Raw genomic sequence first — 57261 nt, 5'->3', positions numbered from 1 at the left:
GCAGCCAGTCGACCACGCTGGAAGCTGTGTGCCTGCTCACCCAAGCCCCGGCAGAGCAAGTCGTGTACAGCACACGACGTACCCAGCACTGCTCGGAAACCCTGGGAAGGCGCGCCTTGCTGGACGTCTCCGAATTGCTTTCCGCGCCTGAGGCCCACTGCTGTGCATTGGCCGACGCAGATGACACCCGGCGCGAACGCCCCACACGCCACTGCTCCATCGCAACGCCTGAAAGCTGAGCACACAGAGCACGGCAGGTGCACACCTAAAGAGGTAAGCACCTGCCGACGTTCTGGTCTGCTACGCCGATGCGCCGTTCAGTCCTGCACGCACGCCTTCCTCGACCCGCTTGCCGAGATCGGAGTCCACGTTCTTCCAGTACTCGAAGACCCGGCTCAGCACCGGCTCCTGCACCCCACCGAGCACGTGGCCGACGATGTTGTTCACCAGGCGATCTCGCTGGTCATCGTCGAGCACCTCACGTACCAAGGTGCCCGCCTGGGTGAAGTCGCCATCCTCGGCGTGCTCGAGGTAGCCCGCGCGCACGACCGTGGGATCGAACTCCCAGATGCCGCCATCCGGCGCCTGTTCCGGGTCGGCGTGCGGGCCGCCGAAGGAATTCGGCGCGTACACCGGCACACTCGCGTCGTTGTACTCGTAGCGCATGGAGCCCTCCTTGGAGTAGGAGTTCACCTCGGCGGCCTTGGCACGGTTGGGCGGCAGCTGCGCATAGTTGGTGCCGATCCGGTAGCGGTGCGCATCTGCATAGGCGAACACCCGGCCCAACAGCATCTTGTCCGGCGAGAAACCAATGCCGGGAACGATATTCGACGGCTCGAAGGCGGCCTGCTCGATGTCGACGAAGTAGTTGCCCGGGTTGCGGTTCAGGGTCCACTTGCCGACCTCGATCAGCGGGTAGTCCTGGTGCGACCACACCTTGGTCAGGTCGAACGGGTTGAACCGGTAGCCCGCGGCCTCGGCAACCGGCATGACCTGCACGTGCACCGTCCAACTCGGGAACTCGCCGCGCTCGATCGCGTCCCAGAGGTCCTTGCGGTGATAGTCGGCGTTCTCGCCGGCGATCCGGTCGGCGTCGGCTTGGGTCAGGTAGTCGATGCCCTGGTCGGTCTTGAAGTGGTACTTCACCCAGAAGCGCTCGCCCGCAGCGTTGATCCACTGGTAGGTGTGCGAACCGTAGCCGTTCATGTGGCGGTAGGTCTTCGGGATGCCACGGTCACCCATCAGCCAGGTCACCTGGTGCGCGGTCTCCGGGCGCAGGGTCCAGAAGTCCCACTGCATGGTGTGATCGCGAAGTCCGTTGCCGGGCAGGCGTTTCTGGGACCGGATGAAGTCGGGGAACTTGATCGGGTCGGTGATGAAGAAGACCGGAGTGTTGTTGCCGACGAGGTCGTAGTTGCCGTCCTCGGTGTAGAACTTCACCGCGAAACCGCGTGGGTCGCGCCAGGTGTCGGGGCTGCCCTGCTCACCGGCCACCGTGGAGAAACGCACCAGCGACTCGGTCCGCGCACCCGGCTGGAACAGCTTGGCCTTGGTGTAGCGGCTGACATCGTTGGTCACAACCAGCTCACCGTAGGCGCCCGCACCCTTGGCGTGCACGATCCGCTCCGGCACCCGCTCACGGTTGAACTGGGCGAGCTTCTCGATGAGGTAATGGTCGTGCAACAGGATGGGGCCCTGGGCGCCCGCGGTCAGCGACTCGTCGTCGCTCTGCACCGGGGTACCGGTGTTGGTGGTTGTCGGCTCGGTCATGTCGAAGCCTCCTCGGTTGATGGAACAAACGTCCCGGGGATGGGCTGTCCCGGGCTGTCGGGGTGACTACCGTTCTCGGGAACGACAGGTACTGCACAGACCCCAGAAGACGACCTCTGCCTCATCGATCGTGAAACCGTGGTCGTCCACGGGTTCCAGGCAGGGGGCGCTGCCCACAACACAGTCCACGTCCACGACCGTGTCGCAGCTTCGGCACACCAGGTGATGGTGGTTGTCTCCGGTACGGGTCTCGTAGCGCGCGGCCGAACCTGCCGGCTCGATACGCCGCAGGATTCCGGCGTGCACGCAGGCCCGAAGCACGTCGTAGACGGCCTGTGTGGATACCGAACCCAATGCTTCCCGGACCGTGGCAGCAAGCCGATCGGCGTCCGAATGCGGTCGGGCTGCGACCGCATCCAGCACCGCGACCCGCGGGGCAGTAACCCGCAGGCCTGCCGCGCGCAACTGTTCGCGCGGATCGGTGGTGTCGGTGTGCATGCCCACGATGGTTGCTTCTTTTCTGGAATTAGTCAAGAGAATGATTTTCTCAAGTAACCGCATCTCGTAGGCCGAGAGCGTGCCGTCGCCCGTGGCGTGGATCACATTCGACGGTGCGGAATAGATCGCAGCGCAGCACGGTTGACCACCCCTGTCGGCGTCCGGACAGCCCCGGGCCTCACCCCTTTTGTCGCTTCGAGCGACCACTCGCCGAGAGGCGCTTGTGGGACGTCGGCACCGAGTCGTGACGCTGGCGTGGCGTCCGGCGGCTCAGCGCCGCCAGGTCTGACGATCTGGCGGCGTTTCGCATATTCGGTGATGCTCCGATTCCGAGCGCTCGATTCGTGGTCCGCGACACGGTGGTCGAGGGATGCGGCGGTGGCATCCCTCGCCATCACCACGATCGATGCCACCGGTGTGCAAAAAGTCCGAGCTCGCGACGCGCGTCATCGGCACGGTCGCCGCCGGGGCGCCTGGGTTGTGGGCGTTGACCAAGCCGGAACGTAGTCAGCGGCAACGGATATACCCGATCAGATCGGGGCGCCGAGTGCTGGAGGCGGCGGAACTGCTGTGCACCCTCGGGTAACCCGGCAATTCGGCCTCCTCGTAGCGCCAAATTTTTGCCCGGCCGACGCTCAGCCTGTTGCCCAGTGCATCGGGTGTCGGCACGATAGCCTTTGGCCATGGGGCGTTTCTACGGATTCCTGGCAGGAATCGCGGCGGTATCGCTGGTGGCGGGGAGTGTGTTCGCCGGGAGTGCGCAGGCGACCTCGGCCGAGCAGAGGACCTGCGGGGTGTCGTCCGGGCGGGAACCGGAGCGGGCGGCGCCGGAACAGGTGGGGCTGGATTCGCAACGGCTGGCCGAAGCCGTGGCCTTCGCCGGCGAGCGGAATCGGTTGAATGTGCAGGTCTTCCGGCACAACTGCCTGATCGGCGAGGGGCCGACGAACGATCGAACCGGAAACGTCGCGTGGAATATCTGGAGCGCGACCAAAAGCGTGGTCTCGGTGCTCGCCGGAATAGCTTGGGACCAAGGCAAGCTCGACATCGATGCGCCGATCGATCGATATCTGCCGCCGGGACTCGGTGACGAAGTCCATCGGTCGATCACGGTGGAGAACCTGCTCACCGAGAGCTCGGGCATGCGCGTCGGAGTGCTCACCGAGGGCATTACGGGAGTGATTCCCATCGACCCGAACAGCGCGGTGCAGGCGCTCGGTGTACCACTGAACGACCCGCCCGGCACGGCGTTCAGCTACAGCCAGCGCAATGTCGACCTGCTCGCGTATGTCATCGAATTGGCGGTCGGCGAACCACTGCAACAATTCGCGCAGCGGGAGCTGTTCGATCCGCTCGGCATTGCTCGCGGCGATTACTACTGGGCGCGCGATCGCGCCGGACACACCTACGGATACGCGCACCTGATGATCCCGCCGAACGATTTCGCGAAGCTGGGCCTGCTGGTGAGCAACAACGGGCGCTGGGGCACCGAGCAACTCGTGTCGCAGGAGTATCTGCGGCAGGCGCGGCAGCCCTCGGCGACGAACAGTTGCTACGGGTACCTCTTCTGGACCGGGCCCGGGTGCGCGGAGACCGCCACCTTCCTACCCCCCGATGTGTATGCGATGTCCGGGCTCGGCCTGCAGGACGTCTTCATCATCCCCAGCCTGGACCTGACCGTGGTCTGGACCGGGGCCTACGGGAACGTCAGCCGCCAGGGCCTGTCCGGAATCGTGCAGAACATCGCGGAACTGCCGTACGAATTCTTCCGCAGGCTGTTCGCCGCGTTCGACGAAAGGCCGCTCCCCGACCCAGGTCCCTACATCGAGCCGCCGGTGCGACTGGATCCGAGCCGATTCGTCGATAACAACATCCTGCTCGCGGTCTTCGGAATCGGGCCGGCGGCATATCCGGGCTGCAATGTCTTCGCCTGCCTGAACTACCCGCTGGCCCCACCGTTCGCGGACACCGCGCCCGGCTGCGTCATTCTGGTATGCCTCGGCCCCGATCCACGCACGCCCGGGATTCGCTGAATCGGCTGCTAGACCGATGGCTCGGCCAGATTCGTGACCCAGCCGTGCAGTTCGTCGGTGCGCAGTGCCGCCGCGTGGCGTTTGCGCAATGCCTGAGAGATCGGTCCCGGGCGGCCATCGGCGATCAGTCGGCCATCGACCTCGGTGACCGGAGCCGCACCCGCGGACGTGCCGGAGACGAAAACCTCGTCGGCGATGTACAGCTCGGTCAGATCTACCGTCCGTTCGACGAACGGAATGCCGTCCTCGGCGGCGAGGGTGAGGATGGTGCGTCGGTTGATGCCGTCGAGGATGTCGCAGGACACGTCGGGGGTGATGAGGGTGCCATTGCGGACCAGGAAAATGTTGGCCGCACTGAGTTCGCAGACATGGCCATTGCCGTCGAGGAAGATGCAGTCGTCGTAGCCGCTGTCGATGGCATCCTGCTTGGCGAGCACCGAATTCACATAAGCGCCGTTGACTTTCGCGCGCGAAGGAATCGCATTATCCGGAATGCGCCGCCACGGACTGGATTTCAGCCGCATGCCGTCCTGCGGGACGATCGGCACCGCGTCATAGACGAACATGCTCACCTGAATCGCGCAGCCACGAACCCTGGTGCCCGGAATCGACTCGACGACATGCACTGTCGCCCGCACGAATACATCGGTGACGGGCGCGTTCCGTTCGATCAGCTCGACAACGGCGGCCCGAAACCTGACGAAATCCCACTCGGCGGCGAAACGATCGATGCCGATGATCTTGCAGGACTCTTCGAGCCGCCGGAAGTGATCGTCCAACCGGAAAGCGGTGCGCGCCGATCCATCCACATGCACCGGGAACACGGTGTAGACACTCAGGCCGTAGAGAACTGCCGAGGATGCGACATTCACCGATGCCGCGTCGGCGGCAACGATCCGGTCGCCGAAGTACACCTGAGCATGCGGGTTTGCCATTACCGGAGGCTAGCAACCGAAACGGCGTGCGGGCGAGCCCATTTTCGGCCCGCCCGCCACCCGATCAGCGCTCGGTGTGCCGGGCGAGTCGAGCCGTATCCATATAATCGCGGAACAGCACGACCTTTCCGTCACGCACCCGGACGACGTTGACAGAGGTACGGACCCGAGCCCGCTGCGCGCCGGGCACCGTCATGTCGACCTCTGCCTCCACCAGGATCACCTCGGGATCGATGGTCTCGTGCACCTCGGGATAAATGTCGTGCACCTCGATGCCCGAGAGGTTCGACCAGCGTTGTGTGAGATGGGCCCGGATCTCCTCGCGACCGACCAATCGAGTCGGCATGCCGGGCACGACGAAGGGTATCTCGAACACCACATCGGCTGCGAGCAGTTGTACGAACGCGTCGGCATCGCGCGCAGGCAGGCTCGCAAACAAGCGCTCGACCAGCTCGCGCGGGCTTTCCACCGAAGACTCCACCATGAAACACCTCTCCAAATAAGCGGAACGTATACCCCGTTTATGATTCGGAACGGTCGCCCCGTTTGTCAATGGGGGCAGTAAACTCATCGTTCGTGACCGATCCGCCGAAACAGGAACCGCGTACGCTGCGCGCCGACGCGCGCCGCAACCGCGACCGCGTGCTGGCTGCCGCCCAGGAGGCGTTCGCGGCCGAAGGTCTTTCGGTGCCCCTGGACGAGATCGCGCGCCGGGCCGGCGTCGGCGCGGGCACCGTCTACCGGCACTTCCCAACCAAGGAAGCCCTGTTCGAAGCCGCGATCGTGGACCGCATCGAGCGCATGACATCGCACGCACGCGAACTGTCCACCGCCGACGACCCCGGCCGGGCCTTCTTCGACTTCCTCGACGTGATGGTGACCGACGGTGGTCTGAAACGCGACCTCGCCGACGCCGTCGGCGGACAGCTCTCCCCCGAGCACCTCGCACCCGTAGCCGAAATGAACCGCGCGATCGCCGAATTACTCCGGCGCGCCCAACAATCCGGCGCAGTCCGCACCGATATCGATATCGACGACCTGATGCGAATCATCAAGGGCACCTTCATCGCTGCGCAGAGCACCGGCGCGAACGATGATCAGCGCCGGCGCAGCTTCATGGTCATGTTCGACGGCCTGCGGCGGCGCTGAACCGCGCCGAATGCGGCACGAACGTCGAACGGCGCGGTGGTCCACCCGTTGTGGACCACCGCGCCGTTCGATGGTTCGATGCGCCCTGCCGGACTCAGCGGTCGGCGAGCAGGACCTCGGCGATCTGAATAGTGTTGAGGGCAGCGCCCTTTCGCAGGTTGTCGCCCGAGATGAACAGGGCGAGACCGCGACCTTCCGGCACACCGGGATCCTGGCGGATGCGACCGACGAGGGACTCGTCGATGCCGGCAGCCTGCAGTGGGGTCGGCACATCGACAAGCTTGACGCCCGGCGCCTTGGACAGCAGTTCCTTGGCGCGCTCCACCGAAATCGGTTCCGCGAATTCGGCATTGATCGACAGCGAGTGGCCGGTGAAGACCGGGACACGCACGCAAGTGCCGCTGACGAGCAGTTCGGGCAGGCCGAGGATCTTGCGGCTCTCGTTGCGCAGCTTCTGATCCTCGTCGGTCTCGCCGGAACCGTCGTCGACGAGCGCGCCCGCGAGCGGGATCACGTCGAAAGCGATCGGCGCAACGTACTTGTTCGGCGCGGGGAACTGCACCGAACTGCCGTCGTGCACCAGCTTTTCGGCGTCGCCGACCACGGCGCGCACCTGGGAAGCCAGCTCCTCGACCCCGGCGAGCCCGCTGCCGGACACCGCCTGGTAGCTGGAAACGATCAGGCGCTGCAGCCCTGCCACATCGTGTAGCGGCTTGAGCACCGGCATCGCCGCCATGGTCGTGCAGTTCGGGTTGGCGATGATGCCCTTGACCAGATTGCGCGTCTGCTCCGGGTTCACCTCGCTGACGACCAGCGGGACCTCGGGATCCTTGCGCCAGGCCGACGAATTGTCGATGACCGTGACCCCGGCCGCCGCGAAACGCGGCGCCTGCACGCGCGACATAGTCGCCCCCGCGGAGAACAGTGCGATATCGAGACCGGAGGGATCAGCAGTCTCGGTGTCCTCGACGACGATCTCGCCGCCGCGCCACGGCAGCGTCTTACCCGCCGAGCGCGACGAGGCGAAGAACCGGATCTCGTCGGCCGGGAAGTTGCGCTCCTCCAGCAGTTTTCGCATGACAGCGCCGACCTGACCGGTCGCGCCGACGACGCCTACCCGAACTCCCATGGCTTATCGCCCCGTTCCCGCATGGACCACGGCGACCTCGTCGCCGCCGAGATCGAAGGCCCGGTGCAGCACCTTGACCGCCTCGTCCAGTTCGCTATCCCGGACCAACACCGAGATCCGGATTTCCGAGGTGGAGATCAGGTCGATGTTCACGCCCGCGTTCGCCAGCGCCTCACAGAAGGTAGCCGTCACGCCGGGGTGGCTCTTCATGCCCGCGCCGACCAGCGACACCTTGCCGATGTGGTCGTCGTACAGCACCTGAGAGAAACCGATTTCGTCCTGACGCTTGGTCAGCATCTCCACCGCACGCGCACCGTCGGTCTTCGGCAGGGTGAAGGTGATGTCGGTCTTGCCCGTATCGATCTTGGAAATGTTCTGCAACACCATGTCGATGTTGATCTCGGCATCGGCGATGGCCCGGAAGACCTTGGCCGCGTAGCCCGGCTCGTCCGGCAGTCCTACCACTGTCACCTTGGCCTCGCTGCGGTCGTGCGCGACGCCCGTGAGGATTGCTTTCTCCAAGGGGATGTCCTCCATCGATCCGTAAACGTAGGTGCCCGGCTTGTCGGTGTAGGACGAGCGCACATGCACGGGGACGTTGTAGCGGCGCGCGTATTCCACGCAGCGCAGCATCAGCACTTTGGCGCCGCAGGCCGCGAGCTCCAGCATCTCCTCGTAGGAGACCTGCTCGAGCTGCTGGGCGTCCGGCACGATCCGCGGGTCGGCGGTGAAGACGCCATCCACATCGGTGTAGATCTCGCAGACATCAGCCTCCAGCGCCGCGGCAAGTGCGACCGCGGTGGTGTCGGAGCCGCCGCGGCCGAGTGTGGTGACGTCCTTGCTGTCCTGGCTGACGCCCTGGAAGCCTGCGACGAGCACGACCAGCCCTTCGTCGAGCGCGCTGCGCAGCCGACTCGGGGTGACGTCGATGATTTTGGCGTTGCCGTGCGCGCCGGTGGTGATCACGCCGGCCTGCGAGCCGGTGAACGAGCGCGCCTCGGCGCCGAGCGAATGGATGGCCATGGCGACGAGCGCGTTGGAGATCCGCTCACCGGAGGTGAGCAGCATGTCCATTTCGCGGGCCGGCGGCGCGGGCGCCACCTGCTGCGCCAGGTCCAGCAGTTCGTCGGTGGTGTCACCCATCGCCGAGCAGACGACCACCACATCGTGGCCCTGCTTCTTCGTCTCCACGATCCGTTCAGCGACGCGCCGGATGCGCTCGGCGGTTGCTACCGAGGATCCTCCGTACTTCTGAACTACGAGAGCCACGACAGGGTCCTCCAAGATCGACAATCAGCTGCTAACAGCCACCAAGACTACCGACTCGGGTCCAGTGGATTTGTCGGTACCTCCTCAGCTCACGAGGATCGAAGGGGCCATTCGCGAATCGAACTCGGCCGAAAGGGTTTCCAGCAACCAGCGATACTCGGTGTTCTGGAAGGCCGCGATCAGCCACTCGCCGTCGTGCCGAACGAGCACGGTCGTCTGGGCTTTGGTGTTGCGGCGGTTGCGTCGCTTGCGGCCCTTCACCACTACGCCTTTGCCGTGCACGACCACCACATCCGGCGTGTGTGGGTGCCGAGGAATGTGACGTAGTCCGCATCCGGAGTGAAGACGGTGGCGAATGCTTCGGCGTCGCGGCTGCGCGCCGAGTGCACCGGTACGGCGAGTCCGGTTGAGCGACACAGCGGCTACCCGCACGATGGAAACCATGAAGAGCACGGTGTTCGAGGTGGCAACGGGGCACAGCGAAGTCGTCTACGACATCACGCCGCAGTGCGCGCAGTTCGCGCGGGAGGCGGGCGGCGACGGTCTGCTGCACGTCTTCGTGCCGCACGCCACCGCGGGAATCGCGGTGCTCGAACTCGGCGCGGGCAGCGATAACGACCTGCTCGCCGCATTGCGCGACCTGCTACCCGCCGACGACCGCTGGCGGCACGCGCACGGATCCCGCGGCCACGGCCGCTCCCACGTCATGCCTGCGCTGATCCCGCCCTACGCCACCATTCCGGTCATCGGCGGCGCGCTGACGCTGGGCACCTGGCAGTCGGTCGCCCTCGTCGATCTCAATGTCGACAATCCGGACCGCCAGGTGCGCCTGTCCTTCCTCACCAGCGCCTGAGTTCAGGAGCGCAATTCGCGACCCGCGCTTCCCGATCGTGCCGCCGTCGGCCGATCAGGCCCGGCGCAGCCACGTGACCTGTGTTCCATTGGTGCTGACGGTGCGACGCTGCGTCGGCGTGAACAGCGTCGGACGGAACTCGCCCGCGAAGGCGGGTGTGCCGGTACCCGCCACCACCGGATAGCCCTTGATGACGAGCTCATCGATCTCGTCGAGCAGGGCAGCCGCGAATTTGCCGCCGCCCGCGAGCCAGATGTCCATACCGTCCTCTTGCTTCAGCGCGCGGACCAGGCCGATCGGGTCGCTCTCGACCAGTTCCACCGCCGGGTCGTCGATCCGACCCAGCGTGCTCGACACCACGTACTGCCGCATGTGGGCGTACGGGCTGGTCACACCGATGGCAAGGCCGGGCTCGTAGGTGCCGCGACCCATCACCAGGGTGTCGAACTTGCGATTGGGTTCATCCACGGCCAACCCCAGATGCGGGCGCGCATGGGTGGGCAGCGTCTCGGGATACTCGGTGCGAATCCAGCTCAGCATGTCTTCCGGCACTGGGAGGAAGTCGATCTCACCATTCGGGCCCGCGATGTAACCGTCGAGGGACATCCCGACGAAGTAGACCAGTTTTCGCATATCGGTACCGCTTTCTGTGGAGTAGTCGGGATTGTCGTCAGGCCCTGGTGAACCAGGTGACCTGCGCACCGTTGCCGAATTCCTTGCGCTGCGTCGGCGCGAACAGTGTCGGGCGGAACTCGCCGGCGAAGACCGGTATGCCGCCACCCGCGACGACCGGGTAACTCTTGATGATCAATTCGTCGAGCTCGTCGAGCAGCTGCGCGGCGAGCTTGCCGCCGCCGCAGAGCCAGATATCGCCGCCTTCTTCCTTCTTCAATCGCTGCACGAGGCCGACCGGGTCGCTCTCGACCAGCTCTACCTTCGGGTCATCGATTCGGCCGAGCGTGCTGGAAACGACGTATTGCTTCATGTGTGCGTAAGGGCTGGTCGCACCGGCGGCCAGGCCCGGTTCATAGGAGCCGCGACCCATCAGCACCGCGTCACAACGCTTGCCGGGTTCGTCGAGCGCCATGTCGAAGTGCGAGCGCGCAAAGGTGGGGACGAACTCCGGGTACCGCTGGTTGATCCAGGCCGCCATCTCGGCGTCGAACGGGTAGAAGTCGTACTCGCCCGCCGGACCTGCGATGTATCCGTCGAGAGAAACCGCGACGTAGTAAACAAGCTTTCGCATATCCAAACCGCCCCATCCGTTGTACTCTGCCTGAAGTGATTGCGTGAATGTAGTACTACGAATGGAGTGGTGTCAAGTGCGGACCAACCCGGAACGACGGCAAGCGTTGATCGATGCGGCCATCGAGGTGCTCGCGCAGGAAGGCGCACGTGGGCTGACCTTCCGCGCGGTGGACAAGGAAGCGGGAGTGCCCACAGGGACGGCATCGAACTACTTCGCCAACCGCGACGACCTGCTGACCCAGGTCGGTAGCCGGTTCTACGAGCGGCTACAGCCGAGCGAGGCGACCATGGCCAAGCTGACCGAGGGGCCGAAGACCCGCGCGAACATCACCGAGCTGATGCGGGAGGTCGTTTCACGCATCGAGGCGTTCCGCACCGGCTACCTGGCCCTGCTCGAGCTTCGACTGGAGGCCACCAGACGGCCGGAACTGCGCACCGTACTCACCGAACGGGTGCGCGCGGACATCGACTTCAACGTGCGCAACCACCTCGACTCAGGGTTGCCCGGCGACGAGAAATCGGTGCTGCTGCTCTATTTGGCACTGAACTGGCTGATCGTGGACCGGCTCACGCTGCCGGAAGTATTCACCGAGGAACAGAGCCAAGAATTGATCGAAGCCGCGGTCGAAAGGATCATCGGGGGCGGGGACTGACACCGGCGCTTGTGACGCGCATCACTTGCATTCGATAATGGAGCAATGATGGCGAATGTCGGAGACCAACTGCTGGTACACGGGCACGTTGTGGGCCAAGGTGACCGCCACGGCGAGATCATCGAAGTCCGCGGACCCGAAGGCGGACCGCCCTACCTGGTGCGCTTCACCGACGGGCACGAGTCGCTCGTCTACCCGGGACCGGACGCGGTGATCGAGTCGAAGTAGCAGGCCCGAACACCCGCGGCCTGGCCGGACAGCGATCGGCCATGCCCCGCCACCGCACGCACCGATCCCCCGATGACAAGTCGGCTGGACCGACGAATTCGTCTTTCGGCGCCACCGCGAATCCGGAATTCGTTAGCCCCGTTGGTGATCGGTCGGCATCGGCGTGATGCGCGATACCGCGGCGACCCGAGGTGGTCTCAGCCACTGACCACACAGTTGACGACGGTATGTGTCGCTGGGCACAATCGCCGATGTAAATGGGCGGGGGCGGAGGTATGGATGCGCACAAAAACCGATATCCGATTCGTCGTCGATGCCGACCCTGATCAGGTGATGGATGCTCTGGCCGCGGTCGAATCGCTTCCCGAATGGTCGAACTCCTACCTCGATGCACGCGTCGCTTCCCGGGATGACCAGGGCCGGCCGCGACGGGTGTTCGTCAAGGCGGAATTGATCGGCGGCTCGGATCTACAGGTTCTGGAATACGACTGGACCGACAGCCGGTCCGCGTGGGAGGTCACCGACAGCACACGTGGCGTGAAGGGCGGGGGCTGGTTCGAAATCTCCGATGGCAAGGACGGCACCGACGTCTGGTATCACGTCGAGCTGTATCTGCCGATTCCGGTTCCCGGGCTCCTTGTCAGTCGGACGCTGCGGCGTTCGAATGAGGAGGTGGTGGCGAACTTCATCGATTTCGCCGAGCGATTTTCGGAGACCGAAACGATCGAGGCCGGATAGCAAGTAGCCTGCGCGCACAGGATCCGGCGCGCACCTGTCGCACAGAGGTGCGAACATGTGCATCATGATCGGTTCCACAAGGATTCGGCTGCGGCAGGTTTCCGAAGGTGATTCGGTAACTCAGCTCGAGTTGTTCTTCGACCTCGTTCTCGTCTTCGCCTTCACCATGGTGACCGGCCTGGCCGCCGAGGAGACCAGCGCCAAGAACCTGCTGCGCGCGACGCTGGTGCTCGCGGTGATGTGGTGGGTCTGGATCGCGTACTCCTGGCTCGGCAATGTCCTGCGCGCCGACGAGGGCATCACCCGGATAGCCATGTTCGTCGCCATGGGCGGGGTGTTCCTGGCGGCGCTCACCATTCCCGAGGCGTTCCGCGATCTGGAGGGCGGCTGGTACGGCCCACTGGTTTTCGCGATCGCGTACCTGGTCGTGCGGCTGGTGCACCTGGTCATGTTCCGGCTGGCCAGCGCGGAAGATCCACAATTGCGCAGGCAGGCGATGAAATGGGGGACAGGTTCGATCGCGATCGGCACCAGCCTGTTGGTGATTGCCGCGACGACCTCGGGCACAGTGCAGATCGGGCTGTGGATTGCCGCGATCGTGGGCGACATGCTGTGGACATTCCTGGCAGGTGAGGACTGGCGGGTGAATTCGGCCAGTCACTTTTCCGAGCGGTACGGGCTGATCATCATCGTGGCGCTCGGCGAATCGATCGTCTCCATCGGTATCGGCGTGGCCGGGCTGCCCATCTCGTGGCCGATCGCGGTCGGCGCCCTACTCGGCCTCGGTATCTCGGGGCTGCTGTGGTGGGCATACTTCGATGTCGCCGCACTGTCGGTGGAACACGCGCTCGCCGAGGCCGAGGGCGAACGCCAGATCAAGATCGCCCGGAATTGCTACACGTTCTGGCATTTCCCGATGATCGTGGGAATCATCGCGTTGTCGCTCGGTTTGAAGAAAGTCCTCTACTACGTGGGCGACGCATCGCACCACACCCTGAAGGACGCGTTGTACGGAGTCCCGCTGTTCTGCCTCTACGGCGGCGTGGTGCTGTATCTGCTCGCACTGGTCGGGTTCAAGCACTATGCGACGGGCAAGGTCACGGTCGTGCGCGTGGTGGCCGCGGTGGCGCTGCTCGCGCTGATCCCACTGGCGGCTGCATTGCCCGCGCTCGCGTCACTGTCGATCCAGTGCGCGGTGCTCGTTGTGCTGATCCTCTGGGAGACAACCAGGTACGCGCAGCCGCGCGACGAGATCAGGCACGCGGTACACGACTGAGGTGGTGGCGCACCGACGCCTCGGGGTGTGACGGTCCGTAGGCGGACGGCTCGACGCGCACCCCGTTGTGTACGGCCGTCCTGATCTGGTCGATGTTCTCGCGCAGCATGTCCGAGACCAGCTCGTCGGTCCGCGGATCCTCCAGCACCTGGAACACGATGCGGAATGTGGTGTCGGCGATCAGCCGAATGATGTCGTCGTGGAACGGGATGTAGCGGACCCGACCGGCCTGCGGGTCCTTCTTGATGAGCTCCAGGATCATCTCGTCCATTTCGACGCGGTTCTCCTGCAACGCCGCCGCGATATTGCGGGTGTAGTGACCCGAACGCAGCACATGCCCGACCTCGTCGAGGACGGCGATGGTCATCGGCCGTTTGATGACGTCGACGATTGTCTTCACGAACCGGTTCACCACCGCGGCGGTTACTCGATCGCCGAGCGCCCGGTCCGCGACGCGACCGACGCGGACCGCGATCACCACGATCCGCAGCAACCGGAACCCGCGGAGGAACGGGCTGGTCACCGGGATCATGCCCAGCACCTCGTACCAATAGATGAACGGGTAGGTCCACGGCCAACCCGCCCGGCGCCAGCGCCACAGGAACTCCGCGGCGAAAATCGCGCACACCGAGTAGTCGATGATCACGATCACCCGGTAGGTGTGTGCTGGAACCGGGAAAAAGGTCACCCAGGAGACCAGCGCCACGGAGACGACGGCAAGCGCCAGCATCACCAGGTCGCTCCACAGGGCGGGCGGCTTGCGAAAGAAGCGGTCCGGCTCCGGCGCTTCGTCGATACCCGAGACGGTGGTCGGAGCTGCCACGTGAGGAATCCCTTCGACGCCGAACGATCCCGGCCGAGAGTAATCGGCCGCCGCCGAGCGCACTCCCCACACGTGCAACGGCTTGATCACCTTCTCGGTGCAGACCCGCCGATGGCAGCGGCTATTTCCCGGCGCGCACGATCGCTTCGATGTTCCGCTCGGCCAGCGCGGCGATGGTGAGCGACGGGTTGACCGTTGCGGTGCTGCCGGGAATGGCGGCGCCATCCATCACGTACAGGCCGGGGTGGCCGTGCACCCGGCCGTTGCGGTCGGTGGCCAGGCCGAGCACCGCGCCGCCCAGCGGGTGGGCGGTGAAATTCGCATTCGCGTCGTACCCGAGGGCGCCGAATTGGACCAGCGCATTGGATCGTTCGGCGATGCGCTGGTCGACCGCGCGGGCGGCGGCCGCCGTCTCGTCCCGGTTCCGGGTCGGCCAGGACAGCCCGACGCGGTTGCTCGCCCGGTCGTAACCGAATCGAGCCCGCGTCGGATCGAGCACCATGCCGAGCGAGGCCAGCGCGCCGGTCTCGAACGGAATGCCGGGGATGTACCAACTTTCGAGGGTCAGCGGCACCGCCGATTCGTCGAGGATCCGGCTGACGCTCGGTACCGCCTGACCGAGCCCTGCCAGTTCGCTTGCGCCACGGGCGAGCACAACGTCGCCGTTGCTGCCCCAGCCGTCGCCGATGTGTTCGTTGAGATTCGGCAGTGTCCCGGTGGCCTGAGCCCGAACCAGCAGTTCCGAGGTGCCGATGGAGCCGGCGCCGAGGAACAGCCGATCACAGGTGAGGGTGCGGGTGCCGAGCACTTCGCCGGTCGGCGCGAGTTTGGCGACGATGACCGAATACCGGCCGCCCGACTCCTGCGCGATGGCCTCGACCCGATGGCCCGGAAACACCGCGGACTTGCCGGTGCCCTGCGCGTACCGCAGGTAGTTCTGATTGAGGTCGAACTTCGCGCCGTTGGAGTTGCCGAGGTTGCTGCGGGCCGCGATCGCCGACGGGCGGGTGCCGCCTGCGAGTTCGCCGCGCAGGATGTCCCAGTTGAAAATCGAGTCGTTGGGTATCGGCTGGTAGCCGGCCCTGCGCACCTGGTCGTCCCAGGCGCGGGAGTGGGTGAAGGGCGCCGAGCCGTACAGGTCCGCGGGAACCGGGTTGAGCCGCAACATCTCTCGTACCCGCGGGTAGTAGACGCGGTCCATCTCGCCGTAGTCGACGGTGCCACCGAAGACATGGTCGAAGAACCGGCGTTCGGGTGCGACCATCGCGCCGGTGAAGATCACCGAACCGCCACCGACGGCCGCCGCCCGCCACACATCGATGCCCGGGTACTCGGTGCAGTCGAGCACGCCGCCGAATCTGGCGAACTGCATCGGCACCTTGGTGACACCGGTGAAGGTGGTGCGATGCCAGAAGCCGCGACCGTCCGGCAGGTCGTCGCTGGTGAAGATCTCCCGCCACGGATCGTTCGGCCAGCGCGAGCCGCGCTCCAGCACCGTGTTCGCGATCCCGGCTTCGGCAAGGCGCAACGCGGTGACCGCAGCTCCGAAACCGGATCCGATCACGATCGCGGGCGAGTGTGCGGGCGGATCAGGAAGTGGCGCAAAGATTTCCGGCACCCAGGTGCGGAACAACCCATGCCAGACCGGATCCGCCACGGCAGTCCCGACGTTCAGCGCCGTGCCCCCGGCACCCAGCAACGCAGCAGCACCAGCCGCCTTGAAAAAGGCACGTCTCTGCACCCAGGCCACCTCCCTCATCACGCATGGCCGAGCGCAGATTACACGGCAAATGGCCGTCGCGTCACCCACCGAACGGCGCCCGATCGGCCGTGCAGGAGGCGGTGGGAGCCGGGAGTCGCAGGTCGATCAGATAGCGCTCCTGTAGCCGGCGGGGGCAGTCGCCGGCCGGCTCGTGCCCGTAGCCGTCGACGACGACCAGCCGCGCATTGCCGAGCTCCTGTTGTGCGCGCTTCGCGAACGTCAGCGGGGTCACCGGGTCGAAACGATTGTTGAACAGCAGCGCAGGAACCTCCGAGCGCAACGTCCACGGGCCGGTATACCGCTGCGGATAGCCGTCCCGCGGTGCGGACCACGAGGCGCACGGCTGCCGCAGGTACAGCCAGAACGCGGCGTAAGTCGGTGCGTTGCCGGAGAATTCGCGCGCCAGCTCGGGCCACTGGTCCGGTCGTTCGGGAAAGGTGCTGTCCGCACAGGTGATCGCGGTGAAGGAGTCGAGGAAATTCAACGAGAGAGGTTCTGCGGCAAGAATTTTCCGCACGATGCCGGGATTGCCGTCGGCACCGCGTTCCAGTTCGGCAAGCAGCTCGGCAAGCGCGGACCAGCCCTGCTGCGAGTCGTAGAGCAACATCGCCTGCGCCTGGACGACCTCGCCATAGCTCACCTGCACCGCGGTCTCGCCGCGCCCGACCTCGACGGGGCCCTGCCGCAACCGGTCCAGCAGGGCGCGATCGCGGGCCCGCGCATCCTCGCCGGCGAACGCGCACTTCGGCTGGCCGGCCTGGGTGCACAACCGGACGAACTCGCCGAACACTTCCTCGGTGCCGATCGCGGTGTCGGCGACCGCGGCGCCCGCGTTGTTCGTGTACGCGTCCGGATCGATCATCGCGGCGAGTTGCAGTGCGCGGACGCGGTCCCCGAACAGCGCGCCGTAGACCTCGCCGAGATAGCTCGCATAGGAGGCGCCCGAATAAGTGAGCTTCGCGTCGCCGACCGCGCGGCGCAGCAGGTCGAGGTCGCGCGCGGCGTCGACGGTGGTGAGATGCGGCAGCAGCGCGGCGCTGTGGGCCGCGCAACCCGCCGCCAGCTCGCGACTGCCACGCTCGGCGGCGCGCTCCTGCTCGGCATTGCCGGGCGGCTGCGGGGAATTCGCCCAGAATCGTTGCTGCGCTTCGGGATCGGCGAAGCAGCGCACCTGTGAGCTGCGTCCCACCCCGCGCTGATCGAAGATGATCACATCGAATCGACGACTCACCTCGCCGGGAAAGAGTTCGCCAAGGGCCGCCCAGTCGAATCCCGATCCCCCCGGTCCACCGGCCGCGGTGAACAGCGTGCCGATGCGACCTACCGGGTCGCCCGCGGGCTGGCGCAGGACCGCGAGCGGGATGGTCGCCCCGTTCGGTTGCGCATAGTCGAGCGGAACGGCCGCGACAGCACACTGGTACCTGCTCGATGCGGGCTCCGCACACGGCGCCCAGTCCAGGCGCGGCGTCGGCACGGCATCGGCTTGCGCGACCAGTTCGGCCGCTCTCGACTGTTGCTGCTTCGACTCCCGCTCGGCCGACGCACCGCAGCCGCCCAACGCGGGCATCAGCGCGATCAACACACCGAATACGGCGATCCTCGACTTACCCACAGCGCTCATCCGCTGCCCACACCATGCCCACGTCGTCCTCCTTTGTGACGAGATCGGCTGTGCCGCAGCGGTGAACGAGGCAGGTCAGGCGGCTACTACTCGCCTCGGCCTTGTCACAAGTTCGCCGCCGCAGTTCGGGCACACGCCGTCCATAGCCCGACTGCACGGTTCGCAGAACGTGCACTCGTAGGAACAGATTCGGGCCGGACCGTCCGCGGTCAGGCCGACATTGCAGCGCTCGCACACCGTGCGCATCTCGAGTGCCATGCTGCTACCTCCATCGTCACGTCCCACGGTAGATCTTTGTGTCCGGACCTATGCCATCAACAGCCGGACGACCGCGATGATCCCGACGACGACGATCACCCCGCGCAGCACGTTCGGCGGCAAGCGCCTGCCCATCTTGGCGCCGAGCTGTCCGCCGATGACCGAGCCGACCGCAATCAGCGCGACCACTCGCCAATCGACATCGGCGACCATCGTGAACACGACCGCGGAGACGGCGTTCACCAGCAGTCCGAGCACATTCTTGACCCCGTTCAGGCGCTGGATGTCCTCGTGCACGAACACTCCGAGCAATCCGATCAACAGCACACCCTGGGCCGCGCCGAAGTAGCCGCCGTAAATGCCCGCGGCGAAAACCGCGACGAACAAGATCAAGCCGCCGTGCTCGGGTTCCGGGCCGGTATCGGTCTCCCTGCGCTGCTTCACCCAGCGCGCCAACCTCGGCTGCACCACGACCAGCACCAGCGCGGCGATGATCAGCACCGGCACGATCGCCTTGAATGCCGATGCGGGGAGCGTCAGCAGCAGCACCGCGCCGGTGGTGCCGCCCAACAGCGACGCGGTGCCCAGCCGCAGCAGCCTGGCCCGCTGGCCTTCGAGCTCGCGCCGATACCCGATCGCGCCGCTGATCCCCCCGGGGACCAGGCCGATCGTGTTCGACACGTTTGCCGTCACCGGCGGCAATCCGAATGCCAGCAGCACCGGGAAGGTGATCAGAGTGCCCGATCCCACGATGGTGTTGATGCCGCCCGCCGCGATGCCCGCGCCGAAAACGGCCAGTTGTTCCAGCCAAGTCATAAGAACAGTTCCTTCGACGTCCCGTCGGACCGAGTCCGTACAAGCGTGTATGCCCGGTCGGAACGCTATCGGCAACATCGGATGACCGGATGACAGGACCGGGCTTTCGAGCCCGCATCGCGACACGGTAAACTCGCCGTCATCATGCAGCGGGCACTTCTTCTCGGCCGCCGCGACGGGGTCTGATCGGACCGGCCTCCCGTCGCGGGGTTCTGCCGCGCCGGTCGACCCGTATATATGGGATCCACCACACCCACTCGGAGAAACCGTATGTCCCCCGCTGACGTCTTCATATCCGGCTCGCGCACCATCGCCTCGCCGTCGAAGCCCGCCCCGGCCGACCAGCCCGGCTGGAACACCCAGAAGAACTCCTCGATGCCGACCTTCCGGTACCGGCCCTTCGCCGAGGAGGTCGAGCCGATCGCGGTGCCCGACCGCACCTGGCCGGACAAGATCATCGATCGCGCGCCCGGCTGGTGTGCCGTCGACCTGCGCGACGGCAACCAGGCGCTCATCGACCCGATGAGCCCCGCCCGCAAGCGCCGCATGTTCGACCTGCTGGTGCGGATGGGCTACAAGGAGATCGAGGTCGGCTTCCCTTCGGCGAGCCAAACGGACTTCGACTTCGTTCGCGAGATCATCGAAGACGGCGCGATCCCCGACGACGTCACCATCCAGGTGCTGACCCAGTGCCGTGCCGAGCTGATCGAGCGCACCTTCGAGGCGTGCGCGGGCGCGGCGAACGTGATCGTGCACTTCTACAACTCGACCTCGGTCCTGCAGCGGCGTGTGGTGTTCCGTGCAGACCAGGCCGCGGTGAAGAAGATCGCCACCGACGCCGCGAAGCTGTGCCTGGAGATCGAGCAGCAGTACCCGGACACCAACTGGCGCTACGAGTACAGCCCCGAGTCCTACACCGGCACCGAGCTGTCCTACGCCAAGGAGGTCTGCGACGCGGTCACCGAGATCATCGCGCCGACCCCGGCCAAGCCGATGATCATCAACTTGCCCGCGACCGTCGAGATGACGACCCCGAACGTCTACGCCGACTCGATCGAGTGGATGAGCCGCAACCTGGCCCGCCGCGACTCGATCGTGCTGTCGCTGCACCCGCACAATGACCGCGGCACCGCGGTCGCCGCCGCCGAGCTGGGCTACCAGGCCGGCGCGGACCGCATCGAGGGCTGCCTGTTCGGCAACGGCGAGCGCACCGGCAACGTCTGCCTGGTCACCTTGGGGATGAACCTGTTCTCGCGCGGCGTGGACCCGCAGATCAACTTCTCCAACATCGACGAGATCCGTCGCACCGTCGAGTACTGCAACCAGCTGCCGGTGCACGAGCGCCACCCGTACGGTGGCGACCTGGTGTACACCGCGTTCTCCGGCAGTCACCAGGACGCCATCAACAAGGGCCTGGACGCGATGAAGGCCACGGCCGACGCGGCCGACTCCGACGTGGACGACATCGTGTGGGAGGTCCCGTATCTGCCGATCGACCCGAAGGACGTCGGCCGCACCTACGAGGCCGTCATCCGGGTCAACTCGCAGTCGGGCAAGGGCGGTGTCGCCTACATCATGAAGACCGATCACGGCCTGGTGCTGCCGCGACGGCTGCAGATCGAGTTCTCCCAGGCGGTGCAGAAGATCACCGACGGCGAGGGCGGCGAGGTCACCCCGAAGGAGATGTGGGACGTCTTCTCCGAGGAGTACCTGAGCCCGATCCTGCCGCTGGAGCGGATGCGGCAGAAGGTGACCGCGTCGGAAACCGATGGCGGCGTCGATGCCATTTCCGCGATCGTCAAGCTCGACGGCATCGAGCAGGAGATCAACGGCAACGGCAACGGGCCGCTCGCCGCGTTCGTGGACGCGCTGGCAACCATCGGCTACGACGTGCGCGTGCTGGATTATTCGGAGCACGCGATGTCCGCCGGCGACGACGCGCAGGCCGCCGCCTACGTGGAGTGCGCGATCGGCGACAAGGTGGTCTGGGGTGTCGGTATCGCCACGTCGATCACCACCGCGTCGCTGCGCGCGGTGGTCTCCGCGGTGAACCGGGCCCACTGATCTCGGTCGACGAGTACGGTAGGAGCCGGACGTCCTGGTGCGCGACATAGTCGCCGACCGGGGCGTCCGTCTCTCGATCCTGTTGGCAGAGACCGACAATCGGGCCACAATCAGCGGCGTGCCTGCCTGGCGCGTCCGCTGTCAGCACTGCGGGGCGGGTCACCGAACCCCGTGCTAGCGTTGGTTCGCACTCAAGCGCCGAGCTCTCTGCTCGAATTCCCGAGCAGATGGGGGAACTGTGACTACAAACGACCACAACCCGACTTCTCCGCCCTGGCTGCAGAGTCATTCGGTAGATACGGCCGAGGTCACCACCGAGGCCGACGGACACCACGCAGCGCCTGACGAGGGGGTCGAACCGTCGGCCGCCGAGATCACGCCCGAGCTGTCCGGCGACGCCGAAGCGCAAGAATCCACAACGGATTCGGCGGACCTGCCCGCTGCCGAGCTACCGGACGCGCCTGCGCCGCCGGAACCGGAGCCGCAGTTCGCCGGGTTCCCGCCTGGTGCGGGTCCGATGGACCAGACCACCTCGTACGCACAGGCCGCGCCGCAGCAGTCCTACGGTCCGCCCGACGGATTCGCGCCGCCCGGTGCGCAGGAATCGTTTGCGCCGCAGCAGTCCTACGGTCCGCCCGGTGCGCAGGAACCGTTCGCGCCGCAGCAGTCCTACGGTCCGCCCGACGGATTCGCACCGCCCGGTGCGCAGGAACCGTTCGCGCCGTACAACACCGGGCAGTTCCCGCAGCCGATTCCGCACGCAGAGTCCTACCAGCCCGGGCCGTATCAGCCGGGCCCCTATCAGCCCGGTGGGCCGGCCGGTCCGACCGAGAGCGGCAGCCATCCGGTGCAACCCGCGCCCGAGCAGCAGAACTACAGCGAGTACCGGCAGGAGATCGGGCCCGACGGGCTCGTCCGGCGGGTGCCGCAGGATCAGCCGCAAGCCGATCAGAGCAGCGGGCCGATCTACAGCTGGGCGCCGCCACCCCCGCCGATGCAGCCACCCCCGCCGATGCAGCCGCCCGCGCCGCCGCAGCAGCAGATGTACCAGCAGCCCGGCCCGCCCATGGGTCAGCCGCCTCTCGGGCAGCCCGGACCAGGACCGATGGGCCAAGTGCCGCCTCCCGGCTGGCAGGGCGAACACAATCCCCATCAGCCGCAGCAGCCCTTTCAGCCGCAGCACATGCCGCAGCCGGGACAGCCCGGGCATTCGGTCAACGACCTGAACCTGCTCAAGCGCGCACGTAAGGCGCCGCGCAGCGGCTGGCGCCGGGCCGTGCACAAGGCCACCGGCGGTGTGGTCAATCCGGGCGAATCCGCGGCCGACGTGGTCTACCGCGATCTCGTGGACCGGGTGAATCAGCCGGTGCGCGGTGACTACCGGATTGCGATCCTCTCGCTCAAGGGCGGCGTTGGTAAGACCACGACCACGGTCGGGCTCGGATCGACGTTCTCGACGCTGCGCGGTGATCGCGTGATCGCGATCGATGCCAACCCCGACCTCGGCACGCTCGGCCACCGGGTGCCACGCCAGACCCGATCCACCGTGCGCAACCTGCTCGAAGACCAGCACATCACCAGGTACTCGGATGTCCGCGCGCACACCTCGCAGGCGCCGAGCCGGCTGGAAGTGCTTGCCAGCGAACAGGACCCGGCGGTCTCGGAGGCCTTCAGCGAGGCCGACTACCGCCAGGCCATCGGCATTCTGCAGTCGTTCTACAACATCATCCTCACCGACTGCGGCACCGGCCTGATGCACTCGGCGATGGCAGGCGTGCTGGACATGGCCAGTTCGCTGGTGCTTGTCACCTCGCCCGCCATCGACGGCGCGCGTAGCGCATCGGCCACGCTGGACTGGCTGGACCACCACGGGTACGGCAAGCTCGTCGAGCGCACCGTCGTGGTGGTCAACGCATCGCGCCGCGGCGCCTCGACGGTCGACCTCGACCAGCTGCGCAAGCTGTTCCTCGACCGCACCCGCGCGGTGCAGGTGGTGCCCTTCGACGACCATCTCGCCGAGGGCGCGGAAATCGACCTGGAATTGGTGAGCAAGCCGACCCGGCGCGCACTGCTGGAGCTTGCCGCCATGGTGGCCGATGATTTCGGTTACATCGGTTCACAGCAGTACCGAGGCGGCCCGCCCGGACGGCACTAATTGTTCGAAACCTCAGCGGCCCGGCGCTTTTGCGCCGGGCCGCGCTGTGTGTCGCGGCACTATTCGGCAGTCACCCGACGGGCCGCGGATTCGAAGGCCGCCAGCACGGCGGCGATGGCGGGACGCTGCTCGGCGTCCGGGCGGGTGGCCAGTTCGTAGAGGCGGGCGGCGCGGACGCCGGTCAGGCGCAGCACCGCGAGATCGGGGTGGGCTACCGCGAAGCGAGGCATGAGCGCCACCGCGTAGTCCGCGGCGACGAGGGTCTCGATTACCCGGAAGTCGTTGAGGCGCTGCGCAATACGTGGCTCGACACCGGTCATGGTCGCGATCGAGCGGAGCACGTCGTCGACGGGGAAGCCGCCGCGCACGCTCAGCCAGGTCTCATCGGCGAGCTCGGCGGGGGTCACCTCGGTGCGGCCGGCGAGCGGATGTGTCGGCGCGACAACGACATCGGTGGGTTCCCGCATGAGCACCCTGGTGGTGACCCGTGGACCGGCGATCGAGGAGGCGCGCTCGTCCCGATGAGTGAGGACGATGTCGTAGTCCGCGAGCAGGCGCGGCACCTCCGATGGCGGCAGGTCTACGTCACCGGCCACGACCTCGACGCCGCTGTCGGCCATCGCGGGCAGCACGTACGGCAACAGCAGTGCAGCACCCGACGGGAACAGCGCCACCCGGACCCGCCCGCGCGGCGAGCCCCGATAATGCGCCATCTCGGCAACGGCCCGGTCCATGGCCGCCAGCACCTCGTCGGCGCGCAGCACGAGGGCCTGTCCCGCGTCGGTGAGCCGAACCCGGCGGCCGTCGGGCTCGAGCAGTGCGACACCGGCCTCCTTGGCCAGCACCTTCAGCTGCTGCGACACCGCGGACGGTGTCATCGACAGCGCCGCCGCGACGGCCGCGATGGTGCCGCGGTCGGCGAATTCGCGCAACACCCGCAGGCGTTCGACGGTCATGGGCGGCCCTGCCGATGCGCCGTCCGAAGTAATCATTCAGGAATGCTACATAAATAGTGCATATTAATTCGATTGTTCTTATGAGTTGAGCTGTTCACGATAGAAAGCGTGACCAACCGTGACCGCCTGCTCGGCCTTACCGTCGTCCTGCTCTGGGGGCTGAACTTCATCGCCATCCGGGTCGGGCTCGACCACTTCCCGCCCTTCTTCTTCGCCGCACTGCGCTTCGCGGTGATCGCGGTGCCGGTCGTGTTCTGCATTCCGCGCCCGAAGGTGCCGCTGCGTTGGTTGCTGTTGTACGGCACCGGGTTCGGCATCCTGCAATTCGCCTTTCTGTTCACCGCGATGCGAGCCGGAATGCCGACGGGGCTTGCCTCACTGGTGCTGCAATCCTCGGCGCCGTTCACCGTCGTCCTCGGGGCGCTGTTCCTGCGGGAGCGGCTGCGGCCGGTCCAACTGCTCGGCATCGCCGTCGCGGTGGCGGGCATCGCGGTGATCGGCTTGGATCGCGCGCAGCACGCCCCGCTGCTGCCGATGCTGCTCACGCTGGCGGGCGGGCTCGGCTGGGCCTTCGGCAATATCGGCTCCCGGCTGGCGATGACCTCCGGCGCGGTCAACCCGCTGCATCTCACCCTGTGGATGACCGTGGTGTCCCCGATCCCGATGTTCGCCCTGTCCGCACTGATCGAGGGACCGACCACGGGTCTGGATGCCATGACCGATATCGGCTCCCCCACCGGTTGGCCCGCGCTGCTCGGTCTCGCCTACATCGTCGTGCTCGGGACGGTCGCGGGCTCGGGACTGTGGACATACCTGATGAGCCGTTACCCGGCGAGCACGGTCGCGCCCATGTCGCTGCTCGTCCCGGTCGTCGGCATCGTCGCCGCCTGGGCCGCGCTCGGCGAGACCCCCTCGGTGTTGTCGGTGCTCGGCGGGCTGATCGTGATCGCCGGAGCCTTCGCGGCAACGACCGCGAGCAGCCGGATCGGTACGAACAAACCAGCGCCGGAGCCGACTACTGCACGCCCCGCCGAGGAAGCACCGGTGCCGACACTTGCCGGCCGACCGCGACTCGCAGAGGCCTGAAGCACGGTCGTACCGCTGGGCCGGGTGATGTCGAACCGATCGATTCACGTCGGACCGATCCCCACCCGGTAGCCGGCCGATGTCGACGCACGCCCGTGCAGATCGCCCGGTCCCGCCACGAGGGGCCGGGCGATCAGCGCTCGCGGAGGCAGCACTGGTTCGTTCGTTCACCCCCGGCCGAGAGCCCCGAGGTTTACCATCAGGCGGCGGTTGACCAGGGTGGGGTAGCTGGACCCCGGATAGGCCGCTTTACAGTGTGCAGTGCGTGTTAGTAGTCCCGAAAAGGCTGGGCAGCAGAGTTGCGCATGGCAGAACAGCGATGGACCGTGTCGCGAAGAGCGATGCTTCGTGGCACCGTCGCGGCGGGGGTGGCGACAGCGGGGGCATTGACGGCGGGTGGGCTACGGCCCGCGCCCGCCTCCGGAAGTCCGGGCGGCAGGCGGGTCGCGGTGCTCGGTGGCGGGGTCGCCGGGTTGACCGCGGCGCACGAACTGGCCGAGCGTGGTTTTCAGGTCACCGTCTATGAGCGTCGAGCGCTCGGCGGCAAGGCACGCAGCATTCCGGTGCCGGGCACCGGGTCGGCGGGTCGGCCGGATCTCCCCGGCGAACACGGGTTCCGTTTCTTTCCCGGCTTCTATCAACATATTCCGGACACCATGCGGCGGATCCCCTTCCCCGGCAATCCGAACGGTGTCTGGAACAACCTGATCGGTGTGCCGGAGGCGCGGTTCGCCCGGCGCGACGGCGACGATTTCCGGCTTCCGCTCGGACCACGGGCCCGCACCGCGTTCCGCCCGGAGATGTTCCGGGAGACGGTCGGTGCGACCATCAGCACAGCGCTGAAAATGCCTGCGGCCGAAGGTCTGTACTTCGCCGATCGCCTGCTCGTCTTCAACTCCAGCTGCGACGCGCGCCGGTTCGGGCAGTGGGAGCACATGTCCTGGCGCGACTACGTCGGCGGCCATCAGCGCTCCCACGAGTTCCGCGCGCTGCTCTCCCGCACCCTGACCAGCATCATGGTCGCGGCCAAGGAGGACATCGCCAGCGTCCGCACCATCGGCAATATGGGCGAACAGTTCCTCGGCAATCCCTTCGAGATCGGCAATGACGGCGCGCTGGACCGCGTGCTGAACGGACCCACGAATGCGACGTGGATCGACCCGTGGGTGCGCCGGCTGCGTGAGCTCGGCGTGCAATTCGCGCTCGGCGCCGAGGTGCGCGGGCTGGATGTGCGCGATAGCCGGATCACCGGGGCCCGCGTCGTCGACGAGAACGGTGTGCAGCGCACTGTCGACGCCGACTACTTCGTGGTGGCTTTGTCCGCCGAGCGGGCCCGTGCGCTGTGGTCCCCGGACGTGCTCGCGGTCCGGCCCGACCTGTCCGCGATGGACGGATTGTTCGTCGACTGGATGAACGGCATCCAGTTCTACTTGCGCACACCCGCCGATATTTCACGCGGGCACACCGCCTTCATCGATGCGCCGTGGTCTCTCACCTCGATCACCCAGAATCAGCTGTGGACCAGGAAGCTCACCGAATTCGGTGACGGCACCGTGCAGGACTGCCTCTCGGTCGACATCTCGGACTGGAATACCCCGGGCATGCTGTACGGCAAGCCGGCCAAGGAGTGCACTCGCGAGGAGATTGCGCGCGAGGTCTGGGCGCAGATGACCGCGCACCTCAACGACCGCGGTGCGGTGCTGCACGACGCCGATCTGCATTCGTGGTTCCTCGATCCCGGCATCACCTGGCAGGCCGACCAGCAGCGCAACGCCAACGCCGATCCGCTGCTCATCAACACCGCAGGATCATGGGAGTATCGGCCGCAGCCGCACGGTGCGCTGGAAAACCTTTTCCTGGCAGGCGATTACGTGCGAACCAACGTCGACCTCGCGACCATGGAGGGCGCCAACGAATCCGCGCGGGCCGCGGTGAACGCGCTACTCGATGTGGCAGGCTCGAATGCCGAGCGGTGCCGGATGTACACGCTGTATCGCGCCGCCGAATTGGAGCCGTTCCGTCGCATCGATGCGGATCGCTATGCCGCGGGACAACCGAACCTGTTCGACGTCCAGATCTGAGGCGCGCACAAGTGTGATCGATCTCGCCGCACCGGAACAGAATTCGATCGCGGCGCCGCCGCTACCGGGTGTTCAATCGAAGTATGCGCGAGAGCATCGGCACCGACGAGATCACCGGCACCACCGAACTCAGGCAACTGCTCGGCGCAGTCATGCCGCGCGCCGCGAACAAGGAACGCACCACGCTGCACCCGCGGGACCGCGAATGGATCGCGAACTCGCCGTTCCTGATCATGAGCACCAGCGACGCCGACGGCAATTGCGACGCCTCCCCCAAGGGTGATCCGGCCGGCTTCGTGCAGGTGCTCGACGATCGGACCCTGGCAATACCCGAACGCCCCGGCAATCGCCGTGCCGACGGCTACCTCAATATCCTCGCCAACCCCCACATCGGCCTGCTGTTCCTGATCCCGGGCCGCCGCGAGACCCTGCGCATCAACGGTCGCGCCCGCCTGGTGCGTGATGCGCCCTACTTCGACGACATGGTGGTCAAGGGCCATCGCCCTATCCTCGCGGTCGAGGTCGAGGTCGAGCAGATCTTCCTGCACTGTGCCAAGGCGTTCATTCGCAGCCACCTGTGGGAGCCGCAGCAGTGGCCCGTCGATACCCTGCCGAGCCCCGCCTGCCTGGTCAAAGAGGTCCACAGCGATATCACCGAGTCGATCGAGGAACTCGAGCACTACTACTCGCCGCAGAACTACAACGCCAAGCTCTACCGCGACTGACCAGCGCGGGTCCCGAGCCCACCACATAGACTCGCGGCGTGGCAGATATTTCGGTGCGTGGGCGGCTTGCACTGCGAGCGGCGGCCGCGGCGTCCTGGGCTTCGCAGAAGGCCGGACGCGGCAAAGGCTCGATGATCGGCGGATTGATCGCACTGAAGATCGATCCGACGGTGATGGAGCAGCTCGGCCGTGGCAAACGCACGGTGCTGGTGACCGGCACCAACGGCAAGTCGACCACGACGCGGATGACCACGGCCGCGCTGGGCAGCCTCGGTGCGGTGGCCACGCAGGCCGACGGCGCCAACATGGACGCCGGGATCGTTGCCGCGCTGAGCACCCATCTCGGCGCGCCGTTGGCCGCGATCGAGGTGGATGAGCTGCACCTGCCGCACGTGACCGACGCGCTGAATCCGGCCGCCGTCGTGCTGCTGAACCTCAGCCGCGACCAGTTGGATCGGGTCGGCGAGATCAACATGATCGAGCGCAAACTGCGGGCCGGGCTGGCCGAGCACCCCGACGCCGTGGTGATCGCCAATTGCGATGACGTGCTGGTGACCTCCATTGCCTACGACCATCCGAAAGTGGTGTGGGTGGCTGCGGGCAGCGGCTGGGCGATGGACGCGACAAGCTGTCCGCGCAGCGGCGAGCCGATCGTCTGGGAGGGCACGCACTGGCGCAGCACCGGCACAGCTTTCCAACGCCCGGAACCGGATTGGTGGCTCGACGGCGAAAAGCTCTGTGGCCCAGAGGGTCTGCGACTGCCGCTGCGGCTTGCCCTGCCCGGCCGCGCCAATCGCGGCAACGCCGCCCAGGCAGTGGCCGCCGTGGTCGCGCTCGGCGCCGACCCGGCAGCGGCGGCGACCGCGACCGGAACGGTGCAGGAGATCGCGGGCCGCTACCGGACCGTGCAGGTCGGCGAGCACACCGCACGCCTGCTGCTCGCGAAGAATCCGGCCGGCTGGCAAGAAGCGCTATCGATGATCGAGCCGACCGCGGCCGGACTGGTGATCGCGGTGAACGGACAGGTGCCCGACGGCGAGGATCTGTCCTGGCTGTGGGACGTGCGCTTCGAACACTTCGAGGGCGTGCAGGTGGTTGCCGCGGGCGAGCGCGCCACCGATCTGGCGGTGCGCCTCACCTACGCCGGAGTCGAACACACCACGGTGGCGGATCCCTTGCGCGCCATCGCTTCCTGCCCCGCGGGCCGGGTCGAGGTGCTGGCGAACTACACCGCGTTCCGTGATCTCAACCGCGACCTGGAGGGGCGGACGGCATGACAGAATCGACAGTGCGGATCGGGCTCGTGCTGCCCGATGTGATGGGCACCTACGGCGACGGCGGCAATGCACTCGTGCTGCGACAGCGGCTGCGGATGCGCGGCCACGACGCGGAGATCGTCGAAATCACTCTGGCCGACCCGGTTCCCGACTCGCTGGACATCTACACCCTCGGCGGCGCAGAGGACTCGGCGCAGCGCCTGGCCACCCGGCATCTACAGCGCTACCCCGGCCTACAGCAGGCCGCGGCGAAAGGCGCACCGGTGCTTGCCATCTGCGCGGCCATCCAGGTGCTCGGCAACTGGTATGAGACTTCGTCGGGCGAACGCGTCGACGGTGTCGGCCTCATCGATGTCACCACCGCACCCCAGCAGAAGCGCGCCATCGGCGAGGTAACGACCACGCCCATGCTCGCCGGTCTCACCGCACCGCTCACCGGTTTCGAAAACCACCGCGGCGGAACCACACTCGGCCCGGACGCGACCGGCCTCGCCCACGTCACCCGCGGTGTCGGCAACGGAGTCGGCGATGGGCTCGAGGGCGTCGTCCAGGGCTCCACCCTCGGCACCTACATGCACGGCCCGGCCTTGGCCCGCAACCCCGAACTCGCCGACCTGCTACTCGCCCGCGCCCTCGGCGTATCCGAGCTGGCACCGCTGGACCTCCCCGAGGTCGAACAACTCCGCCGCGAACGCCTGCGGGCCTGACCGGAGCATTCAGCCGGCCGCGGCGCCACACAATTCGTGGACCAGGCGCATTTTCTCCAGCACCGGGTCGGGCAGGACGAAGGGGTAGAGGTCGGGGTGGCCCATGGAGCGGTTGACCATGTTCAGGGCCCAGGCCAGGGGCAGCCAGAGGTCGATGATCTTGTCGAAGCCCGCACGGCCTACTTGCGGGCGGTCGAGGGTGGCGCCCGCCGGTGCGAAGCCGAAAGCCGCCGCGGTATCGAGGGTGTCGCGGATGTGCAGATAGTGGGCGAAGGTCTCGGCCCAATCCTCGGCGGCGTGCATGGCGGCATAGGAGGAGACGTAGCTGCCGTCCCAGCCGGGCGGGGCGCCCTCGGAATAGTGACGATCCAGCGCGGCCTGATAGTCGGCGAACGGGTCGCCGAATAGACCCCGGAAGCGTTGCAGTGCCTCGTCATCGGCGACGAGCACCGCGAAGTAGTAGTGCCCGATTTCGTGGCGGAAGTGGCCGAGCAGGGTGCGGTATGGCTCGTCCATTTCTATGCGCAGCTGCTCGCGATGCGGGTCGTGCGCCTCGGCGAGATCCAGCGTGATCACGCCGTTCTTGTGTCCGGTGGTGACCCTGTCTGTCGCACTGGAGAGCAGATCGAACGCGAGACCGGTTTCCGGGTTCCGGTCGCGGCCGACGATCGGCAGTCCGAGTTCCGCCAACTCCATGATCAGCCGGCGTTTGGCCGCTTCGGCCTCGGCGAAGGCCTGCAGGCCCGCGGCGTCGAAGTCGTGCGGGCGGGTGCGGGTCAGACGGCAGGACTCGCAGAGCACCGGACCACCGGACACGGTTGAACCATCGGAGACTCGCACCAACCAATTGCACTGCGCGACATGCAAGTTGTCGCACAGGCGGAACTTGCGCCCGTCCACCGCGCCGCCCGGATGTCCGTTCGGCTCCGCAGTGGTGGCATCGGAGATCACCAGCAATGCGCGATCGGCGAGGCTGAAACCCAGTGGGCTGGAACATGACAGGCACACGGAGTTCTCGAAGGCCAATTGCTGGCCGCAGTTCGGACAGGTGAAATCGCGCACGCCGCTACCCCGCTACCGGTGCGACATCGACCGAGACGGTAATAGAGCTCTCCTTGGCGTCGGTGTAGATGATGCCGCGCAACGGTGGCACGTCGGCATAGTCACGACCCCACGCGACGGTGACGTAGCGCTCGTCGGCCAACTGATCGTTGGTGGGATCGAAGGCGATCCAACGACCGGTCCGGTCGTGCGCGGCCTCGCCCGGCAGCCACACCGCCGACCAGGCGTGGGTGGCGTCGGCACCGACCATCCGTTCCTTGCCCGGTGGCGGATCGGTGGCGAGATAACCCGATACATATCGGGCGGCGAGGCCGTGTGACCGCAGGCAGGCGACACCGATCCTGGCGAAGTCCTGACAGACGCCCGCGCGCGCGGCGAACACATCGGCGACCTTGGTGGAGACGGTGGTGGAGCCCGACCTGTAGGTGAAGTCGGCATGGATTCGAGTGTTCAACTCTCGCACCGCTTCCAGCAGCGGTCGCCGCTGAGTCAGGGATTCGGCCGCATAGGCGGTGACTTCGGGAGTGATTTCGGGCGGTTGCAGGTCCAGGGTGAACTCGACCGCCAGCGGCCCGGTGGTCGCGGTCGGTCGGGCGTGCTCCCATGGTTCGGCGGCCGGACCGATGTCGGTGCGGTCCGGGATGTCCACCTCGACCACGGATGCGCCGGTGACGACGAGTTTCCGATGTTCGGCCGTGACATGGAAGTAGGAGGTGGTGTTGCCGTAGACGTCGGTGCCGATCGACCGATCCGACGGCACCGGATCGATGTCGATCTCGTGTGAGAGCAACCGCTGCCCGGGGAATTGCCGAGGCGTGAGGTAGGCGCGCCCGTAGGAGCTGCTCACCTCATCGGAGTACGAGTAGGTGGTTCGATGCGCGACCCGATAGCGACGAGCGGAATCATTGCGGCCGATCATCCGACAACCCGTGTGCTGCCCCACAGCGGCTGAATACCCACTGGCAGCGCCAATCTCGTGGTCTCGAACGATTCGGAAATTTTCCGCAGCCGCAAGTGCACACCCTCCAGGAGCTCCGCCAATTCGGTACGCCTGCCGTCGGCGCCGGTGACGTCCAGATCATTCGGGTCGACGCGGCGCAGCATCCGTTGCGCGTCGGCCAGCAATCGTTGTGGCCGTGACGATCCGGACGCCGCGGGCAGCGCCTGGAAGTCCACCTCGAGTTGCTCGAGTTGATAGGCCAGCGAGCGCGGATTGGCCGCGTCGAACAACAACAGGCCGGCGACCGCCGAGACGCGCACCGAATCCCGGTGCCGCCGACGGTAACTCACCGACGACTCGGTGGCGCGCAGCACCGCCTCGGTCACCGCCCGCTCGGCCTCCGCCGGATAGGTCTCGGTCAGCGCCGCCGACAACAGCGCGGTCAGCGCGATCCCGCGTTCGATGCGCTTCCCGATATCCATGACGTACCAACCGGTGTCGCGCACCAGCGATTCGGCGCCGATCCCCGACAGCGACAGCAGCGCGGCAAGCGACAGCGAATGCACCGCCGACAACGCGGCCTCCTGGTCGCCCTCGGTGTCGCGATATTCGATCAACGCATGATCTACCGCACTCAGAATCATCCAGGTGTCAGCCGACAATTGATCACGCACCGCGCGCGCCGCCGCCTCGTACCGATCGATCGCGAAGGCCAGCGAACCCGGGGTGCCCTGATCGGTGGTCAGCCGCACCAGATATTCGTATCCTTCTCGCGAGGCCCCCGCGACCGGTGGCCGACCGCCGCTGGCAGCCTGTTCCGGCGAGCTCGCTGACATCGACTGCTGTTGCTGCGCTGAACTACTGGCCTCCGTACTCGACGCCCCGTCGACATCGCCCGCATCTTGTCGGTCATCGCTCGAATCGGCCGTCGGGCTGCCATCGACCGGCGCGAGCGTTCCGGTCATTCGTGCCAGGGCCGACATCAGTGCCGTGACCGCGTCCGCGCCTTCGAGCCACGGGCGGTAGCGGAAGTCCTGGTACTGGTCGTGGGTCGCAATGAGCAGGCGCACCACCGATTCGGCTCGTTCGCTGTAGCGGCCCATCCAGAACAGGTCGTTGAGGACGCGCGGCGAGCTGACGGCTTCGAGGGCGGGGCCGCGACGCTCGCGTTCCTCGTGCACCGGCTCGGCGGCGATGGCGGCGACAGCGGTGGGCGCGGCGCGCACCCAAATGTCTTTGGCGGCAACCTTGATGACCACCCGTTCCGGCTGCAAGCGCTGCCGCAGTTGACCGAGACCGCCCGCCATCGCCGTATAACCACCGCGGCGGGCCAGCGAGAACAACCGCATCCCGACCGGCGACGCGGCCAGACCCCCGTAGCCCTGGACGGCAGGAGCCACCGAAAACTGGGCCGGGTCCTGGCCGACCCATTGCCAGCCACGAGCCTCGATCCGCGCCGCGAGTTCCGAACGCTGCTCGGCGGACAACTCGGGCCCGAAGTTCGTCGAGCCGTCGACGGTCGACCGAATGATGAGGCGGTCGAGATTCGCGACCAAGTGCGACCGTTCGGCGTCGTCGCCACCCCAGTACGAGGGTGCACTGTCGAGCACCAACTCCTCACCGAGCAGTGCTCGCGAGATCTGCGGCAGGAATCCGGGCAGCGCGGGATTCTCCAGGAGCCCACTGCCGAGGGTGTTCACCACCGTCACCGCGCCGCGCCGCAGCACCTCCACCAAACCCACCACACCGAGTCGGGAATCCGGGCGCAGATCCAGCGGATCGGAGAATTCGGCGTCCACGCGGCGCAACACCACATCGACGCGCTTCAGCGTGCCGAGCGAGCGCATCCACAGGGCACCGTCACGCACCACCAGATCCGCGCTCTCGACCAGCGGAAAGCCCAATGTCGACGCGAGATAGGCCTGATCGAAAGCGGTTTCGGAGTGCACGCCAGGACTCAACACCACCACGACGGGGTCGTCGGCGGCGTTCGGCGCGGATTCGATCAGCATCAGCCGCATCGCCCGCGCGAACGGGGTGAGCGGCCGTGGATTGGAATGCTCGAACGCCTCCGGGATCGCTGTGGACACCACGCGGCGATCCGCCAGCGCATAGCCCGCGCCGGACGGGGCCTGTGCCCAGTCGGCGATGGCGCGGAACTGCCCGTCACTCCATCTGCTGATATCGCAGGCGTGCAGGAACAGCTGATGCCGACCAGGCACCGTGATGCCGTGCGCGGCCCGAACGTAGCTGTTGCTGCCGAACACCACCTCCGGCGGCAGTAGGCCCGAAGTGATGGTGCGACGCGCGCCGTAAATGTCGGTCAGTACCTCGTCGAGCACCCGCGACCGCTGCACGAGGCCGGCTTCGAGCCGAGTCCAGTCGTCGGCGGAAACCAGCAGTGGAATGGGGTCGAGCCGCCACGGCGTCGGAAGCGCCGGATCTTCCGGTGAGATCACCTCGGTGTAATAGATGCCGTCATCGTCGATCAGCCTGCGCACCCGGCTGTCGAGCCTGCCGAGCCCGGTGGTGCCCAGCTCGACGAAGTCGGCGGAGAGCTCCGACCACATGCGCCGCACCCGACCGTCGCCGTCGACCAGTTCGTCGTAGTAGCCGTCCATCGGGCGGCCGCATTCGTCGTAGGCCGCACTGTCCACACCCTCGGCGCGATAGCGGGCGAACTGTTCGGCGATCTGTTCGCGCACGTCCAGGCCGGTACCCTCGTGGTCCTCCGCACGCTGCGCTTCGTCGCGCATTGTCACCGCGCCGACCTCACTTCCGCTGCCAGAGGTTGCCGTTGCGCGCCGGATGGACGCGCAGTCGACCTACCGATTGCTGACCAGTCCCCATACCGTCCTGGCCCGGCGTAGGTCGAGAATGCCCGGCGCACCGATATCGGTGGACTGTGCTGTCATCTTCGCACGTAGTTCCCCTGTATCGACCCGATCGGTAGTGTGCCCGGCCGCCTCGAAGCGCCGGTTGCGGCGCGATTGCGCGGCCACGGCATTCACCGGGGGGTCGTCGTAGGCCATGCCCCCGGGGTGTGCCACGTGGTAGGTGCAGCCGCCGCGCGAGAGTCCGGTCTCGGCGTCGATCAGGTCGAAAACCAGCGGCGCGTCGACGGTGATCGATGGATGCAGCGAGTTCGGCGGCTGCCATGCGCGATAGCGCACTCCCGCCACCTGCACATCGGCCTTGTCGGTGGCGAGCAAGGGCACCGGCATGCCGTTGCAGGTCAGCACGAAACGGTCGCGATCGGCGCCGACCACGCGCACCTGCAGCCGCTCCACCGAAGAGTCGACGTAGCGGGCGGTGCCGGTCTCGGCGGTCTGCTCGCCGAGGGTGTTCCACGGTTCGATCGCGCCGCGCAGTTCGATCTCGACAGCACCGAGCACCACGGTGCCGATGCGCGGGAAACGGAATTCGGTGAACGGGTCAAGCCAGCTGGTGTCGAAATCGATGCCGTGCGCGCGCAGATCCGCGGCGACCTCGGCGATATCGGCCATCAAGAAATGCGGAAGCAGGAAGCGGCCGTGCAGATTCGCGCCGTGCCGAATCAGCCTCGCCCGCAAGGGCTGCGACCAGAATCGGGCGACCAGGCCGCGTACCAGCAGCGATTGCACCATCGCCATCTGGAAATGCGGCGGCATCTCGAAGCCGCGCAGCTCCACCAATCCCAGCCTGCCCCTTGCGGTTTCGGGACTGTAGAGCTTGTCGATGCAGAATTCGGCGCGGTGGGTGTTGCCGGTCAGGTCGGTGAGCAGATGGCGCAACGCGCGATCGACGTACCACGGCGAGGCGTCTTTCGGCGCCGACTCGCCACTCACCCTGGCTATTTCGGCAAAGGCGATCTCGAGCTCGTACAGCGCGTCCTCGCGGCTCTCGTCCACCCGCGGAGCCTGCGAGGTGGGACCGACGAATCGGCCCGCGAACAGATAGGACAGCGCCGGGTGCCGCTGCCAGTAGGTGAGCATGGAAACCAGCAGGTCGGGGCGGCGCAGCAGTGGTGACTGCGCGGGCGTCACGCCGCCGAGGGTGATGTGGTTCCCACCGCCGGTGCCGCCGTGGCTGCCGTCGACATCGAACGATTCGGTGCTCAGTCGCGCCAGTCGCGCCTGCTCGTACAGCGTCGACAACAGCTCGCACTGCTCGGCGAACGACGCCGTGGGCTGCACGTTCACCTCGATCACACCCGGGTCGGGAGTCACCGACAGGGTGCGCAGCCTGGCATCGACCGGCGGTGGGTAACCCTCCAGCACCACCGGCTGACCGGACGGGCCCAGCGCCGCCGCGGCCGCCTCTACGTGGCGCACCAGATCGAGGAAGTCGTCGAGTTCCGCCAGCGGCGGCAGGAATATGTGCAGCCTGCCGTTGCGCACCTCGCCGACCAGCGCCGTGGTCGGCTCCCAGTCCGGATCTTCGACCACTGCGGGCGGTTCGCTTCGCGGCGCGAGCAGCGGTCCGACGAACAGGGGGTCGCGGTCCGGCGGTGTCCGCGGTGTGCGCCAGGAGATAGAATCCAGCGGTAGCCGCAGCCCGGCCGGAGAATCGCCGTTGGTCAACACAATTCGGCCCTCGGGGCGCTGCGGCGTCGCGCCACGCCGCAACCGCCAGTCGGCGCTGGCCCACCCGGAACCGTCCTCGCGCCGATACAGCGGCAACACGTACGCGGCGGGTTCGGTCACCGGCGCATCGAGCTTCTCGAGCAGGGCGCGGCGCGCCGGTGCCGAATCCGCATCCGGTTCGATGTCCTCGGCCGGCGCCACCGGGTCGCCGACCGGCGCGCTGACCACACCGGCCAGCCGTGCCAGCGGATCCTCGAAGGCAGGCCGGACCTGCGTGTCCGGCAGCCCGATGCGCGCGGCGACATGTGCGATCAGCGCGCGCGCCGAATCGCGAGCGGCGGGCACGGGCCGCTGCATGCGCTGAACCGCCGCGCGGTCGGTGGACCGATCCGGCCGCCCAGAACCCAGCATCGCCGAAGTGTCGACCATGCGGACGGAATTATCTTGCAGTGCAGTGTGTTCGACCATCGGCTCGACACTCGCCGCGGCACCTTCGGGTGACCAGTCGAGGACCCGCGGTGGCGACCACGGGTCGATGAGCAGGTCGGGGCGGGTCCACACCGGCTCGCCGTCGGTGCGCCATGCGACAGCAATCTCCCAGCGGGGCAATGGTTCTCCGGGGTACCACTTGCCCTGCCGGTACTGGACGAGACCGGTCGGAGCGTAGATCCGGCGCAGCCGATCGGCCAGATCGATCGCACGGTCACGCTTGTGCGTGCCGTCGGCGTCGGTGGTCCATTCGGGGCTGGTCTGATCATCGATCGAGATGAAGGTCGGCTCGCCGCCGATGGTCAACCCGACCTTGTCGGCGGCCATCCGCGCGTCGACCGCGGCACCGGATGCGGTGATGTGCTCCCATTGAGATCCGGTGTAGGGCAACGTGACTCGGGGATCCTCATGGACGCGCCGGACGGTGTTGGCGAAATCCATGGTCGCCTTGGTCCGGCCCGTGGCACCGGTGATCGCGGCCGAGGAAGTCGGATGCGGTGTCGCGGCCAAGGGAATGTGCCCCTCGCCTGCGAAAAGACCCGAGGTCGGGTCGAGCCCGACCCATCCGGCACCGGGCAGATAGGCCTCGGTCCACGCATGCAGGTCGGTGAAGTCGGCGGGCGGACCCGACGGCCCGTCGAGTGCAGGGACATCCTGGGCCAGCTGCACCAGATATCCGGAGACGAATCGCGCGGCCAGGCCGAGCTCACGCAGGATGGACACCAGCAGCCAGGCCGAATCGCGGCACGAACCGATCGCGGTGCGCAGCGTGTGGTCGGGTGACTGCACCCCGGGTTCCATCCGGATCGTGTAGCCGACGTCCTGACGCAGCGCCTGATTGATCGCAACAAGGAAGTCGATGGTGCGCGGCTGATCGCTGGGCACATGGGTGCGCACCCAGTCGCGGACCAACTCGCCGGGTCCCGAACCTGGTCCCGCCTCGTCCACCGGTCGCAGGTACGGCTCCAGATCCGCGAGGAGTTCCCTGCTGTAGCCGAACGGAAAGTGCTCGGCGTAGTCCTCGATGAAGAAATCGAACGGGTTGATCACCTCGAGATCGGCTATCAGCCCGACGGTGATCGACAGCTCGCCGGCCGAGTTCGGAAAAACCAGCCTGGCAAGGAAATTCCCGAAGGCATCCTGCTGCCAGTTGCAGAAGTGGTCGGCGGGCGTGACCCGCATCGAGTAGGCGTCGATTCTGGTCCTGGAGTGTGGTGCGGGCCGCAGCCGCACCACGTGGGGATGAATCTCCACGAGCCGGTCGAAGGTGTAGGTGGTCCGGTGTTCGAGCGACACCTTGATGCCCATGCAGCAAGTTCACCACACCGTGGCGCGCATGCAGGGGGACATGGATCGCCAGTATCCGGAGAGCCGCGTTCTCGATGCCGTGCCGCGACACACAGCCGACCTCCCACCGACGTGCCCGCCCGGGTGATATGACCGAATTACGAATCGATCTCGTCTGGAGGTCATATGCGCGCACCCACGTGTCGGTCCTGCGAATCCGCAGTCGACCACTGTCACGGCACCATCATCGTCCACCTCGGCCGGATCGCCGAATGCACCGACGAAGACTGCATCGATCTCGACCACGCCCGGCACGCCTTCGTCATCGACTGCGCCGATATCGCGGGCGGCTGTGCATGCACCGAACCGACCACCCCCGGCACCCGCACCGCCTGAACGCGCGGTCGGGCCGTAATAGCCGCCCCGTACCCTGTCCGGGGTGAACTACGACCACGTCTTGTTGCCGTCCGGTGCTGCTTCGACGCTCGCAGAAGTGGACAACTACCTGTCCACCCAGCAGGGTCTTGCCGAGACAGACGTGGTCGCGCTGCTGGCGGCGGAACTGAATAGACGCAACACCGAGTTACCCGAGGACGACCACTTCCTCGGCACGGATGCAGTCGGTGGCGCGGCGACCGGTGCGGTGCTGCACGTGCCCTGCCCCTATGACGCGATCGGCTACGTCCGCCAGTTGCTGTTCGCGCTCGCGACACCGCTGAACTACGCGGTCTACGACCCCCAGCTCGCCTGGCTGATCGATCCGGCGGGCAGCGTTCCCGCCGCCGTCACGCACGGTGGGGCGGGCGAATTCCCGTATCTCACGAAAGCAACCGCGCAGCTGTGGGTTTCCGAGCTCGCCCCACCGAACCCGTATCTGATCGTGGAACGCGCCGACCAGGTCTACATGCAGACCTATCGCGACGAATCGGGCACGTTCACCGTCGAGTACCGAGACGGCGCACCCAATAAGCACTTCGGCACCACGCTCACCGACGCCTCGACCGTCGCCGACCTGATCTGGGAGTGGGCCACCGACGACCGCACTCGCCTGCACACCCTGCCCTGGACCCGAGTCGACCTCTGATCCGAACCCTCGCTGCGGCGACAGGCCTGCGGTTCACTGATTTTGGACGGCAAGGCGGCCCGCGAGAGCGATGAAGGAAGCGCCGAAAATGCGCCGCATCCAGGTGACCACCATCGGACGGGAGATGACGTGGTTGCGCACGGCTGCGGCGCACGCGCCATACACGGCGAATACGACGAACGTCGCGAGCATGAAGATGCCGCTCAGTTCGAGCATGCGCACCAACGCATTCGGCGCTCCGGTCGGCACGAACTGGGGCAGAAAGGCGAAGAAGAAGATCGTCAGCTTCGGGTTGAGGATGTTCAGCAATACCGCCGAGGTGATCACCTGACGTGCCGAGGGCGCGGTGCGCTCACCCGGGGCGTCCTCCGGCACGGCGAGTGCGCCCTTGTCACGGAAGGTGTTCCACGCCATGTACAGCAGGTAGGCGACACCGAGATATTTCAACGTCTGGAACGCGACCGCGCTGGCGTTGAGCAGCGCGGCAAGACCGGTGACCGCGGCGATCATGTGCGGGATGATGCCGAGCGTGCATCCGAAGGCTGCGATCGCACTGGCCCGCGCGCCACGCGATAGCCCGGCAGCCAGCGTGAAGAGCACCCCGGTGCCGGGAGTGGCGACGATGACGAGCGTGGTCAGCAGAAATTCGATGCTCATCCCCGACACAGTAACCCGCGTCCAGCGCAGCGCAACCCCTGAAAACCACCGGTGGAATCGGTGGGCTACAGCGCGCGACGACCCGACAGCGCGCGGCCGAGCGTCAGCTCGTCCGCGAATTCCAGATCGCCGCCCATCGGCAGCCCGGAGGCGAGGCGGGTCACGCTGAGGCCGGGGAAATCGCGCAGCATCCGCACCAGGTAGGTGGCCGTCGCCTCGCCCTCGGTATTCGGGTCGGTTGCGATGATCACCTCGGTGACATCGATGCCGTCCTCTTGGTTCCCGATGCGCGCCAACAGCTCCCGAATCCGCAGCTGGTCGGGGCCGATGCCGCTGAGCGGATCGAGTGCGCCACCGAGCACGTGATAACGGCCGCGGAACTCGCGGGTGCGCTCGATGGCCTGCACGTCCTTCGGCTCCTCCACCACGCAGATCATGGTGCGGTCGCGACGCGGATCGGCGCAGATGCGGCACATCTCGTTGTCGGAAACGGTGCCGCAGACCACGCAGAACTGCACGCCGTCACGCACCTTCTGCAGGGCGGCCTGCAACCGGTCGATCTCCGGCGGCTCCACCTGCAGAAAGTGAAAGGCTATGCGCTGCGCGCTTTTAGGACCGATGCCCGGCAGCTTGCCGAGTTCATCGATCAGATCCTGAACCGGACCCTCGTACAACTGCTCCGTCCCCGAATCAGAAGTCCGGCAGACCGGGCAGCGATCCGCCACCCGCCAGCGGACCGAGACGCTGCGACGCTATCTGCTGCGCGTTGGACATCGCGTCGTTGACCGCGCCGATCACCAGGTCCTGCAGCCCCTCGACATCGTCAGGATCGACGACCTTCGGGTCGATGGTCAGCGAAAGCACCTCACCGGTGGCCTTGATCGTCACCTTGACCAAACCACCGCCGGCCTGACCCTCGACTTCGGTCGCGGCGATCTCGGCCTGAGCCTCCATCACCGCCTGCTGCATCTGCTGCGCCTGGGCGAGTAATTGCTGCATGTCGAACTGACCACCGGGCTGCACGGCTGGTTCCTCTCTGCGGAAAGTATCGCCGTCCAGCCTAGCCCCGATTCGATCATTCCCCCGATCGGCATCGGCGAATGATCGGCCGTCCCGGGGTCGGCCGACCAAAGGTTGGTAACGGATTGATTGCCAACCATCGGGAGACGATCGTGAGCGGCCTACCATCGAAGTGGGCTGGAAACCGGTGGAAGCCGGTGTCGCAAGTCCGGAGATAGCATGGACACAAACCGAGCACTCATCCTCTGCATACTCACGTGTTCCCTGGGTTTTGCCAGCTTGTTAGGCATTTCCTCGGCAGCAGCGGACGCCGGAGCCGACGGTGTGTCCGACTATGGCGGCGGGTGTTTGCTCGATCCGGGAAACCGTGCGGCAACGATAGATTCGCTGCGATTTCGCTGCTCCCCCGAACAGCAGGATGCAATCTTCGACGACGCGCCACGCGGCGCGGTCCCGATGGGGGTGACGAACGGCTGGGTGATCCGCCCGGTGAGTATCCGGTCGTGGTCGCCCGCCATCTGGATCGGTAAGACCTTCTATACCGGCCCCGACGGCGGCTACCTGTTGAACAGGCTCACCAGCGCGGGCATCGAAGGCTGGCGCGCCGACGTCTATACCGCACCCGCGATTCTGGACGGCGAGCCGACCTGGGCGCTGAACTACGCCCCGTCGCCGACACCACAGGTATACGACGAAATCCGCGAGATCACCCCCGACGTCTGGTTCGGCTACTCCTGGTGGCGCGATGACGCACCGCCGGCAATCACGCTGATGCTGTCCTTCGCTCTCACGACTCCGTGAACAGCCACCGGCCAGCAGATCTCGACTTGGACACTGCCGCCGGTGTTTCCAGCTACCGACAGGCAGCGCCGCCTTACCCTCGAGCGTGGGGTGGAGACCTGATGATGCGGTGAGTTCTGGAGACAGCGATGAGTACGACCCGAGTTCTGCTGAGCGCACTGACGCTGTCGCTCGGATTTCCGAACCTCTTCCTACCGGCCTACGCCCCCACTGCCTCGGCAGACTCCGGCAGCACCGACGATTCCACGGTCGTGGCGGCGCGCGACTACGGCGGCGGCTGCGTCCTCTATCCGGACAATCGCGCCGCAACCATCGCTTCGCTGCGCTCGAGTTGCGGACTGGCTCAGCAGAACGCCATTTTCCGTGACGCAACACCGGGAGAAGCCCCGATGGGTGTGAAGAACGGCTGGGTGCTCCAGCCGATCTACGCGCAGTCGATCGTGCCCGCCATATGGATCGGCAAGACCTTCTACACCGGCGCCGACGGCGACTACCTGATGAACAGGATCACCGGCGCGGGCATCGAAGGCTGGCGCGCGGACGTGTACACCGCACCCGCCCTCGCCGATGGGATGCCGACCTGGGCGTTGAACTACACCCCCTCACCGGCCCCGCCCGTCTACGACGAGATCCGCGAAGTCACCCCCGGCGTCTGGTTCGGCTACTCCTGGTGGCGCGGCGCCCTGCAGACCACACTGCTGCTGACCTTCGCCCTCGCTACCCCCTGAGCAGATCCGGCTCGGGCCACATCGGCGCTCATCCGGCCGATGCGCCGCCGGACATGGTCTTGTAACCGGGATGAATGCCGGGAGCCAAGCCCTGCCGACCGGCGATGCGCCCGAGCAGCGTGGCGAGTTTCTCGTATTCGTCATCGTCGAGATCACCGCACAGATCGTCCTCGTGCGCGACGGCCAGTTGCGCCATGCGGCCGAGCAGTCGCTCGGCGTCACCGGTGAGGTACAGCTCGTGGTTGCGGCGGTCCTTCGCGCTGCGCCGCCGCTCGACCAGGCCTTTCTCATCCAATTGGTCGATCAGCGTGACCACCCGGCTCGGCACGACGCCGAGTTCCGCGGCCAGCGAGCGCTGGCTGCGACCCGGTTGGCTCGCGATCATCCGCAGTAGTCCGACGTCCGGCGGTGTGAGCCCGATCTCGGCGATCCGTTCGGCGAATCGTTGCGTGGCATGCGCTCCGAGCTGAGCGAGCTGAAACGACACCGCTCGCATCGGCCGTCGCGCGCCGCCGCCTCGCCGCACTTGCTCACCTTCGGTCACGGGGCTATCGTACCCATGCCGATATCGTTCACTTGAATGAATGATTCACTTAGGAGAAGTGATAGCCGTGTCCACACCGCAAACCGCCCACCCACCGTTGCGGCCACCGCAGGAGATCGAGCCACCCCTCGGCCTCCTCGGCTTCATGACCGCCGCGTTGTTCATCGCCGGGCTCCTCGTCAGCACGTTCCGCGCGGAGGGAACCCCGTTCCCGTCGCCGTTCAGCTCGCCCGACGACGCGCTGACGTACTTCCGCACCTATCCGGACGCGGTGCGCACCGGAGCGGTATTGCAATTCGCCTGCACGATCCCGCTGACGATCTATGTCGCGACGGTGACGGCCCGACTGCGCGCGCTGGGCAGACAAGCCCCCGGCATCACCCTCGCGCTGGCGGGCGGAGTGCTCGCCGTGGCCTTCCTCGCATCTTCCGGCCTGGTCACCTGGGTCCTGACCGTGCGCGGGGTCGCCGAGGAACCCGCATTGGTCCGTGCGCTGCACAACCTCGCCTTCCTGGTCGGCGGGCCCGGCACCGTCGTTTCGACCGGCCTGCTCATCGCGGGCATCGCGATAACAGCCCTGCCCACACGGCTTTTCGCGTCATGGGTGATCCGGATCGGGCTGGCCATCGCGGTGGCTTCGGTGCTGAGCACGCTCGTTCTGACGTTCCCTGCCGCCGCTTTCCTGCTGCCCATCTCTCGTTTCACCGGACTGGCCTGGCTGATCGCGGTCGGCTTCCTGATCGGACGTCACCCGACTCCGTTGTCCAGCAACTGAATTCGATAGGAGAATCACCGATGAATCCCGACATGCTCGAAAAACTGCTGCGCTTCCAACAGCCCGCGAAGTCGCTGCCCTATTTGAACGGCCTGACCGATGAGCAGATCGCCGGATTGTTCACACTCGATGTCGGCGCATACCAGGCTCGCTGTGCCGATTTCACCGCGCGCACTCACCGAACTGCTGCGGCGCTGCTCGAAGACCCCGTGATCGCGACCCAGGTCGACCAACTGCCCTTCGCCGCTGGACAGCACGTGGTCGCCATCGGCGAAAGCAGCGCGGCAGATCGGCTGTCGTGGTTCGAGATCCTGCGGCAGTTGCTCGCGATCCGACGGCCGAACGACGCGATCAGGTTGACGAACCTGGCCGTGTCCGGATCCACCACAACACAGGCGCTGAGTTCGCTACCGGGACTGGGATTTCACCAGCCGGACTGGGTGCTTTGCCAGCTCGGCGCCAACGATGCCCAGCGAATCGGCGGCCCGGAAGGACCACGACTGGTCAGCATCGCCGAAACCGAGCGCAACTTCGGCTGGCTGCACGAACGTGTATCCCAGCTGACTTCCGCCGAATGGATCTGGCTCACCCCGACGGCGGTGGACGAGGGACGCGTTTCTGCTTTTCTCCACTTCAAACGAGCGCAGATCAGCTGGTCGGCAAAGGACCTCGAGGTAACCGCACAGATCCTTGTGGACCGGCCCGAACCGACGATCGATGTGCTCTCCTGCACGACGCCGACGCCGGACACGCATCTCGAGGACGGCGTCCATCTGACCGATCTCGGCCAGCGGCAGGTCGCCACCGCTGTCGTAGCCGCGCTGGCCGATCTCAGCTGAGCCGTCCGGCGACCATTCCTCAGTTCCGCAGCAACCGAACGGACTCGACCATGCGATTCAAGAATGTCGTCCTCGCCATCACGCTGGCGTCCAGCGTGCTGCTGGGTTGCCCAGTAGCAGCCGCAGCCGACGATCAAACCTCCAGCAGCCCAACCGGTTTCACCGCACGACTCGTCGACGGCGCGGCCATCGTGGAAACCGAAGCCGCGATGTCGGCCCAAGACGGACTATTCACCATCCGCGCGCCCGATCAGACGCTGCTCGCGGGTGCCGAATTGTCGTTCCGGATAGATGATTTCGTCTTCCCGATCGACGCGCGCATCGACGGCCACACCGCCACCCTCACCCCGCACCTCGATCTGGACCACGCCGTCTACACGCCTGTCGCACTGCCATTCGAGGACACCGCCGACTTCCGGACCCCCTACCAGCGCGAACAAGCGGCCTGGAACCGCATGATCACCACGATCGCCACCGGCACAATGGTCGGCACGTTGGCGGGCAGCATCGGCGGCGCAGCAGTCGGCTGTGTGCTCGGCGCTGTCGCGGCCGGCACCGTCGCCGCGGCGACCATTGTCGGGCTGTTCGGCGCGTTCCTCCCAGCCGCCGCCGCCGGCTGCCTCGGCGGTGTGCTGGCGGTCGGCGCACTGGGCGCGGTCGCCGGGCAATTGCTCGTCTCCGCTCCGATCGCGATTATGGCCGCCATCCAATACCTCACCACCATCACCGCGCCGATGCCCGACCCGGCGCGATGACACGGGCCGCTTGACTCTCCCCGCACTGGAGGGTGTTCGCTGGAAGCCATGACAGCGACCGTCTCCATCGGGGAGTTCGCCCGGCTGACGTACCTCAGCGTGAAAACGCTGAGGTACTACCACGACATCGAGCTGATCGAGCCCGCCGCGGTCGATCCCGGTTCCGGGTATCGGCGGTACTCGACCGATCAGGTCGCGCAGGCTCATTTGATCAGGCGGCTGCGTGAATTGGATATGCCGCTGCCCGAGATCAAGGCCGTGCTCGCCGCCTCCGACGAGGACACGAGGAACATCGCACTGCGCGCGCACCTGGCGCGGATGGAGGCCGAACTGCAGCGCACCAAGGACGTGGTCGCCTCACTACGTTCGCTGCTGACACCCGCCGCACCGCTTGTCGTCGAATACCGTTCGATTCCGGCGATGCCGGTCCTCGCGTTCGTCGATACGGTCACCAGGCCGGCGGTCGGCCCCTGGTGCGAGTCGGCCTTTCCACTGCTCTACGAGACGTTGGAGGCGGCGAAGGTGGCGCCGGCCGGTGTCGCGGGCGCCACCTACTCGATGGAGTTCTTTGCCGAAGAGGTGGGCGAGGTCGTCGCGTTCGTCCCCGTCCCGGCAGGCACCCGGATGATGCTGCCCGAGGAACTCACACTCATCGAGCTGCCCGCCCGCCGGTTCGCGATCGCCGTACACAACGGATCGTTCGATGATGTCGACCGCACCTACGGCGCGCTGGGCAGCTATGTCGCCGAGCACGACAACGCACTGGCCGAACCCGTCCGTGAGCTGTATGTGCTCGGCCCCGACCAGATCGACGACCCCGGGGCTTACCGAACCGAAGTCTGCTGGCCCATCGGCCTGCTCTAGCCAGAGGAGAATCTCGATGACACTCACACTCGGACACGTCACGTTCGACTGTCATGACGCAGCCGCGCTGGCGGCCTTCTGGTCCGAATTGCTCGACAAGCCGGTGGATCCGGAGGCAAATGCGCAGTTCGCGACGGTCGGCATGGGCTCCGACCTTTCGCCGGTGCTGATGTTCATCCAGGTGCCGGACAAGACGCCCGGCAAGAATGTGATCCATCTCGACTTACACGCCGCCGACTGGCGCGAGCAGATCGATCGGGCAATCGGCCTCGGCGCCAAGCACATCGGCGACTTCGACGAGTTCGGCGCGAAGTGGGCGACACTGGCGGATCCGGAGGGCAACCTCTTCGATATCGGCGCGGCATGATTCACCGACACTGATGCCCCGGCTTTCGCCGGGGCTTCCAGGTGTTGTGTCAGGCCAGTTCGCGCTGCAGGTTTCCGAGCACCTCGGCCTGAATCTTCTTCAGTCCCAAGGGGGCGAAGATTCCCTCGAAGATACCGGCGACGCCGCCCGCACCCTTCCACGAGGTGCGCAGCGTGACCTGCGAACCCGTACCGTCGGGCGTCACCGTCCAGGTGTTCACCATCGTCGAGTTCGAATCACGCTCGGTCACGATCGAATCCGACACCGTGACGACGGCATGCACGTTGCGGGTGCGCTTCTCGGTGGCCTTCAGCGTCCACTCGGCCACGGTGCCGGCACCCTTGCCACCCTCGATGACCTTGTAGTCGCTGTAGTGCGAGGAGAGGATGCGCGGACGCACCGTCTCGTAGTCCGCAATGGCCTCGAGCGCGCGCTGTGGATCCGCCGAGACGGCGATCGAACTACTGGCGCTGACCTGTCCCACAATGAGCTCCCTTGTCCGAATGCGGTATAACGACCGCCCTCCATCCTGCCCTGCCCGGCGGCCGGGCCATCGTCCAGGTTCGGCTGCGCCGCCGCGGCCACGCTGTTAGGCTCCCGCAAGGCTCATTCCGGGAGGTATTCCCGATGCAACAGATGCGTGACATTTATCCCTCGTCAGCGCCCTCGCGGTGGCTGAGCACCGGGGTGCGTACTAGCGTCGAGGAGTGGCAGTGAGTCTGTTGGGGAAGGCCGGACACGCGCCGGCCACACACGAATCAGGGTTCGCCGCGCATCGAGCGGGAGTCGACCGCCTACTGGCGAGTTACCGCGCGATACCCGACGACGCCAACGTCAGGTTGGCGAAGAAGACATCGAATCTGTTCCGGGCCCGGGCCAAGAATCCCGCACCTGGACTCGATGTTTCCGGTCTGGCCAAGGTCATTGTGGTGGACGCCGCCGCCAAAACCGCCGATGTGGCGGGCATGACCACCTACGAGGATCTAGTCGCCGCCACCCTGCCCTATGGGCTGGCGCCGCTGGTGGTTCCACAACTCAAGACGATCACCCTCGGTGGCGCGGTCACCGGCCTGGGCATCGAGTCCACCTCCTTCCGCAACGGCCTTCCACACGAGTCGGTGCTGGAGATGGACGTGCTGACCGGGGCGGGTGAGATCATCACCGCGACACCGAACGGCGAGAACGCCGATCTGTTCCGCGGCTTCCCGAATTCCTACGGCACGCTCGGCTACACCGTGCGGCTGAAGATCGAGCTGGAGACCGTGCAGCCCTACGTGGCGCTGCGGCACATCCGCTTCCACGACCTGCGGGCGCTGGAAGCCACGCTGGCCGAGATCGTCACCGCAAGGACCTACGACGGCGAACGCGTCGACTATCTCGACGGCGTCGTGTTCACCGCCGAGGAAAGCTACCTGACCCTCGGCCGACAGACCGACGAGCCGGGCCCGGTCAGCGACTACACCGATATGGATATCTACTACCGGTCCATTCAGCACGATTCCGCTCATCCCAAGCGCGACCGGTTGACCATCCACGACTACCTGTGGCGCTGGGACACCGACTGGTTCTGGTGCTCGCGGGCGTTCGGCGCGCAGAACCCGAAGTACCGCCGGTTCTGGCCGAAGCGCTACCGGCGCAGCAGCTTCTACTGGAAGCTCATCGCGCTCGACCATCGCTACCACATCGGCGACCGGCTGGAGGCCCGCCAGGGCAACCTACCGCGCGAGCGCGTCGTGCAGGATATCGAGGTCCCGGTCGAGCGGACCGCCGATTTCGTCGAGTGGTTCCTGCGCGAGATCCCGATCGAGCCGCTGTGGCTGTGCCCGCTGCGGCTGCGCGACACCGGCGCCCAGGCGCGGACCGGTCGGCCGTGGCCGCTGTACCCGCTGGAGCCCAACCGCACCTACGTGAACGTCGGATTCTGGTCGGCTGTTCCGACGGACGCAGGTCAGCCCGAGGGCGCGGCCAACCGCGCCATCGAGCAGACGGTCACCGAGTTCGACGGTCATAAGTCCCTGTACTCGGATTCGTACTACGGCAAGGATGATTTCGCGGCCCTCTATGGGGGCGAGACCTACACCGAACTGAAGAAGCGCTACGACCCGGACCAGCGACTGCTGGACTTGTACTCGAAGGCGGTGCAACGCAAATGACGACATTCAAGGACCGATCCGATGTCTTCGCCGATCTGGGAACCAAACTCAGCATTGCTGAGGTCTTCGAAACGCTGCTCGATGGCGAAATTCCCATCCGGTTCACCGCCTACGACGGCAGTGCGAGCGGCCCGGAGGACTCGGAGTTCGCGCTCGAGGTGAAGACCCCGCGCGGTATCAATTACCTGGCGACCGCGCCGGGCGATCTCGGTATGGCCCGCGCCTACATCTCCGGTGATATGACGGCCACCGGCGTGCACCCCGGCGATCCCTACGAGATCCTCAAGGCGATGGACGGGCTGAAGTTCCGCCGCCCCTCGGCATTGGCCCTGGTGACGATCGCCCGCTCGCTCGGCTGGGAGCGGCTGCGCCCGATTGCGCCGCCGCCGCAGGAGACCCTGCCGCGCTGGCGCCGGATCGCGCTCGAGGGGCTGCGCCACTCCAAGACTCGCGACGCCGAGGCCATCCACCACCACTACGACGTCTCCAATACCTTCTACGAGTACGTCCTCGGCCCATCGATGACCTACACCTGCGCGGTCTACGAAGACGAGCAGTGGACGCTGGAGCAGGCGCAAGAGAACAAGTACCGCCTGGTGTTCGACAAGCTGCGCCTGAAGACAGGCGACCGGCTGCTCGATATCGGCTGCGGCTGGGGCGGCATGGTCCGCTACGCGGCCAAGCGCGGCGTCAAGGTCATCGGTGCGACGCTCTCGGCCGAGCAGGCCGAATGGGCACAGCAGAAGATCGCCGAGGAGGGGCTGTCCGAGCTGGCCGAGGTGCGCCACTCCGACTACCGCGACATTCCCGAGGTCGGCTTCGACGCGGTGTCCTCGATCGGGTTGACCGAACACATCGGTGTGCACAACTACCCGTACTACTTCGAGTACATCCAGGGCAAGCTGCGCGACGGCGGCCTGTTCCTGAACCACTCCATCACCCGGCCCGACAACCTGCGCAGCACCAAGGCAGGCGACTTCATCGACCGCTACGTGTTCCCCGACGGTGAGCTGATCGGTTCGGGCCGCATCATTTCCGAGATCCAGAACGTCGGGCTCGAGGTGGTGCACGAGGAGAACCTACGCGAGCACTACGCCCTCACCCTGCACGAATGGTGTAAGAATCTGGTCGCCAACTGGGATGCGTGCGTCGAGGAAGTCGGCGAGGGCACCGCAAAGGTGTGGGGCCTGTACATGGCAGGTTGCCGACTCGGCTTCCAGCGCAACGTGGTTCAGCTGCACCAGGTACTCGGCGTCAAGCTCGGCCCGAACGGTGAGTCCGGCTTGCCACTGCGTCCCTGGTGGCAGGGATAGCACCACGATCGCGCACCTGCCCGCTCAGTCCAGGAGTTCATCCAGGAACAGAGCGGGCAGTGTCGTGTCTCCGGATTGCACAGTGCCCGAATGCATTTCGGTGTGCAGCACCCGGATGATGGCAACCACGCCCGGACCGGCGTCCAACAGCGGCCGGGTCCAGCCGAGGTCCGCACACGTGTGGGCCGCGGGCAGCAGCAGTCCGGTGGCCTCACCGACCCAACCGGAGGCGGCCAGGCACTCGGCGAGCAAGAGCGCGGTATCCAATTCCGCACGGGGACGGTGCTGTTCGACCATCCTGGCGTGCAGCGCGCGGGCTCTGCGCACCGCGCGGTCGTCGGAACGCAGCTGGCGTTGGGTGAGCAGCGCCCGGATGGCGGCGATCTCCTCCGCCTCCGCGGCCAGCGCGGTCGCCCCTGTCATGCGGTGGGCGTGATGGATGGTGCCGGAGGTATCGGACTCATAGCCTGCCGAATCGATCGCGCGCCTGGCCGCGGTGTCGGTGAGCAGTCCCAGCCGCAGCCGCTCGGCACGAATGTGCGCGGCCAGCCGACTCAGCCGGTTGTCGGAGGCGATCCGATCGCCTTCGTCGAGCCGGGCGGTGGCGGTGTGCATATCACCGAGCACCGCTTTGACCCTGGCGCCGATGACGAAGGTCGAGATCAGGAAGTCGACCGGCCCGACCCGGGTGACCAGCTGGTGACTTTCGTCGAGCAGCCGATCGGCCATCGTCAGATCACCACGGCGGTAACTCAATTCACCGAGCAGTGCGGCGGCCACCCGCACCCCATGCGAGCGCGGACCCGAGCGAACGCGTGCGGTCTCGAAGGCCTGCTGGAAACATACTGTGGCAGTGGCGATATCGAGTTGCTCATAGGCCGCGGCGCCCTGCCCGCAGAGTCCGAAGACCGCGCCGAGCGGGTCCTTCGATCGTGCGTGATACTCCGCAGCCCACTCCTGGATCTCACGGGCGCCATCGAAATCGAAGTCGCACAACCGCGCGAACGAAGTCAGGTTCGCCGCGGTCGACACCGTCCACGCAGGCAGTTCATCCGGCCGCTGCAGGCAGTCGGCCACCCGGTCGAGCACGCCCTCGGTGTGGTCTCTCGCAATCGAATCCGCAGCGGCGAGCACCGCGGCCTCGCACCGTTGTCTGATCACCTCGACGTCGGTGGGCGATCCGCGGGCCAGCACATTCGACAGCCGACCGAGCGCGGTGCGCGCCGCGCTGGACTGCTGCAGATTGACATTGGCGCGCGCGACCGCCATCAACAGCTTGGATCGCGAAGACACCTGCTGCATAGGCAGTTTCGCCACGGTGCCGAGCAGGGTCGCGAGCCGGGACCCGTCGATCAGATCCATGCCGCCGCCCTCGAGCAGATCGAGCGCCATCTTCAGATCGGTGGCCGACAGCGCGTGATCGACCGACTTGCGCAACAGCTGATGCTCGGCATACCAGCGGGATGCCTTGCGGTGCAACGCCTTGAGCCGGCCAGGGTTGGCACGCTCCAGCCGGGCGCGCAGATGCTCGGCGAACAGCGGCTGCATCCGGAACCATTCCGGATCGTGCGCGATGCGCTGGAGGAACAGCTCGCGCTGCTCCGCCTGCTCCAGCAGCTGTTCGGCCTCGGGATCCTCCGACAGCGCCGCGGCGAGCGAACCGCACACCCGCTCGGTCACCGAGATCGACATCAAGAAGTCGAGCATCTGGGGCTCGAGGGTGTCGAGGACATTTTCCGCGAGATACTCACGGATGCCGTGATTGCCCTCGGAAAGATTGGCGATCAATTGGGCCGGATCGGCGTTGCCACGCAGGGAAAGACTCACCAATTGTATGGCGGCGGGCCAGCCGTCGGTGGCGGTGTGAATCTCCTCCACTTGCGTGTCGGTGAGCGCGAAACCGTTGCGCTCCACCAGAATCTGCCTGGTCTCCGCCGCGGTCAGGCGCAATGCCGACGACCCGATTTCGACCAGCTCGTCGTAGACCCGCAGCCTGCTGGTCGGCAGACCCGACTGTTCCCGGCTGGTCACCACGAAGCGCAGGTGGTGGCATCCGTTGTCCAGCAACGCCTCCATCGCCCGGTGCGCGCCCGCGTCGGTGACCCGGTGCCAGTCGTCGACGACCACCACGATGGTGGAGCCCGCCGCGTGGATCTCATCGATCAGCGTGGCGATGACGTACGCGACGGCGTCGGCGGGCCGCTCCTCCAACACCTGGTCGAGCCCCTCACCGATATCGGGGCGGACCCGGCGGATGGCCTCGATGAGGTGGGCGAGAAACCAGATCTCGTTGTCGTCGGCATGATCGATCCCGATCCATGCGACCGCCACCCTGCCCTCGGTCAGTTCGGCTCGCCACTGTGCGGCCAGCGTGCTTTTGCCGAACCCGGCCGGTGCATGGATCACCACGAGCCTGCGCCGCCCGCCCGCCCGCAGCGTGTCCAGCAGCCGGGGACGCGGGACCGGGTCCCTGGCCGGAGTCGGCGGGCGAAACTTGGTCGCTGCCGTCGGCGGCCACGTGTTCGGCCCGTTCGTGGTCGGGTATTGCGACACCGCGGGCCGCAGCGTCAATGGCCAACTCCGGCGGGCGGTCACCGCGGGTCGAGTGACCGCCGATTCGGCGCGGGCGTTCTCGGCCGATTCGGGCGCGACGGCGGTATCCAGCAGCGCCATCTCGTCGGGCACCTGATCGTGCTCGCGTTGCGCGTTGCGCAGCATTTCGCCGAGGTCGTAGGCCGTGTCCGGCCGCTCACGCGGGTCGGTGGACATGGCCTGCTCGATCGCGGCGGCCAGGTCGGCGGGAATGTCCTGCTCGCGCAGGTCGGGCACCGGCTGGGTGGTGATCCGCAGGAACTGCGCGATGACCTTCTCCCCTGCCTGCCTTTCATAGGCGGCGTGCCCGGTGAGCAGGGCGAACAGTGTCGCGCCGAGCCCGTACACGTCCGAGCGGACAGTCGGGTCCTGGCCCTTCAGCACCTCCGGGGCGGTGAACGCAGGTGAGCCGGTGATCAAACTGCTCGAGGTCTGAAAACCGCCCGGAATCCTGGCAATGCCGAAATCGGTCAACTGCGGTTCGCCATAACCACTGAGCAGTACATTCGCCGGCTTCACGTCCCGGTGCAGGATATGGGCGCGGTGCGCGCTCTCGATCGCACCGGCCAGCTTCACTCCGGCGCGCAATGAATCCGCCCAGGTGAGCGGCCCACGATTGCGGATGAGCTGCTCGAGCGAACCACGCGTGCAGTAGGGCATCACGATGAACGGCAGTCCGGTCGGGGTGACATCGACCTGCAGGATGTCGACAATGTTCGGGTGGCCGGACAACCGGCCCATGGCCTGTTCCTCACGCAGGAACCGCTCGCGGCTCTCCTCGTCGATTTCCGACGACAGCACCTTCACCGCAACCACCCGGTCGAGTGCCTGCTGAATGCAGCGGTAGACCACCCCGAAGCCGCCCCGGCCGATCTCGACAGCGCCGGACAGGCCCATTGCCTCCAACTCGTCGGCAATCCCGATGGACGGCTGTCGCTGCGTGTCCGATTCGGCCGGAGTCGACTCGGGGCTCACGTTGCCCGAACGCGTCTGTGGATTCATGTGACCACCTCGAATTCACATCGAATCGGCGTCACCGGCGATCATGCGTCACGCGGACGTCGGACACCGCGAAGAGTTCTCGCGATGTCCGATATGTCTACGCACCTCCAACGTAGCGCGGAATGACACCGAGTGGATGGCTTTCCTAACAGCGTGGTTTCGACCGCGCCGGCTCCGGAAACCGGTCATCTCAGCGCTCGGCGGCGGGCCTGGTATCCGGGTCGTACAGAAACGAGATTCGTTCCATGACGTTCTTACGCTGAGTGTTATGGAAAGCGGCGATCAGCCAGCGACCATCCTGCCGAACCATGGTGTAGGTCTGGGTCTTGGACAAGTCTTCGGGGCTTTTCGGGTCGCCCTTGTAGGTGTCGCCACGACTGGTCACCACGGCGGTATCGGGTCCGTAGAAGCGGATGCCGAGGATCGAGTCGGCCAGCTTCGTGCCTTTCACGAATCCGTCGAACAGGGCACGGTGTCCCCCGGCGATATCGGCGCGGCCCTGGTAGTAGGTGCCTACATAGCTGGTGTAGGTGGCATCCTCGGTGAACACCGCACCGTAGGCGTCGGCGTCGCCGCGGCCCCAGGCGCCGGTGAGCTCGTCGAGCAGGGCGCAGATCTCCTGTACCGACTGCGGTGCAGCGGCGGCCCCGGACGGCGTGACGGTGGTGCATGCGGTACTGCCGAGGTTGTGCACGTCGGAGGTCTTGTCCAGCCAGAGGTAGCCGCCGCTGGCGGCGACGCCGAGGGTGATGGCGGAGGCGGCGAGTACGCGGGACAGGATGCGGCGGCGCGGGCGGGGCGCGGTTGCTGCGGTCTCGGTGGTCGTGGTGTCGGTATTCATGACGGCTCCTTCGAGTGAAAAGTTTTGGGCGGAAACAGGACTCAGCGGGCGGCGGCAGGGCGGGCGGCCGGAGTGGACAGGTAGGTGATGCGCTCGAGCAGCTTCTTGCGCTTGGTGTTCTGGAAGGCGGCGATCGACCAGCGGCCGTCCCGGCGGACCAGTGTGTAGGTCTGCGTCTTGGACAACTGGTCGGCCCGCTTCGGCTTGCCCTTGTAGGTGTCGCCTCGGCTGGTGACGACCGCGGTATCGGGTCCGTAGAAGCGGATGTCCAGCACGTCGTCGGCGAGCCGGGTGCCCTTCAGCACCCCGGCGAACAGGGCGCGGTGCGAGGTGACGATGTCGCCGCGACCGCGGTAGTAGGTGCCGAGGAAGCTCGTGTAGGTCGCGTCTTCGGTGAAGACCGCGCCGTAGGCATCGGCGTCGCCGCGGCCCCAGGCGTCGATCAGTTCCGCGATCACGCCTTGGATTTCCCGGCTCTGTGCGCTGCGGTCCGCGGTATCGAAGATGGTGTCGTCGCTGCTCATGATGGCCCTCCGTGATAGATTTCTTCTTAGAAGATCTTTCTTCTCTGAAGAAGTTTCTTCGTTGAAGAAGATATTAGAAGAGAGAGGTATCCGTGTCAACACCATCGATGCGCCAGGACGCGAGCGAGGTCTACCGCCGCTACCTGAGCGCGGTCATGCTGCATGGACAGGCCGGCGCCCGAGCCGTGGACCTGGGTGCGACCGATCTGTACGCGCTCAACATCCTCGAGCTCACCGGTCCGATGAGCCCCGGCGAACTCGGCGCCCGCAGCGGCCTGACCACCGGACCGACCACCCGACTGATCGACCGGCTAGAAGAAGCCGGCTACGTGCGCCGCGTCCCGGTGCCGGGCGACCGTCGCAAAGTCATCGTCGAATTGGTCGACAAGCCTGCGGATCTCGACGAGATCCTCGCCCCGGCCCGCCGCCGGATCGGCGAGATCATCGGAGGGTATTCACCCGAGCAGCGCGAAGTGCTGTTCGACTACTTCACCCGGGCCGCCGACGCGTACCGCGAGGCCGCGGAGGAACTGCGCACCTCATAACGAAAGCCCGCCGGCGCGGCGGGCGCTGCGTTCGACGGGCCGGCGTTCAGCGGACGGCCAAGGCGATGAGTTGGGTGCGCTGCTGGTCGGCAAAGTTGTTGTCGCTGACCAGGACCAGGGTCCGTGCACCCGAAGGCAGGCACGGACCCCAGGTCATGCCTTCCACATTGTCGACGTCCGGCAGACCGACGTCGGCGAGGTCGACGAGCAGGCGCTTCGCGACCGGACGCGCGTTGCCGAGCGGTGCATCGAGAATATTGGTCGCGGCGCTGACGTCGGCCTCGTAGATCCTGATCTTATTGCCGACGCCGAACACGAAAGACCGTTCCAGCACCAGGAATTTCGTCGGATCGAGCGGGTCGGCGGCCAGCATCGAAGCAACGCCGCTGATGCCGAGCCCGGATTCCGGCCGAGACTCCGCGAACACCGGCTCCTGCGGGTACGCGTACTGCGCGAGCAGCGGGCCGAAGCGCGCCTGCACCGTGATCCGCGACAGCGCGCCGGACGCGGTGGTCGCGACCGGACCATCCTGCAGCAGCGGCCCTTCCACCGACGTCACGAACAGCGCGCCACCTGCGGCGAAGGTCGCACCTTCCAGCGCAAGGTTCTGGCGCGGACCCGCCGCAGGTTGCATTCGCTCGTTGTTGGGAATGGGCAGCCGACCCGCGAAGCTGCCGTCGGATCGCGCGATCTGCACCGAAGGATCGGCACGGACCGTCTCGGTCCGCTCACCCTCCTGGCTCCAGAAGTAGTCACCGGTCCACGGGTCGACCCGAATTTCCTCGGGGTCCAACGACTTCGGCGCATACACGGCGCCGTCCGGGGTGCGCAGCGGATGCGTCCCGGTGAAGGTCACCGGGCCGACACCGGTCTCGTCCACACCGAAACGCGCGGTATAGAACCGCGCCGGATTCTGCTCCGAACGATCGTCACTGATCAGGACGTATTCACCGGTCCGAGGCTGGAAGTCGATACCGGACAGGCCACCGACAGTGGTGCCGTCGAAGTCCAGGTTGTGCGGCACGACCTGCGCACCGAGCAGTCGCACGGATGCGGCAGCGTCGAACACAACCGGCTCGGGTACACCCCGCGGGGGTGCCGCATTCGCGACAGGTGCAATGACACACGCGACCGAAAGGGTCGCCGCGAACAGGGTTTGTCTACGTCTGGCCACGACGGCCACGGTATCGACGCGATCGGCCGCGCAGGTGAACAGCGCCCGAAATCACTGCCGGAGACGACGAAGCCCGCCACCGCACGCAGCGATGACGGGCTTGTGCCGTTATTGCGAAGCCGCAGCCTACTTACGCAGCGAGGCCGGGACCTCGAAGCGCTCGCCGTAGGTCTTGGCGAGGTAGTCGGCGCGGGCCACGAAGGCTTCCTGGCCGCCCGGGTAGCCGACGA

The 57261-nt window shown here is 66.5% G+C and carries 55 protein-coding genes (1 of these 55 cut by a window edge); 26 read left to right on the top strand and 29 right to left on the bottom strand.

All coding sequences use genetic code 11. The features are described 5' to 3' along the window. Positions 1 to 300 precede the first annotated feature (300 nt). On the bottom strand, positions 301 to 1770 hold the full coding sequence (locus OHA42_RS06940) for a catalase (protein WP_328408330.1): 1470 nt from the start codon (positions 1768 to 1770) through the stop codon (positions 301 to 303). A gap of 66 nt (positions 1771 to 1836) precedes the next feature. After that, positions 1837 to 2268: a Fur family transcriptional regulator gene (locus OHA42_RS06935; RefSeq protein WP_406239149.1), complete on the bottom strand. Its 432-nt coding sequence runs from the start codon at positions 2266 to 2268 to the stop codon at positions 1837 to 1839. Between the two features lie 683 nt (positions 2269 to 2951). Between OHA42_RS06935 and OHA42_RS06930 the strand changes: the two genes are divergently transcribed. After that, positions 2952 to 4301, top strand: a complete 1350-nt coding sequence (locus tag OHA42_RS06930; RefSeq protein ID WP_406235510.1) for a serine hydrolase domain-containing protein — start codon at positions 2952 to 2954, stop codon at positions 4299 to 4301. Positions 4302 to 4309: 8 nt separating this feature from the next. Here the strand turns inward: OHA42_RS06930 and OHA42_RS06925 are convergent, their stop codons facing one another. Further along, positions 4310 to 5236: an aminotransferase class IV gene (locus OHA42_RS06925; protein ID WP_406235508.1), complete on the bottom strand. Its 927-nt coding sequence runs from the start codon at positions 5234 to 5236 to the stop codon at positions 4310 to 4312. A 64-nt stretch (positions 5237 to 5300) separates the two neighbouring features. Then, positions 5301 to 5720 carry a nuclear transport factor 2 family protein gene (locus OHA42_RS06920; protein ID WP_406235506.1) on the bottom strand — a complete coding sequence of 140 codons (420 nt, stop codon included), beginning with the start codon at positions 5718 to 5720 and terminating at the stop codon, positions 5301 to 5303. 92 nt (positions 5721 to 5812) lie between these two features. On the opposite strand from OHA42_RS06920, the gene OHA42_RS06915 reads away from it, so the two are divergent. After that, the gene (locus OHA42_RS06915) at positions 5813 to 6385 is read left to right on the top strand and encodes a TetR/AcrR family transcriptional regulator (RefSeq protein WP_406235504.1); all 573 of its coding nucleotides are present in this window, start codon (positions 5813 to 5815) and stop codon (positions 6383 to 6385) included. Positions 6386 to 6479: 94 nt separating this feature from the next. On the opposite strand, the gene OHA42_RS06910 is transcribed toward OHA42_RS06915, so the two are convergent. From OHA42_RS06910 to OHA42_RS06900, 3 genes are all read right to left on the bottom strand, one after another. Then, entirely contained in the window at positions 6480 to 7514 is a 1035-nt protein-coding gene (locus OHA42_RS06910; protein ID WP_406235503.1) for an aspartate-semialdehyde dehydrogenase, read from the bottom strand. A 3-nt stretch (positions 7515 to 7517) separates the two neighbouring features. Beyond that, positions 7518 to 8783, bottom strand: coding sequence for an aspartate kinase (locus OHA42_RS06905; RefSeq protein ID WP_406235501.1), 1266 nt, complete (start codon positions 8781 to 8783; stop codon positions 7518 to 7520). Positions 8784 to 8867: 84 nt separating this feature from the next. After that, positions 8868 to 9074, bottom strand: a complete 207-nt coding sequence (locus tag OHA42_RS06900; RefSeq protein ID WP_406235500.1) for a hypothetical protein — start codon at positions 9072 to 9074, stop codon at positions 8868 to 8870. Positions 9075 to 9225: 151 nt separating this feature from the next. Between OHA42_RS06900 and OHA42_RS06895 the strand changes: the two genes are divergently transcribed. Further along, positions 9226 to 9636, top strand: coding sequence for a YjbQ family protein (locus OHA42_RS06895; RefSeq protein WP_406235498.1), 411 nt, complete (start codon positions 9226 to 9228; stop codon positions 9634 to 9636). A 54-nt stretch (positions 9637 to 9690) separates the two neighbouring features. On the opposite strand, the gene OHA42_RS06890 is transcribed toward OHA42_RS06895, so the two are convergent. Together OHA42_RS06890 and OHA42_RS06885 are read right to left on the bottom strand one after the other, a co-directional pair. Continuing rightward, positions 9691 to 10269: a dihydrofolate reductase family protein gene (locus tag OHA42_RS06890; RefSeq protein WP_328408313.1), complete on the bottom strand. Its 579-nt coding sequence runs from the start codon at positions 10267 to 10269 to the stop codon at positions 9691 to 9693. A gap of 37 nt (positions 10270 to 10306) precedes the next feature. Beyond that, entirely contained in the window at positions 10307 to 10882 is a 576-nt protein-coding gene (locus OHA42_RS06885; protein WP_328408311.1) for a dihydrofolate reductase family protein, read from the bottom strand. A 61-nt stretch (positions 10883 to 10943) separates the two neighbouring features. Between OHA42_RS06885 and OHA42_RS06880 the strand changes: the two genes are divergently transcribed. The 4 genes from OHA42_RS06880 (at position 10944) to OHA42_RS06865 (ending at position 13779) form a co-directional block, all read left to right on the top strand. Continuing rightward, entirely contained in the window at positions 10944 to 11537 is a 594-nt protein-coding gene (locus tag OHA42_RS06880; RefSeq protein ID WP_406235496.1) for a TetR/AcrR family transcriptional regulator, read from the top strand. Between the two features lie 45 nt (positions 11538 to 11582). After that, on the top strand, positions 11583 to 11765 hold the full coding sequence (locus tag OHA42_RS06875) for a DUF1918 domain-containing protein (RefSeq protein ID WP_366528760.1): 183 nt from the start codon (positions 11583 to 11585) through the stop codon (positions 11763 to 11765). Between the two features lie 279 nt (positions 11766 to 12044). Beyond that, positions 12045 to 12503, top strand: coding sequence for an SRPBCC family protein (locus tag OHA42_RS06870; protein WP_328408307.1), 459 nt, complete (start codon positions 12045 to 12047; stop codon positions 12501 to 12503). 64 nt (positions 12504 to 12567) lie between these two features. Next, positions 12568 to 13779: a low temperature requirement protein A gene (locus OHA42_RS06865; RefSeq protein ID WP_406235493.1), complete on the top strand. Its 1212-nt coding sequence runs from the start codon at positions 12568 to 12570 to the stop codon at positions 13777 to 13779. Here OHA42_RS06865 and OHA42_RS06860 read toward each other — a convergent pair. The 5 genes from OHA42_RS06860 to OHA42_RS06840 all read right to left on the bottom strand — a co-directional run bounded on the left by OHA42_RS06860 (position 13757) and on the right by OHA42_RS06840 (position 19059). Beyond that, positions 13757 to 14602: an ion transporter gene (locus OHA42_RS06860; RefSeq protein WP_406235492.1), complete on the bottom strand. Its 846-nt coding sequence runs from the start codon at positions 14600 to 14602 to the stop codon at positions 13757 to 13759. The genes OHA42_RS06865 and OHA42_RS06860 overlap by 23 nt on opposite strands. Before the next feature lie 121 nt (positions 14603 to 14723). Then, positions 14724 to 16343 (bottom strand): GMC oxidoreductase, encoded by a 1620-nt coding sequence (locus tag OHA42_RS06855; protein ID WP_406235490.1) that lies wholly within the window; start codon positions 16341 to 16343, stop codon positions 14724 to 14726. 61 nt (positions 16344 to 16404) lie between these two features. Beyond that, entirely contained in the window at positions 16405 to 17985 is a 1581-nt protein-coding gene (locus OHA42_RS06850; RefSeq protein ID WP_406235488.1) for an alpha/beta hydrolase, read from the bottom strand. A gap of 75 nt (positions 17986 to 18060) precedes the next feature. Continuing rightward, positions 18061 to 18231, bottom strand: coding sequence for a DUF1272 domain-containing protein (locus OHA42_RS06845; protein ID WP_406239147.1), 171 nt, complete (start codon positions 18229 to 18231; stop codon positions 18061 to 18063). Between the two features lie 60 nt (positions 18232 to 18291). Continuing rightward, entirely contained in the window at positions 18292 to 19059 is a 768-nt protein-coding gene (locus tag OHA42_RS06840; protein ID WP_328408298.1) for a sulfite exporter TauE/SafE family protein, read from the bottom strand. Between the two features lie 270 nt (positions 19060 to 19329). Here OHA42_RS06840 and leuA point away from each other — a divergent pair, with 270 nt between their 5' ends. Then, positions 19330 to 21123 (top strand): 2-isopropylmalate synthase, encoded by a 1794-nt coding sequence (leuA, locus tag OHA42_RS06835; protein WP_406235486.1) that lies wholly within the window; start codon positions 19330 to 19332, stop codon positions 21121 to 21123. A 517-nt stretch (positions 21124 to 21640) separates the two neighbouring features. Next, on the top strand, positions 21641 to 23278 hold the full coding sequence (locus OHA42_RS06830; RefSeq protein ID WP_406239145.1) for an AAA family ATPase: 1638 nt from the start codon (positions 21641 to 21643) through the stop codon (positions 23276 to 23278). 59 nt (positions 23279 to 23337) lie between these two features. On the opposite strand, the gene OHA42_RS06825 is transcribed toward OHA42_RS06830, so the two are convergent. Beyond that, positions 23338 to 24234, bottom strand: coding sequence for a LysR family transcriptional regulator (locus tag OHA42_RS06825; protein WP_406239143.1), 897 nt, complete (start codon positions 24232 to 24234; stop codon positions 23338 to 23340). Positions 24235 to 24342: 108 nt separating this feature from the next. Here OHA42_RS06825 and OHA42_RS06820 point away from each other — a divergent pair, with 108 nt between their 5' ends. The 5 genes from OHA42_RS06820 to OHA42_RS06800 all read left to right on the top strand — a co-directional run bounded on the left by OHA42_RS06820 (position 24343) and on the right by OHA42_RS06800 (position 30110). Next, a complete protein-coding gene (locus tag OHA42_RS06820) occupies positions 24343 to 25320 on the top strand; it encodes an EamA family transporter (protein WP_406235484.1) in 978 nt (325 codons plus the stop codon). A 305-nt stretch (positions 25321 to 25625) separates the two neighbouring features. Then, positions 25626 to 27401 carry an FAD-dependent oxidoreductase gene (locus OHA42_RS06815; RefSeq protein WP_406235482.1) on the top strand — a complete coding sequence of 592 codons (1776 nt, stop codon included), beginning with the start codon at positions 25626 to 25628 and terminating at the stop codon, positions 27399 to 27401. 83 nt (positions 27402 to 27484) lie between these two features. Continuing rightward, the gene (locus tag OHA42_RS06810; RefSeq protein WP_406235480.1) at positions 27485 to 28126 is read left to right on the top strand and encodes a pyridoxamine 5'-phosphate oxidase family protein; all 642 of its coding nucleotides are present in this window, start codon (positions 27485 to 27487) and stop codon (positions 28124 to 28126) included. Between the two features lie 38 nt (positions 28127 to 28164). Further along, on the top strand, positions 28165 to 29403 hold the full coding sequence (locus tag OHA42_RS06805; protein ID WP_406235479.1) for a MurT ligase domain-containing protein: 1239 nt from the start codon (positions 28165 to 28167) through the stop codon (positions 29401 to 29403). Beyond that, positions 29400 to 30110: a glutamine amidotransferase gene (locus OHA42_RS06800; RefSeq protein WP_328408286.1), complete on the top strand. Its 711-nt coding sequence runs from the start codon at positions 29400 to 29402 to the stop codon at positions 30108 to 30110. The genes OHA42_RS06805 and OHA42_RS06800 overlap by 4 nt, the downstream gene beginning before the upstream one ends. Positions 30111 to 30119: 9 nt before the next feature. Here the strand turns inward: OHA42_RS06800 and OHA42_RS06795 are convergent, their stop codons facing one another. The 4 genes from OHA42_RS06795 to OHA42_RS06780 form a co-directional block, all read right to left on the bottom strand. Beyond that, entirely contained in the window at positions 30120 to 31172 is a 1053-nt protein-coding gene (locus tag OHA42_RS06795; protein ID WP_406235477.1) for a putative zinc-binding metallopeptidase, read from the bottom strand. A 4-nt stretch (positions 31173 to 31176) separates the two neighbouring features. Further along, positions 31177 to 32091: a transglutaminase N-terminal domain-containing protein gene (locus tag OHA42_RS06790; protein ID WP_406235475.1), complete on the bottom strand. Its 915-nt coding sequence runs from the start codon at positions 32089 to 32091 to the stop codon at positions 31177 to 31179. Further along, positions 32088 to 34868, bottom strand: coding sequence for a circularly permuted type 2 ATP-grasp protein (locus OHA42_RS06785; RefSeq protein ID WP_406239141.1), 2781 nt, complete (start codon positions 34866 to 34868; stop codon positions 32088 to 32090). Before OHA42_RS06785 ends, OHA42_RS06790 begins: the two co-directional genes overlap by 4 nt. A 69-nt stretch (positions 34869 to 34937) precedes the next feature. After that, positions 34938 to 38474 (bottom strand): DUF2126 domain-containing protein, encoded by a 3537-nt coding sequence (locus tag OHA42_RS06780; protein ID WP_406235474.1) that lies wholly within the window; start codon positions 38472 to 38474, stop codon positions 34938 to 34940. A gap of 165 nt (positions 38475 to 38639) precedes the next feature. Here OHA42_RS06780 and OHA42_RS06775 point away from each other — a divergent pair, with 165 nt between their 5' ends. Continuing rightward, on the top strand, positions 38640 to 38849 hold the full coding sequence (locus OHA42_RS06775; protein ID WP_328408280.1) for a hypothetical protein: 210 nt from the start codon (positions 38640 to 38642) through the stop codon (positions 38847 to 38849). A gap of 43 nt (positions 38850 to 38892) precedes the next feature. Further along, positions 38893 to 39537, top strand: a complete 645-nt coding sequence (locus OHA42_RS06770) for a hypothetical protein (protein WP_406235472.1) — start codon at positions 38893 to 38895, stop codon at positions 39535 to 39537. A gap of 33 nt (positions 39538 to 39570) precedes the next feature. On the opposite strand, the gene OHA42_RS06765 is transcribed toward OHA42_RS06770, so the two are convergent. The 3 genes from OHA42_RS06765 to OHA42_RS06755 all read right to left on the bottom strand — a co-directional run bounded on the left by OHA42_RS06765 (position 39571) and on the right by OHA42_RS06755 (position 41217). Continuing rightward, the gene (locus tag OHA42_RS06765; RefSeq protein ID WP_406235470.1) at positions 39571 to 40194 is read right to left on the bottom strand and encodes a LysE family translocator; all 624 of its coding nucleotides are present in this window, start codon (positions 40192 to 40194) and stop codon (positions 39571 to 39573) included. Between the two features lie 65 nt (positions 40195 to 40259). Beyond that, positions 40260 to 40868 (bottom strand): recombination mediator RecR, encoded by a 609-nt coding sequence (recR, locus tag OHA42_RS06760; RefSeq protein WP_328408274.1) that lies wholly within the window; start codon positions 40866 to 40868, stop codon positions 40260 to 40262. A gap of 16 nt (positions 40869 to 40884) precedes the next feature. Then, positions 40885 to 41217, bottom strand: a complete 333-nt coding sequence (locus OHA42_RS06755; RefSeq protein ID WP_406235468.1) for a YbaB/EbfC family nucleoid-associated protein — start codon at positions 41215 to 41217, stop codon at positions 40885 to 40887. Positions 41218 to 41538: 321 nt separating this feature from the next. On the opposite strand from OHA42_RS06755, the gene OHA42_RS06750 reads away from it, so the two are divergent. Together OHA42_RS06750 and OHA42_RS06745 are read left to right on the top strand one after the other, a co-directional pair. Next, positions 41539 to 42015 carry a hypothetical protein gene (locus OHA42_RS06750; protein ID WP_406235467.1) on the top strand — a complete coding sequence of 159 codons (477 nt, stop codon included), beginning with the start codon at positions 41539 to 41541 and terminating at the stop codon, positions 42013 to 42015. 128 nt (positions 42016 to 42143) lie between these two features. Then, positions 42144 to 42743, top strand: coding sequence for a hypothetical protein (locus OHA42_RS06745; RefSeq protein WP_406235465.1), 600 nt, complete (start codon positions 42144 to 42146; stop codon positions 42741 to 42743). Between the two features lie 28 nt (positions 42744 to 42771). On the opposite strand, the gene OHA42_RS06740 is transcribed toward OHA42_RS06745, so the two are convergent. Beyond that, positions 42772 to 43287, bottom strand: coding sequence for a MarR family winged helix-turn-helix transcriptional regulator (locus tag OHA42_RS06740; protein ID WP_406235464.1), 516 nt, complete (start codon positions 43285 to 43287; stop codon positions 42772 to 42774). Between the two features lie 67 nt (positions 43288 to 43354). Here OHA42_RS06740 and OHA42_RS06735 point away from each other — a divergent pair, with 67 nt between their 5' ends. Genes OHA42_RS06735 through OHA42_RS06715 form a run of 5 tightly spaced genes read left to right on the top strand, consistent with a single transcriptional unit; the run spans position 43355 to position 46887 of the window. Next, on the top strand, positions 43355 to 44062 hold the full coding sequence (locus OHA42_RS06735; protein WP_406235462.1) for a hypothetical protein: 708 nt from the start codon (positions 43355 to 43357) through the stop codon (positions 44060 to 44062). A 20-nt stretch (positions 44063 to 44082) separates the two neighbouring features. Beyond that, the gene (locus OHA42_RS06730) at positions 44083 to 44901 is read left to right on the top strand and encodes an SGNH/GDSL hydrolase family protein (protein WP_406235460.1); all 819 of its coding nucleotides are present in this window, start codon (positions 44083 to 44085) and stop codon (positions 44899 to 44901) included. A 50-nt stretch (positions 44902 to 44951) separates the two neighbouring features. Further along, complete coding sequence (locus tag OHA42_RS06725) at positions 44952 to 45656, top strand: hypothetical protein (protein WP_406235458.1); 705 nt, start codon at positions 44952 to 44954, stop codon at positions 45654 to 45656. 48 nt (positions 45657 to 45704) lie between these two features. Further along, a complete protein-coding gene (locus tag OHA42_RS06720; RefSeq protein ID WP_406235456.1) occupies positions 45705 to 46520 on the top strand; it encodes a MerR family transcriptional regulator in 816 nt (271 codons plus the stop codon). A gap of 16 nt (positions 46521 to 46536) precedes the next feature. Beyond that, positions 46537 to 46887 carry a VOC family protein gene (locus tag OHA42_RS06715; RefSeq protein WP_406235454.1) on the top strand — a complete coding sequence of 117 codons (351 nt, stop codon included), beginning with the start codon at positions 46537 to 46539 and terminating at the stop codon, positions 46885 to 46887. 49 nt (positions 46888 to 46936) lie between these two features. Here the strand turns inward: OHA42_RS06715 and OHA42_RS06710 are convergent, their stop codons facing one another. Next, positions 46937 to 47371, bottom strand: coding sequence for an SRPBCC family protein (locus OHA42_RS06710; protein WP_406235452.1), 435 nt, complete (start codon positions 47369 to 47371; stop codon positions 46937 to 46939). Positions 47372 to 47600: 229 nt separating this feature from the next. Between OHA42_RS06710 and OHA42_RS06705 the strand changes: the two genes are divergently transcribed. Continuing rightward, on the top strand, positions 47601 to 49040 hold the full coding sequence (locus OHA42_RS06705; RefSeq protein WP_406235450.1) for an FAD-binding oxidoreductase: 1440 nt from the start codon (positions 47601 to 47603) through the stop codon (positions 49038 to 49040). Continuing rightward, complete coding sequence (locus OHA42_RS06700) at positions 49037 to 50353, top strand: class I SAM-dependent methyltransferase (protein WP_406235449.1); 1317 nt, start codon at positions 49037 to 49039, stop codon at positions 50351 to 50353. Before OHA42_RS06705 ends, OHA42_RS06700 begins: the two co-directional genes overlap by 4 nt. 24 nt (positions 50354 to 50377) lie before the next feature. Here the strand turns inward: OHA42_RS06700 and OHA42_RS06695 are convergent, their stop codons facing one another. The 3 genes from OHA42_RS06695 to OHA42_RS06685 all read right to left on the bottom strand — a co-directional run bounded on the left by OHA42_RS06695 (position 50378) and on the right by OHA42_RS06685 (position 55312). Then, on the bottom strand, positions 50378 to 53947 hold the full coding sequence (locus OHA42_RS06695; RefSeq protein WP_406235447.1) for a protein kinase domain-containing protein: 3570 nt from the start codon (positions 53945 to 53947) through the stop codon (positions 50378 to 50380). A 190-nt stretch (positions 53948 to 54137) separates the two neighbouring features. Then, positions 54138 to 54788 carry an SgcJ/EcaC family oxidoreductase gene (locus OHA42_RS06690; RefSeq protein WP_406235445.1) on the bottom strand — a complete coding sequence of 217 codons (651 nt, stop codon included), beginning with the start codon at positions 54786 to 54788 and terminating at the stop codon, positions 54138 to 54140. A 41-nt stretch (positions 54789 to 54829) separates the two neighbouring features. Next, the gene (locus OHA42_RS06685; RefSeq protein ID WP_406235443.1) at positions 54830 to 55312 is read right to left on the bottom strand and encodes an SgcJ/EcaC family oxidoreductase; all 483 of its coding nucleotides are present in this window, start codon (positions 55310 to 55312) and stop codon (positions 54830 to 54832) included. Positions 55313 to 55404: 92 nt separating this feature from the next. On the opposite strand from OHA42_RS06685, the gene OHA42_RS06680 reads away from it, so the two are divergent. Further along, positions 55405 to 55857, top strand: coding sequence for a MarR family winged helix-turn-helix transcriptional regulator (locus OHA42_RS06680; protein WP_406235441.1), 453 nt, complete (start codon positions 55405 to 55407; stop codon positions 55855 to 55857). A 46-nt stretch (positions 55858 to 55903) separates the two neighbouring features. On the opposite strand, the gene OHA42_RS06675 is transcribed toward OHA42_RS06680, so the two are convergent. Together OHA42_RS06675 and OHA42_RS06670 are read right to left on the bottom strand one after the other, a co-directional pair. Beyond that, the gene (locus tag OHA42_RS06675) at positions 55904 to 57031 is read right to left on the bottom strand and encodes an esterase-like activity of phytase family protein (protein ID WP_406235439.1); all 1128 of its coding nucleotides are present in this window, start codon (positions 57029 to 57031) and stop codon (positions 55904 to 55906) included. A 126-nt stretch (positions 57032 to 57157) separates the two neighbouring features. Beyond that, positions 57158 to 57261, bottom strand: the end of a protein-coding gene (locus OHA42_RS06670) for a 3-hydroxyacyl-CoA dehydrogenase NAD-binding domain-containing protein (protein ID WP_406235437.1). It continues 2047 nt past the right edge of the window; the window shows 104 of its 2151 coding nt (coding positions 2048–2151); the start codon falls outside the window, past its right edge; its stop codon occupies positions 57158 to 57160.

Source organism: Nocardia sp. NBC_01009 (genome assembly GCF_045208035.1).
Taxonomy (GTDB): domain Bacteria; phylum Actinomycetota; class Actinomycetes; order Mycobacteriales; family Mycobacteriaceae; genus Nocardia.
The sequence above is the reverse complement of the archived record's forward strand: the minus strand, read 5'-3'. Positions and strand labels throughout refer to the sequence as shown.

Bases quoted from the DNA above. Each gene is read 5' to 3' on its own strand.
- OHA42_RS06940 (WP_328408330.1), bottom strand. From the start codon at position 1,770: ATGACCGAGCCGACAACCACCAACACCGGTACCCCGGTGCAGAGCGAC.
- OHA42_RS06935 (WP_406239149.1), bottom strand. From the start codon at position 2,268: ATGCACACCGACACCACCGATCCGCGCGAACAGTTGCGCGCGGCAGGC.
- OHA42_RS06930 (WP_406235510.1), top strand. From the start codon at position 2,952: ATGGGGCGTTTCTACGGATTCCTGGCAGGAATCGCGGCGGTATCGCTG.
- OHA42_RS06925 (WP_406235508.1), bottom strand. From the start codon at position 5,236: ATGGCAAACCCGCATGCTCAGGTGTACTTCGGCGACCGGATCGTTGCC.
- OHA42_RS06920 (WP_406235506.1), bottom strand. From the start codon at position 5,720: ATGGTGGAGTCTTCGGTGGAAAGCCCGCGCGAGCTGGTCGAGCGCTTG.
- OHA42_RS06910 (WP_406235503.1), bottom strand. From the start codon at position 7,514: ATGGGAGTTCGGGTAGGCGTCGTCGGCGCGACCGGTCAGGTCGGCGCT.
- OHA42_RS06895 (WP_406235498.1), top strand. From the start codon at position 9,226: ATGAAGAGCACGGTGTTCGAGGTGGCAACGGGGCACAGCGAAGTCGTC.
- OHA42_RS06890 (WP_328408313.1), bottom strand. From the start codon at position 10,269: ATGCGAAAACTGGTCTACTTCGTCGGGATGTCCCTCGACGGTTACATC.
- OHA42_RS06885 (WP_328408311.1), bottom strand. From the start codon at position 10,882: ATGCGAAAGCTTGTTTACTACGTCGCGGTTTCTCTCGACGGATACATC.
- OHA42_RS06880 (WP_406235496.1), top strand. From the start codon at position 10,944: ATGGAGTGGTGTCAAGTGCGGACCAACCCGGAACGACGGCAAGCGTTG.
- OHA42_RS06875 (WP_366528760.1), top strand. From the start codon at position 11,583: ATGATGGCGAATGTCGGAGACCAACTGCTGGTACACGGGCACGTTGTG.
- OHA42_RS06870 (WP_328408307.1), top strand. From the start codon at position 12,045: ATGCGCACAAAAACCGATATCCGATTCGTCGTCGATGCCGACCCTGAT.
- OHA42_RS06865 (WP_406235493.1), top strand. From the start codon at position 12,568: ATGATCGGTTCCACAAGGATTCGGCTGCGGCAGGTTTCCGAAGGTGAT.
- OHA42_RS06850 (WP_406235488.1), bottom strand. From the start codon at position 17,985: ATGAGCGCTGTGGGTAAGTCGAGGATCGCCGTATTCGGTGTGTTGATC.
- OHA42_RS06845 (WP_406239147.1), bottom strand. From the start codon at position 18,231: ATGCGCACGGTGTGCGAGCGCTGCAATGTCGGCCTGACCGCGGACGGT.
- OHA42_RS06840 (WP_328408298.1), bottom strand. From the start codon at position 19,059: ATGACTTGGCTGGAACAACTGGCCGTTTTCGGCGCGGGCATCGCGGCG.
- leuA (WP_406235486.1), top strand. From the start codon at position 19,330: ATGTCCCCCGCTGACGTCTTCATATCCGGCTCGCGCACCATCGCCTCG.
- OHA42_RS06830 (WP_406239145.1), top strand. From the start codon at position 21,641: ATGGACCAGACCACCTCGTACGCACAGGCCGCGCCGCAGCAGTCCTAC.
- OHA42_RS06825 (WP_406239143.1), bottom strand. From the start codon at position 24,234: ATGACCGTCGAACGCCTGCGGGTGTTGCGCGAATTCGCCGACCGCGGC.
- OHA42_RS06815 (WP_406235482.1), top strand. From the start codon at position 25,626: ATGGCAGAACAGCGATGGACCGTGTCGCGAAGAGCGATGCTTCGTGGC.
- OHA42_RS06810 (WP_406235480.1), top strand. From the start codon at position 27,485: ATGCGCGAGAGCATCGGCACCGACGAGATCACCGGCACCACCGAACTC.
- OHA42_RS06800 (WP_328408286.1), top strand. From the start codon at position 29,400: ATGACAGAATCGACAGTGCGGATCGGGCTCGTGCTGCCCGATGTGATG.
- OHA42_RS06790 (WP_406235475.1), bottom strand. From the start codon at position 32,091: ATGATCGGCCGCAATGATTCCGCTCGTCGCTATCGGGTCGCGCATCGA.
- OHA42_RS06785 (WP_406239141.1), bottom strand. From the start codon at position 34,868: ATGCGCGACGAAGCGCAGCGTGCGGAGGACCACGAGGGTACCGGCCTG.
- OHA42_RS06780 (WP_406235474.1), bottom strand. From the start codon at position 38,474: ATGGGCATCAAGGTGTCGCTCGAACACCGGACCACCTACACCTTCGAC.
- OHA42_RS06775 (WP_328408280.1), top strand. From the start codon at position 38,640: ATGCGCGCACCCACGTGTCGGTCCTGCGAATCCGCAGTCGACCACTGT.
- OHA42_RS06765 (WP_406235470.1), bottom strand. From the start codon at position 40,194: ATGAGCATCGAATTTCTGCTGACCACGCTCGTCATCGTCGCCACTCCC.
- OHA42_RS06745 (WP_406235465.1), top strand. From the start codon at position 42,144: ATGAGTACGACCCGAGTTCTGCTGAGCGCACTGACGCTGTCGCTCGGA.
- OHA42_RS06730 (WP_406235460.1), top strand. From the start codon at position 44,083: ATGAATCCCGACATGCTCGAAAAACTGCTGCGCTTCCAACAGCCCGCG.
- OHA42_RS06725 (WP_406235458.1), top strand. From the start codon at position 44,952: ATGCGATTCAAGAATGTCGTCCTCGCCATCACGCTGGCGTCCAGCGTG.
- OHA42_RS06720 (WP_406235456.1), top strand. From the start codon at position 45,705: ATGACAGCGACCGTCTCCATCGGGGAGTTCGCCCGGCTGACGTACCTC.
- OHA42_RS06715 (WP_406235454.1), top strand. From the start codon at position 46,537: ATGACACTCACACTCGGACACGTCACGTTCGACTGTCATGACGCAGCC.
- OHA42_RS06700 (WP_406235449.1), top strand. From the start codon at position 49,037: ATGACGACATTCAAGGACCGATCCGATGTCTTCGCCGATCTGGGAACC.
- OHA42_RS06695 (WP_406235447.1), bottom strand. From the start codon at position 53,947: ATGAATCCACAGACGCGTTCGGGCAACGTGAGCCCCGAGTCGACTCCG.
- OHA42_RS06690 (WP_406235445.1), bottom strand. From the start codon at position 54,788: ATGAATACCGACACCACGACCACCGAGACCGCAGCAACCGCGCCCCGC.
- OHA42_RS06685 (WP_406235443.1), bottom strand. From the start codon at position 55,312: ATGAGCAGCGACGACACCATCTTCGATACCGCGGACCGCAGCGCACAG.